The 57,671-nt window shown below is 60.9% G+C and carries 46 protein-coding genes and 2 pseudogenes (2 of these 48 cut by a window edge); 11 read left to right on the top strand and 37 right to left on the bottom strand.

Annotated elements, in window-relative coordinates; all coding sequences use genetic code 11:
- Window positions 1-112 carry the 3' portion of a MarR family winged helix-turn-helix transcriptional regulator gene (locus AC1RL4_RS01950; protein ID WP_018927890.1) on the top strand. Its footprint begins 377 nt before the window's first position, so the window shows 112 of its 489 coding nt (coding positions 378-489); its start codon lies beyond the left edge, outside the window; its stop codon occupies window positions 110-112.
- 6 nt (window positions 113-118) lie between these two features.
- On the opposite strand, the gene AC1RL4_RS01945 is transcribed toward AC1RL4_RS01950, so the two are convergent.
- Window positions 119-1,429, bottom strand: a complete 1,311-nt coding sequence (locus tag AC1RL4_RS01945; RefSeq protein WP_019578621.1) for an OprD family porin — start codon at window positions 1,427-1,429, stop codon at window positions 119-121.
- Window positions 1,430-1,760: 331 nt separating this feature from the next.
- Here AC1RL4_RS01945 and mhpT point away from each other — a divergent pair, with 331 nt between their 5' ends.
- Window positions 1,761-2,987 carry a 3-(3-hydroxy-phenyl)propionate transporter MhpT gene (gene mhpT / locus AC1RL4_RS01940; protein ID WP_018927888.1) on the top strand — a complete coding sequence of 409 codons (1,227 nt, stop codon included), beginning with the start codon at window positions 1,761-1,763 and terminating at the stop codon, window positions 2,985-2,987.
- Window positions 2,988-3,045: 58 nt separating this feature from the next.
- Here mhpT and AC1RL4_RS01935 read toward each other — a convergent pair whose 3' ends face one another.
- The 10 genes from AC1RL4_RS01935 to AC1RL4_RS01890 form a co-directional block, all read right to left on the bottom strand.
- Window positions 3,046-4,506 (bottom strand): amidase, encoded by a 1,461-nt coding sequence (locus tag AC1RL4_RS01935; RefSeq protein ID WP_230172199.1) that lies wholly within the window; start codon window positions 4,504-4,506, stop codon window positions 3,046-3,048.
- Between the two features lie 16 nt (window positions 4,507-4,522).
- Entirely contained in the window at window positions 4,523-5,770 is a 1,248-nt protein-coding gene (locus AC1RL4_RS01930) for an MFS transporter (protein ID WP_096480361.1), read from the bottom strand.
- A 10-nt stretch (window positions 5,771-5,780) separates the two neighbouring features.
- Window positions 5,781-6,716: a SphA family protein gene (locus tag AC1RL4_RS01925; protein ID WP_028940830.1), complete on the bottom strand. Its 936-nt coding sequence runs from the start codon at window positions 6,714-6,716 to the stop codon at window positions 5,781-5,783.
- 78 nt (window positions 6,717-6,794) lie between these two features.
- The gene (locus AC1RL4_RS01920; protein ID WP_019578617.1) at window positions 6,795-7,778 is read right to left on the bottom strand and encodes a helix-turn-helix domain-containing protein; all 984 of its coding nucleotides are present in this window, start codon (window positions 7,776-7,778) and stop codon (window positions 6,795-6,797) included.
- A gap of 144 nt (window positions 7,779-7,922) precedes the next feature.
- Complete coding sequence (locus tag AC1RL4_RS01915) at window positions 7,923-10,346, bottom strand: efflux RND transporter permease subunit (protein WP_230172197.1); 2,424 nt, start codon at window positions 10,344-10,346, stop codon at window positions 7,923-7,925.
- A gap of 52 nt (window positions 10,347-10,398) precedes the next feature.
- Window positions 10,399-11,499 carry a WD40/YVTN/BNR-like repeat-containing protein gene (locus tag AC1RL4_RS01910; protein WP_230172195.1) on the bottom strand — a complete coding sequence of 367 codons (1,101 nt, stop codon included), beginning with the start codon at window positions 11,497-11,499 and terminating at the stop codon, window positions 10,399-10,401.
- A 71-nt stretch (window positions 11,500-11,570) separates the two neighbouring features.
- Complete coding sequence (locus AC1RL4_RS01905) at window positions 11,571-12,932, bottom strand: DUF1329 domain-containing protein (protein ID WP_230172193.1); 1,362 nt, start codon at window positions 12,930-12,932, stop codon at window positions 11,571-11,573.
- Window positions 12,933-12,947: 15 nt separating this feature from the next.
- Window positions 12,948-14,597: a DUF1302 domain-containing protein gene (locus AC1RL4_RS01900; RefSeq protein ID WP_230172186.1), complete on the bottom strand. Its 1,650-nt coding sequence runs from the start codon at window positions 14,595-14,597 to the stop codon at window positions 12,948-12,950.
- A 149-nt stretch (window positions 14,598-14,746) separates the two neighbouring features.
- Window positions 14,747-15,514 (bottom strand): coniferyl-alcohol dehydrogenase, encoded by a 768-nt coding sequence (locus AC1RL4_RS01895; protein WP_019578612.1) that lies wholly within the window; start codon window positions 15,512-15,514, stop codon window positions 14,747-14,749.
- 71 nt (window positions 15,515-15,585) lie between these two features.
- Entirely contained in the window at window positions 15,586-17,061 is a 1,476-nt protein-coding gene (locus AC1RL4_RS01890) for a benzaldehyde dehydrogenase (RefSeq protein WP_019578611.1), read from the bottom strand.
- A 293-nt stretch (window positions 17,062-17,354) separates the two neighbouring features.
- On the opposite strand from AC1RL4_RS01890, the gene AC1RL4_RS01885 reads away from it, so the two are divergent.
- Complete coding sequence (locus AC1RL4_RS01885; RefSeq protein ID WP_230172185.1) at window positions 17,355-19,130, top strand: sigma-54-dependent Fis family transcriptional regulator; 1,776 nt, start codon at window positions 17,355-17,357, stop codon at window positions 19,128-19,130.
- Between the two features lie 217 nt (window positions 19,131-19,347).
- Window positions 19,348-19,959, top strand: a complete 612-nt coding sequence (locus AC1RL4_RS01880) for a TetR/AcrR family transcriptional regulator (protein WP_019578609.1) — start codon at window positions 19,348-19,350, stop codon at window positions 19,957-19,959.
- Between the two features lie 91 nt (window positions 19,960-20,050).
- Here AC1RL4_RS01880 and AC1RL4_RS01875 read toward each other — a convergent pair whose 3' ends face one another.
- The 3 genes from AC1RL4_RS01875 to AC1RL4_RS01865 form a co-directional block, all read right to left on the bottom strand.
- Window positions 20,051-21,154: a polyamine ABC transporter substrate-binding protein gene (locus AC1RL4_RS01875; RefSeq protein WP_019578608.1), complete on the bottom strand. Its 1,104-nt coding sequence runs from the start codon at window positions 21,152-21,154 to the stop codon at window positions 20,051-20,053.
- 39 nt (window positions 21,155-21,193) lie between these two features.
- Window positions 21,194-22,531, bottom strand: a complete 1,338-nt coding sequence (locus AC1RL4_RS01870) for an alginate export family protein (RefSeq protein WP_230172178.1) — start codon at window positions 22,529-22,531, stop codon at window positions 21,194-21,196.
- A 117-nt stretch (window positions 22,532-22,648) separates the two neighbouring features.
- Window positions 22,649-23,911 (bottom strand): serine hydrolase domain-containing protein, encoded by a 1,263-nt coding sequence (locus AC1RL4_RS01865; RefSeq protein ID WP_230172177.1) that lies wholly within the window; start codon window positions 23,909-23,911, stop codon window positions 22,649-22,651.
- 390 nt (window positions 23,912-24,301) lie between these two features.
- Here AC1RL4_RS01865 and fdhA point away from each other — a divergent pair, with 390 nt between their 5' ends.
- Window positions 24,302-25,501 (top strand): formaldehyde dehydrogenase, glutathione-independent, encoded by a 1,200-nt coding sequence (fdhA, locus tag AC1RL4_RS01860; RefSeq protein ID WP_019578605.1) that lies wholly within the window; start codon window positions 24,302-24,304, stop codon window positions 25,499-25,501.
- A 50-nt stretch (window positions 25,502-25,551) separates the two neighbouring features.
- On the opposite strand, the gene AC1RL4_RS01855 is transcribed toward fdhA, so the two are convergent.
- The 4 genes from AC1RL4_RS01855 to AC1RL4_RS01840 form a co-directional block, all read right to left on the bottom strand.
- Complete coding sequence (locus AC1RL4_RS01855; protein WP_230172175.1) at window positions 25,552-27,921, bottom strand: hypothetical protein; 2,370 nt, start codon at window positions 27,919-27,921, stop codon at window positions 25,552-25,554.
- A gap of 61 nt (window positions 27,922-27,982) precedes the next feature.
- Window positions 27,983-28,732, bottom strand: a complete 750-nt coding sequence (locus AC1RL4_RS01850; RefSeq protein WP_007941346.1) for an ABC transporter permease — start codon at window positions 28,730-28,732, stop codon at window positions 27,983-27,985.
- A gap of 7 nt (window positions 28,733-28,739) precedes the next feature.
- Window positions 28,740-29,741, bottom strand: coding sequence for an ABC transporter substrate-binding protein (locus AC1RL4_RS01845; RefSeq protein ID WP_019649018.1), 1,002 nt, complete (start codon window positions 29,739-29,741; stop codon window positions 28,740-28,742).
- Window positions 29,738-30,577, bottom strand: coding sequence for an ABC transporter ATP-binding protein (locus AC1RL4_RS01840; protein WP_230172174.1), 840 nt, complete (start codon window positions 30,575-30,577; stop codon window positions 29,738-29,740). The genes AC1RL4_RS01845 and AC1RL4_RS01840 overlap by 4 nt, the downstream gene beginning before the upstream one ends.
- 135 nt (window positions 30,578-30,712) lie before the next feature.
- Between AC1RL4_RS01840 and AC1RL4_RS01835 the strand changes: the two genes are divergently transcribed.
- Entirely contained in the window at window positions 30,713-31,456 is a 744-nt protein-coding gene (locus AC1RL4_RS01835; protein ID WP_019578600.1) for a GntR family transcriptional regulator, read from the top strand.
- Here the strand turns inward: AC1RL4_RS01835 and AC1RL4_RS01830 are convergent.
- The 5 genes and pseudogenes from AC1RL4_RS01830 to AC1RL4_RS01810 form a co-directional block, all read right to left on the bottom strand.
- Window positions 31,444-31,551 (bottom strand): annotated as a pseudogene (locus AC1RL4_RS01830) (aldehyde dehydrogenase family protein); the annotation flags it as partial. The gene AC1RL4_RS01835 and the pseudogene AC1RL4_RS01830 sit on opposite strands and share 13 nt — an antisense overlap.
- Before the next feature lie 10 nt (window positions 31,552-31,561).
- Window positions 31,562-32,410: an alpha/beta fold hydrolase gene (locus AC1RL4_RS01825; RefSeq protein ID WP_204125076.1), complete on the bottom strand. Its 849-nt coding sequence runs from the start codon at window positions 32,408-32,410 to the stop codon at window positions 31,562-31,564.
- 34 nt (window positions 32,411-32,444) lie between these two features.
- Window positions 32,445-33,737: an NAD(P)/FAD-dependent oxidoreductase gene (locus tag AC1RL4_RS01820; RefSeq protein ID WP_028940841.1), complete on the bottom strand. Its 1,293-nt coding sequence runs from the start codon at window positions 33,735-33,737 to the stop codon at window positions 32,445-32,447.
- Window positions 33,738-33,794: 57 nt separating this feature from the next.
- The gene (locus tag AC1RL4_RS01815; protein ID WP_019578597.1) at window positions 33,795-34,217 is read right to left on the bottom strand and encodes a RidA family protein; all 423 of its coding nucleotides are present in this window, start codon (window positions 34,215-34,217) and stop codon (window positions 33,795-33,797) included.
- A 34-nt stretch (window positions 34,218-34,251) separates the two neighbouring features.
- Entirely contained in the window at window positions 34,252-35,391 is a 1,140-nt protein-coding gene (locus AC1RL4_RS01810) for an ornithine cyclodeaminase family protein (RefSeq protein ID WP_028940842.1), read from the bottom strand.
- Between the two features lie 185 nt (window positions 35,392-35,576).
- Between AC1RL4_RS01810 and AC1RL4_RS01805 the strand changes: the two genes are divergently transcribed.
- A complete protein-coding gene (locus AC1RL4_RS01805) occupies window positions 35,577-36,404 on the top strand; it encodes an AraC family transcriptional regulator (RefSeq protein WP_019649022.1) in 828 nt (275 codons plus the stop codon).
- Between the two features lie 89 nt (window positions 36,405-36,493).
- Here the strand turns inward: AC1RL4_RS01805 and AC1RL4_RS01800 are convergent, their stop codons facing one another.
- From AC1RL4_RS01800 to AC1RL4_RS01760, 9 genes are all read right to left on the bottom strand, one after another.
- Window positions 36,494-37,435: a helix-turn-helix domain-containing protein gene (locus AC1RL4_RS01800; RefSeq protein ID WP_018927862.1), complete on the bottom strand. Its 942-nt coding sequence runs from the start codon at window positions 37,433-37,435 to the stop codon at window positions 36,494-36,496.
- Between the two features lie 75 nt (window positions 37,436-37,510).
- Entirely contained in the window at window positions 37,511-38,290 is a 780-nt protein-coding gene (locus AC1RL4_RS01795; RefSeq protein WP_204125078.1) for a 2-keto-4-pentenoate hydratase, read from the bottom strand.
- Window positions 38,287-39,894, bottom strand: coding sequence for a bifunctional 3-(3-hydroxy-phenyl)propionate/3-hydroxycinnamic acid hydroxylase (locus tag AC1RL4_RS01790; protein ID WP_019578594.1), 1,608 nt, complete (start codon window positions 39,892-39,894; stop codon window positions 38,287-38,289). The genes AC1RL4_RS01795 and AC1RL4_RS01790 overlap by 4 nt, the downstream gene beginning before the upstream one ends.
- Before the next feature lie 62 nt (window positions 39,895-39,956).
- Window positions 39,957-40,559 carry an amino acid synthesis family protein gene (locus AC1RL4_RS01785; protein WP_018927859.1) on the bottom strand — a complete coding sequence of 201 codons (603 nt, stop codon included), beginning with the start codon at window positions 40,557-40,559 and terminating at the stop codon, window positions 39,957-39,959.
- 10 nt (window positions 40,560-40,569) lie between these two features.
- A complete protein-coding gene (locus AC1RL4_RS01780) occupies window positions 40,570-41,028 on the bottom strand; it encodes a VOC family protein (protein WP_018927858.1) in 459 nt (152 codons plus the stop codon).
- 11 nt (window positions 41,029-41,039) lie between these two features.
- Window positions 41,040-42,080 (bottom strand): VPS10 domain-containing protein, encoded by a 1,041-nt coding sequence (locus tag AC1RL4_RS01775; protein ID WP_018927857.1) that lies wholly within the window; start codon window positions 42,078-42,080, stop codon window positions 41,040-41,042.
- Window positions 42,081-42,092: 12 nt separating this feature from the next.
- On the bottom strand, window positions 42,093-42,887 hold the full coding sequence (locus AC1RL4_RS01770) for an SDR family NAD(P)-dependent oxidoreductase (protein WP_019578593.1): 795 nt from the start codon (window positions 42,885-42,887) through the stop codon (window positions 42,093-42,095).
- A 26-nt stretch (window positions 42,888-42,913) separates the two neighbouring features.
- Window positions 42,914-44,404 (bottom strand): aldehyde dehydrogenase family protein, encoded by a 1,491-nt coding sequence (locus AC1RL4_RS01765; RefSeq protein ID WP_019578592.1) that lies wholly within the window; start codon window positions 44,402-44,404, stop codon window positions 42,914-42,916.
- Between the two features lie 11 nt (window positions 44,405-44,415).
- Window positions 44,416-45,957, bottom strand: a complete 1,542-nt coding sequence (locus AC1RL4_RS01760; protein ID WP_019578591.1) for an acetolactate synthase large subunit — start codon at window positions 45,955-45,957, stop codon at window positions 44,416-44,418.
- Window positions 45,958-46,205: 248 nt separating this feature from the next.
- Between AC1RL4_RS01760 and AC1RL4_RS01755 the strand changes: the two genes are divergently transcribed.
- Entirely contained in the window at window positions 46,206-46,964 is a 759-nt protein-coding gene (locus AC1RL4_RS01755; protein ID WP_018927853.1) for an IclR family transcriptional regulator, read from the top strand.
- Window positions 46,965-47,013: 49 nt separating this feature from the next.
- Here AC1RL4_RS01755 and AC1RL4_RS01750 read toward each other — a convergent pair whose 3' ends face one another.
- The 3 genes from AC1RL4_RS01750 to AC1RL4_RS01740 all read right to left on the bottom strand — a co-directional run bounded on the left by AC1RL4_RS01750 (window position 47,014) and on the right by AC1RL4_RS01740 (window position 51,314).
- The gene (locus AC1RL4_RS01750) at window positions 47,014-48,339 is read right to left on the bottom strand and encodes an alginate export family protein (protein WP_230172173.1); all 1,326 of its coding nucleotides are present in this window, start codon (window positions 48,337-48,339) and stop codon (window positions 47,014-47,016) included.
- Window positions 48,340-48,342: 3 nt separating this feature from the next.
- Entirely contained in the window at window positions 48,343-49,776 is a 1,434-nt protein-coding gene (locus AC1RL4_RS01745; RefSeq protein ID WP_028940846.1) for an aldehyde dehydrogenase family protein, read from the bottom strand.
- Window positions 49,777-49,865: 89 nt separating this feature from the next.
- Entirely contained in the window at window positions 49,866-51,314 is a 1,449-nt protein-coding gene (locus AC1RL4_RS01740; RefSeq protein ID WP_018927850.1) for an APC family permease, read from the bottom strand.
- 265 nt (window positions 51,315-51,579) lie between these two features.
- Between AC1RL4_RS01740 and AC1RL4_RS01735 the strand changes: the two are divergent.
- The 3 genes and pseudogenes from AC1RL4_RS01735 to AC1RL4_RS01725 all read left to right on the top strand — a co-directional run.
- Window positions 51,580-52,851, top strand: a pseudogene (locus tag AC1RL4_RS01735) (PDC sensor domain-containing protein); the annotation flags it as partial.
- 102 nt (window positions 52,852-52,953) lie between these two features.
- Window positions 52,954-53,709 carry a methyl-accepting chemotaxis protein gene (locus AC1RL4_RS01730; protein WP_429571104.1) on the top strand — a complete coding sequence of 252 codons (756 nt, stop codon included), beginning with the start codon at window positions 52,954-52,956 and terminating at the stop codon, window positions 53,707-53,709.
- Window positions 53,710-53,794: 85 nt separating this feature from the next.
- Complete coding sequence (locus AC1RL4_RS01725; protein WP_028940848.1) at window positions 53,795-55,303, top strand: MFS transporter; 1,509 nt, start codon at window positions 53,795-53,797, stop codon at window positions 55,301-55,303.
- A gap of 40 nt (window positions 55,304-55,343) precedes the next feature.
- On the opposite strand, the gene AC1RL4_RS01720 is transcribed toward AC1RL4_RS01725, so the two are convergent.
- Together AC1RL4_RS01720 and AC1RL4_RS01715 are read right to left on the bottom strand one after the other, a co-directional pair.
- Complete coding sequence (locus AC1RL4_RS01720) at window positions 55,344-56,792, bottom strand: APC family permease (protein WP_028940849.1); 1,449 nt, start codon at window positions 56,790-56,792, stop codon at window positions 55,344-55,346.
- A gap of 189 nt (window positions 56,793-56,981) precedes the next feature.
- On the bottom strand, window positions 56,982-57,671 hold the 3' portion of the coding sequence (locus AC1RL4_RS01715; protein ID WP_018927846.1) for an IclR family transcriptional regulator. 51 nt of this gene lie beyond the right edge of the window; only the last 690 of its 741 coding nucleotides appear in the window; its start codon lies beyond the right edge, outside the window; the stop codon is at window positions 56,982-56,984.

The following is a 57,671-nucleotide window of genomic DNA, read 5'->3' as shown; positions in this document are numbered from 1 at the left end:
CAAGGAGCTGAAACTGATCGCTGCCGAGAGCGACATGGATGCCACGTCCGCCCTCGACAGTCAGGAACGCGAAGAACTGCTCAGGTTGCTGAAGAAGGTCTATCAGGCCTGAAACGACTTACCAGATCGGCACGGTGTAGAGCACCAGAAAGCGGGTCTGGTTTTCATCGCGAAACGCCGCGCCGGTGGGGAAGTCATTGCGATAGATCGACTTGCGCGCCATCAGCCCGACGTTCTTCAGCGGGCCACTCTGGATCACATACCCCAGTTCCATCTGGAACTCCCGCTCCTTGCGGTCATCGGCATTCAGCGCCGCCAGTTCGATATGGTCACCGCGCACATAACGCAGCCGGCTCTTCAGGCCGGGCACCCCGGCGGCGGCAAAGTCATAGTCGTAGATCGCCTGCCAGGTTCGCTCCTTGGCATTGAGAAAGTCCGAGCTCATGGTCAGCTCACTCATGCCCATCAACTCGGTGCCCGACACATAAGGCGTCGCGGTGTCACCACTGGAGTGCATATAACCCAAGCTCAGGCGATGGCCGCCAAAGCGATAGCCGAACAACGCCGAGAGGTTGCGGTTGTCCACCTTGCCGGCCTTCGCGCTACCGTCCTCGTCGCTGAAAAAACTGCGCAAGTCAGTGGTCAGCGTGCCCTCGCCCACCTGCAGCGTGTGCAGCAAGGCCAGGGTGTTCTGCTGGTAAAGGTCCGCCACTTCGGCGTGATAGGCACGCAGGCTCAGATCCTTGTTCACCTGGTAATCGCCGCCGACATAGGCCATGTGCGATGAGGTGGCCGCACCGTTGAAACGTCGGTTCGGCGAGGCGATGCTCATCGGCTGGTAGTTGGTGGAATCGCGCTTGTTGATGCGATCGATGTAGCCAGTGTTGAAGGTCAGCCCGTCGATGTCCTTTGAACTGAGGGTGGTGCCACGAAACGTCTGCGGCAGCAGCCGTGACGGACTGGCGAAAGCGAACGGCAGGAAGATCGACACATCGCCGGTCTTCACCGTGGTCTGGGCAAAACGCATCTTGGCGGTCATGGCCAGGCGCGAATACTCGTCCGCCGCACGCTTGTCGCTGGCGGACACCGGCAACAACTCGGTGCCGCTGCGGTCCGGCGACGAATCCAGCTTGACCCCCATCAGGCCGCGAGCATCAAGGCCGAAGCCGACGGTCCCCGGGGTAAAGCCCGACTCCATATTCATGATGAAACCCTGAGCCCATTCCCGGGCCGCGGTCTTCGCCCCGTCGTCCTTGTAGTCCCGATCCAGGTAGTAATTGCGCAGGGTCAAGGTGCCGTGACTGTCATCGATAAAGCCTTCGGCCAGCGCCGGAGTGGCAATCACACTCAAACCCAACAGGGCCAGATGACGTGCGCGAACAGGTAAGGTTGAGATCGCCGCGAGGGCGTCCCGAGGGAGATTTGGCATGTTCGATGTCCACTTATTGTTGTTGTTTTTAGAACGGGATCGTCGGGTTGCCCCAAGGATCTCCGGTCAGAGAATGGAAACGCCTGAGGGTGGCGTCAATCCACAATGACCGATAATCGAACATTAATATTATTATCTATTTCTTAAATACATCTTCCACTTTATGTCATCACATTGATTTAAATGAATTTAATGGCATTTTTCAGTAAAAAACCTTGGTCATTCATTTTTTAGTTATCTTTGTTAATCTTAATTTCAGCCTGTTATCGCCTACAGCAATCAGGCTCGCGTTCCCCCGTAAGCCCCAACAAAAACAATAATGAGGTTCGCCATGGACACCCCATCACGTCGCACGACGCTGACCATCGCCCTGTGTTTTATCGTTGCACTGATCGAAGGCTTCGACCTGCAAGCCGCTGGCACTGCCGCCGCAGGCCTGCGCCAGACCTTTGCCCTGGACCCTAAAATGATGGGTTGGGTATTCAGCGCCGGCATCATCGGTTTGCTGCCGGGCGCCTTCTTCGGCGGCTGGATCGCCGATCGCATCGGTCGCAAGAAAATCCTCATCGGCGCGGTGCTGCTGTTCGGCGTGTTCTCCCTCAACACGGCCTATGTCAGCAGTTTTTCCGGCCTGCTGCTGGCGCGCTTCATGACGGGCCTGGGCCTGGGTGCCGCCCTGCCCAACCTGATCGCGCTGTGTGCCGAAGCCGTGGGTGAGCAACGTCGCGGCACCGCGATCAGCATCATGTATGCCGGCGTGCCGTTGGGCGGCGCACTGGCGGCGGTGGTCGCCATGCTGTTCGCCGAGCATTGGCAGATGACCTTCATCATCGGTGGTCTCGTGCCCTTGCTGGTGGTGCCGTTGATGGTCCTGCTGCTGCCTGAGTCCAGCGCCTTTCGCCAGCAACAAGGCAGCGTCAACGTGGCGCGTGCGTCAACCGGCCAGGCGCTGTTCGGCGAAGACCGGACCCGCGTCACCCTGGCGTTGTGGCTGAGCTACTTCTTCACCCTGACCGTGATGTACATGCTGCTCAACTGGCTGCCATCGCTGTTGCTGGAACAGGGTTTCAGCAAACCCCAGGCAGGCCTGGTGCAGATGCTGTTCAACATTGGCGGCGCCCTCGGTTCCCTGCTCGGCGGGCTGCTGCTGGATCGCTGCAACGGTATCAAAGTGGTGCTGTTTGTCTACGCCGGGTTGCTGGCGGCGCTGGCTGGAGTCGGCCTGTCGGTGGGCATCGTCCCCATGGCCATCGCCGGTTTTTCTGCCGGGTTGTTTGTGATGGCCGCGCAGCTGGTGCTTTACGCCCTGGCACCGCCGTCGTACCCGACCTCGGTGCGCGCCACCGGCGTCGGCGCTGCGGTGGCGATCGGTCGCCTCGGATCAGTAGCCGGGCCCTTGGCCGCCGGGCAGATTCTGGCGGCCGGGGCCGGCACCACCGGAGTTTTGCTGGCGACCTCGCCCGGGCTGCTGATTGCAGCACTGGCGATCATCAGCGTGATTGCCCGCTCGGCCGAGCCGCCGTTGCGTACGGCGAACCCGATTGCGGATAAAACCTGACCGGGGCGCCCTCCTTGTAGCAGCTGCCGAGCCTGCGTGGCTGCTGCTACAGATCGTGTTACGGCGAGGTGCGCAGGCACGCATTCACCGGCGGTACGCGCTGCCGCCAAGGCTGAGCCTGCTCCAGTTGCGCGGCCAGGCTCAGCAAGGTCGCCTCTTCGCCGAAGCGGCCAGCGAAATGCGCGCCCATGGGCAAGCCTTTCGGGCTCCAGTGAAGCGGCACCGACATTGCCGGTTGCCCACTGGCATTGAACAACGCGGTAAACGGCGAGTAACTGTGGAAGCGCTCGATCAATTCATCGAGACTCAAGCGGTCGTCCCGCAGGTCCAGTTCGCCGATCGGTACCGGTTCACGGGTCAGGGTCGGGCTGAGGATCAGGTCGTAATCCTGCATGAACAGCGCCAGTTGCCGGCCCAGGGCATGAATCCACTCCACCGCTGCCGCGTATTGCGCGCCACTGGCCCCGCCCTTGTCGCGCAGAATGATCCGCGTGCGGGCTTCCAGCTCCTCGGGCTGTACAGGCGCGCCACGCAATTGGCCCAACAGGTCGACGTAGTTTCGCGTGCTGGCACCGATGATAGTGAACACCTGGTCAAGAAACTCAGGCAGCACCACCGGTAACCGGGCGGGTTCTACCCGATGCCCCAGCGACTCACACAGGCTCGCAGCCTGACGCACCGCCTCCAGGCTTTGTGTGGAAGTCGGCCAAGACCCGATCTGCTCCACCAGGGCGATACGCATTGGCCGCGGAGTCTGTTGTACAGCAGTCACATACGGTTGCGCCGACAGCGGCGCAGCATAGGGCGCACCCAAATCGATTCCCGCCGTGGCGTCGAGCAAAGCCGCGCTGTCACGTACCGATAAGGTGATGCAGTGGTTGGTGCCCATGCCCGCCCAGCCCTCGCCTATCATTGGCCCGGAGGGCAGCAAGCCACGGCTTGGTTTGAGGCCAAAGACTCCGCAGCAGGACGCCGGCACCCGCAACGAACCACCGCCGTCATTGCCATGGGCAAACGGCACTACCCGCGCCGCCACCAGGGCCGCCGCCCCGCCGCTGGAGCCGCCAGCGCTGTGCTCGGTGTTCCACGGATTGCGGGTGGCGCCGAAACGTGTCGACTCGGTGGAATAGGATGTGCCGAACTCCGGTGCCGTGCTGGTGCCGACGATCAGGCAACCGGCGCGGCGCAGGCGGATCACCACCTCGGATTCGAAATCGGCGCGGGCCCCGCCCAGCGCCAGCGAACCATTGGTCATTGCGGCACCCTGCACCGGCGCGAACAGGTCCTTGATCAAGGTCGGCACACCGGCAAACAGTCCGTCCCGAACCTGAGGTTCGAGCGCTGCCTCGCGGGCCTTGTCGTAGAGCCGCTCGGCCACTGCGTTGAGTTGCGGTTCAACCCGCTCCAGTCGCTCGATCACTGCGTCGACCAGCTCCACGGGCTGCACTTCACCACGCCTGACCCAAGCGGCCAGGCCGGTGGCGTCTTCCTTGTCCAACAACTGATGGATGTCTTGCATGTTTGATACTCCGGATCTATTTCAATGACGAATGGGTGGATGGCACGGAAGAGTTCGAGCGGCGGCGCGATAACCCGACGATCGCCCAAAGCAGCGCGGCAGCAAGACTGGCGAAGGCCAGCCATTCGATGGCGTGACGCAGGTCGCCGGCAAACGCACCCAGCACCGCCACCACCAAGGGGCTGACGAACTGACCGAAATACAGGCACGCGGTGAAGCCTCCCAATCCCCGACCACGGGTTCGAGCACTCAAGGCCTCCATCATCGGCGCCATGACATTGGGCACCAGCAATCCCGCGCCCAGGCCATGGATCACCACCGCCAGCACCACTTGGTTGTAGCTTTGCCCGCGCATCAGCAACCACAACCCGAGCGCCAGCAACAGCAGCAACACCGCATTGGTACCGGCGATCCCCAAACGTCGACGCAGCAGCGGCCAGGCCAGGGAACCGCCCAGGGTGGCCAGCAGGCTCAAGCCGGCGGACAGGCCAATCAGGGTGCTGGATGTGACCCCGAGACCCACCAGCAAAATGGGCGTCTGTACCGGCACCACAAAGCTCAGCACCATGCCCGCGAGGATCAGCAGATAACCCAACACCAGCGGCAGAATCGCCACCCGCTCCGGTCCCTGAACCTCAACGGACGGCTGCGTACGAACCGGCTCCCAGAGCACCTTCACCATGGCCGGCACCAGCAGCAGCGGCAGCAAATAGAGGAGGAACGGCAAGCGCCAGGAGTGCTCGCCCAAAGCGCCACCAACGACGAAGAACAACGCACCGACCAAACCGATGGTGACCACCTGACGATTGATGTAGCGCAACCGTTCCTCGCCCTGCCAATAGTCGCCGATCAGGGTCGCGCAACAGGTCATCACCGCCGCCTCGGCCACCCCGAACAGCAGGCGCACGGCGACGATGGACTGCAGGTCTCCCAGCACCGCCGGCAACGCGCCGAGCAAGGCATAGAGCAAGGTGGCGATCACCAGCAACGCCTTGCGCCCGACTCGATCGGCGAGCCAACCGGCCAAGGGCGCGCACACGGCAATCGCCAGCGCCGGTCCGGTGACCGCCAGTGGCACCAGCAGGTCGGCCCGGGAAGTGAGCGGCCCGAACTCGGCACCGAGTTTGGGCAGGATCGGCGCGATCATCACCGAGCCCATGATGGTCAGGCTGCTGCCCAGCACCAGCACCAGCCCTTCGCGGCGTCCCGTGGCCTGACGCACGACAGGCGTCGCCAGGGTTGAAGCGCAATGCACAGAAGTCATGGTCCGGTCCTCAGAAACTTTGGGAAACGCGCAAGGCGACGGTGTAGCCCTCGGCGCGGTTGCTCGCGCCCTGCTCTTTGTAGAGGTGCAGCCAGACCGGCGGCAGGCCCGGTTTGACGTAGCTCACCGCCGGTCCCACGGCCAGCACCCTGGCGCGATTGCCACTCGTCAGGCCCGGGGCGTCGTCATCGGTGAACTGACGGTAGTAGTACCCGCCGATACCGGCGGTCCAGGGGCCGAAGTGCTGGCCCACGGCGAACTCATGCCGGTACTCCACGCCGTTCTTGTAGTCAGTGGCCGGGTTGCGCGTGTTGATGTCCACCTCGAAGCTCGATGACACCTCGAAGCCGGTGTCACTGATGTAAGTGGCATTGACGATGGGGGAAAAAGTCCAGTGATTGAGCCCGGGGGAAATCAGCCGGTTCTTGTCGTAGTCGCCGGTGGGGGTCTGGATCTGAAACTGGGTGTTGACGAACAGGTTGGGCGACAGGTTCCACTGCAGGATCAGCGGCAGAAACTGCACGTCTGCCAGGCGGAACGGATCGGCCTCAAGTTTCAACGGACCGCCCGGCGTCGGCACCTCCAGGGAAGCATCCATCTTGAAGAAAGGCACCACCGTGCCGAAACCGTATTGGGCGCCGAGGACGGTGTAGTCCGTCATGCGCATATAGGCCAGGCCGATGGACAGCACGTCCAGGGAGAGATTGTTGTCCAGAGAACGACCGTGGCGGTCCTTCTGCACGTTGGCCGAATAGAAGGCCGTGCGCAGGCCCAGGGTGCCGAATGGCGTGGCCGGCGGCATCATCCCGGCGCCGAAGTCATAGACGCCCACTGCGGTGGTCGGCGCCCCGTTTTCAGTGGCCTGTGCGCCAGCGCACAGGCCGAACAGCCCCAGGGTGAATACAGTGACGCGGCTGATGCTTGAGTTGTTGTTCTTGTGATTCATCGAATGCCCCTCCCAACCAAATGGTGTGGGCCATCCTAGTAACGACTCCGGTAGGCGGGTTATCCGTTTTCAGCACAGTTAATGGCGACGCAAGGTCTGTGAGGGCGTCTCTCCGAACAGTGTGCGGTAATCGCTGGCAAAGCGACTCAGGTGCCAGAAGCCCCAACGCGCCGCCACCTCTTGCACTCCATGTTCATGGGGGCTGTCACGCAGTTCACGACGCACTGCATTGAGGCGCAACGCCCTTAAATACGCCACCGGATTGATACCCAGGGTTTCCTGGAAACAGTACTGGAGTTTGCGTCGGCTGGCGCCGATGTGATTGCACAGATCGAGGATCGATAATGGTTCGTCCAGATGCCCCAACGCATATTCCCTGGCACGATCGACCATGCGTTTGCGCGCCGTCGGGTTAAGGGGCGCGGCCTGATCCGGCGCGACCAGTTCCAGCAGTTGCACCATCACGGCATCGCGAATGCCATGACGGATCGCCTCATAGCCCAGCAGGCTGTCGTGGCCTTGATCGGCAGCGGCCAGCTCGTCGAACAGCGCCGCCAACTCAGCCTGCACCGAGGAAGCCCCCAGACGGTAACACTTGGGAAGATCGGTAATTTGAAACCGGGCGCCCTGGCGCTCCAGCACATGTTCAAGGGCCTGGACATCAACCGCCACCCCCAACAGATCCAGATGTTCGGGCGTGCGCAGATCGGGCAAGTGATCACCATGGGCCACCAACAGGCTCGCCTCATGAATCGGATGCCCCGCACAAAACACCGCCCCCTGAGCGCTCAGCGGCACGCTGAAGGTGATGGCTCCCTTCCAGGCGCTGCCACTCTTGAGCATCGCCTGATTAGAGCGGTCGCGCGCCAGTTGCATCCATCCGGCGCGAAACTCGATCAACTCGCCTTCAAAGCGCCCGGGCGTCAGCTGGTCATAGCGTACCTGCCAGCCGTCCATGTTCTGTGCGTGCTGATCGATGTCGTTGGTGCGATAACGATGAATCGCCGCAGTCATGTCCGGCGTACCGGTGGCGCCATCCACGCTTGGGTTATTGTTATTCATGGACCTTTCCTGTTGGGCACACAAGGCTTGCAGGCCGTTGGGGAGGCAAGTTCCATTCCGCCGTAACAGGCATTGGCGTAATTGTGCCGAAAACGGCTAGTCGGTCCTCACTGTCCCCGTCCTCGTGTAGCGCTTGCCGAGTCCTCAGCCCTCCTTGAGCAACAGCCCATGCCGGCTCGCTTCAGGCTTTTTTGCGAAGACCTTCTGCGGCAGCAGCAGCCAGGCCAGGGCCGGCAGCAGGATCAGGGCACCGAGCATGTTCACCAGGAACATGAACGCCAGCAGAATCCCCATGTCGGCCTGGAACTTGATCGGTGAGAACGCCCAGGTCGACACCGCGACCGCCAGGGTCATGCCGGTCAGCAACACCACTTTGCCGGTGAACAGCAGCGCCTGGTAATACGCCTGTGCCAGGGTGTCGCCGGCACGCATGCGGGCCAGAATCACACTCAAGACGTAGAGCGCGTAGTCGATGCCAATGCCCACGCCCAGTGCGATGACCGGCAGGGTCGCGACTTTGACCCCCATGCCCAGCCCCACCATCAGCGCCTCGCAAAGAATCGAGGTGAGCATCAGCGGCAGCATCGCGCAAAGGGTTGCGCGCCAGCTGCGGAAGGTCAGCAGGCACAACAGGCTGACCGCGCCGTAGACCCAGAACAGCATCTCGCGCATGGATTTTTTCACCACGATATTGGTCGCGGCTTCGATCCCGGCGCTGCCGGCGGCGAGCATGAATTTGACCTCTGGCATCTGATGCTCGCTGATGAATTTCTCGCTGGCCTGCACCACCCGATTCAGGGTATCGGCCTTGTGATCGGCCAGGTAAACGTACAGCGACAACATCGAACAGCCCTGATTGAACAGCTCCCGCGGAGCACGGGTTTGCACGGCGCCCAGCGCACCGTCATTGGGGATCAGCTCATACCATTTGAAGTTGCCTTCGTTGTAACCGGCCGTGGCGATTTTGCTCAGCGCCGCCATCGAGGTGGTCGACTCCACGCCGGGCAATTGCTCCAGCCGCCAGGCCAACGCATCCACTGCCGACAGGCTCGCGTAACGGGTGCACTGATCTTCCGGAGTCTTGATCATGACCACGAAAATATCCGAGCTGGCCGCATAGTTTTGGGTCATGAACAGCGCGTCGCGGTTGTAGCGCGAGTCAGCCCGCAACTCCGGGGCGCCGGGATCGAGATCGCCGATCTTCAGGTGCAGGCTCACGGCAAAACCGAACGCTGCCAGCAGCAGACCGCCCAGCATGGCGCAAATAGCCCAGCGCCGCTGGGTGAACAAATCGAGCACGCGCCACAACGGATGCTTGATCTGTGCCTGCAGTTCGGCGTTTTCCGAACTCAGGCTGCGTTGCGCCGCTGCCGGGCTGACACCGATATAGCTGAGCAGGATCGGCAACAGAATCAGGTTGGTGAAAATCAGCACCGCCACGCCGAGGCTGGCGGTGATCGCCAGATCCTGAATCACCCGGATATTGATCAGCAGCAGCACCGCGAAGCCCACCGCATCACAGAGCAAGGCGGTCATGCCGGCCGCGAACAGTCGGCGGAAGGTATAACGCGCGGCCACCACCCGGTGGGTGCCGCGACCGACGTCCTGCATGATGCCGTTCATCTTCTGCGCGCCGTGGCTCATGCCAATGGCGAACACCAGAAACGGCACCAGCGCCGAGTAGGGGTCCAGCTCATAACCGAGGACGGCGAGCAGACCCAGCTGCCAGAGCACCGCCACCAGCGAACACGTCACCACCACCAGCGTGCTGCGCGCGCAACGGGTGTAGCCAAACAGCACCAACACTGTCACCAGTACCGCCACCACGAAGAACAGAAGCACCTGGGTCAGCCCCTCGATCAGGTCGCCGACAATCTTGGTGAAACCGGTGATGTGAATTCGCAGGTCGTCGCTCTGGTACTTGTCCCGCAGGGCTTCCAGTTGCCGGGAAAACTCGCCGTAGTCCAGAGCCTTGCCGGTCTGCGGACTGATGTCCAGCAACGGCACGAAGATCACGCTGGACTTGAAGTTGCCGGCCACCAATTGACCGACCTCACCGGAACGCGCGACGTTGGTCCGCACCTGTTCGATACTGGCCGCCGAGCCATCGTAGTCGTCGGGGATCACGGTACCGCCATCGAGCCCTTCCTCAGTCACGGCAGTCCAGCGCGTGGTCGGGGTCCATAACGATTTCATGTAGGGCCGGTCGACACCCGGCAGCAGATAGAGCTCATCGTTGAGGCTGGCCAGGGTGTCGAGATAGTCCTTGGTGAAAATGCTGCCTTGTTTGACCTCCACGGCGATCCGCAGCGAGTTGCCCAGGCCGCTCAACTCACTGCGATTCTCCAGGAAGTTGGCGACATAGGGATGCCCCGTGGGAATGGTTTTCTCATAACTGGCATTGATGCCGATGCGCGTGGCTTGCCAGCCGAGCACCAGCGTCACCAGCAGACACAGCAGGATCACCAACGGTCGATGGTTGAAGATCGCCCGCTCGGCGAAGTTGCCCGACGCCTGGTCGAAGTCTGCCAGGCGGCCGATCACGGTTTGGGTTTTGTCGTCTTTCAAGTCTGACTCCTGTTGCACGGGCCGTGGCCCGATAGCGCTACACCGCGAAGATTCAAGGTTTGCCAGAGGCTCGTGGATCCTGGTCAGCGGCCACACCGCTCAAACCGACGCTGGCCAGACTGCCGTCGGCCGCCTGTTGCACGGCCGCGACCGTCCCGCCGCTGCGGCTCTGACGTTTGTCGAAGCTACGACCCTGGTCATGGCTGAATAAAAGTTCGCCGCCCTGGCTGGCCAACAGCAGGCTGCCATCGCGCAGTTCGATGGCGCTTGCCAGTGTTGATTCGGTGCCGGTGTCGAGGCGTCGCCAACTGCCGCCACGGTCATCGGACCACCAGGCGTTACCGCGCAAACCATAGGCAATCAAGGCGCCACCGCGAGTGCTGAGCAAGCCGAAAAAGCTGCCTTCATAAGGTGACTTCAAGGCCTGGAATGAATGCCCGGCATCGGTCGAACGCAACAGCAAACCGCGCTCCCCCACCAGCAGCAGATCGTTGCCCGAGACGCGGATGCCATACAGGTTCAGGCCCTGCGGATTGTCCACATGCCGCATCCACGGCTGCCAGCTTCGCCCGCCGTCGTCGGTACGGTAGATCTGGTTGTAGGCGCCAACGACGTAGCCGTGCAGGCGGTCACTGAAGTACAGGTCGAGAAACGGTTTATCCGGTCCGTCGTCGAGCATCTGCCGGGCCTGCGCCAGGTTGCCGGCGCCGCCCGATTGATTGGCTTCGCGCTCAGCGGCCTGCACCGCCAGCGCGGCGGCACGCTCACCGTCGAGTTGCTTGTGCCAGGTTTCACCGCCGTCCTCGGTGTGCAACACCACGCCCAGATGACCGACTGCCCAACCCTGCTCGGCATCGACGAATTGCACCGCCGTCAGGCTGACGCTGACCGGCACACTGGCCTGGCGCCAATTGACTCCAGCGTCATCCGAGAGCAGCACAATCCCGCGCTCGCCGACCGCCACTAGCCGCTCACCGGCCCGGGTCAGCCCGAGCAATGCCGCGCGCTGGGCCTTGGCGGTCGACAGTGCCGGCTGCTGCAGTACTGCAAACGTGCTCGCCTGGGCGTTGAACACACACGCCATCAAGCCCAATGCCAGGACGCACGCGCCCCGGCGCAGGCCGAAGCCCGCATAGCGTTTTTGCCCCATCATGTCGGTATCCCACTCGCAAAGTCACAGGCGACCGCAGCGCGCACCCTCACCCACCGCGGCCTCCCTCAGGTTCAACGCATGTTTTCGTTGGCCATGGCATCCGGCGTGAAATAGGACGCCGAAGGTTTCGCGACTTTCTGGTACTGGACCGCCAGATCGTTGCTCGAGGAGTTGAGGAAGTAAGCCCCGGTGTCGAGGTTGTAGCTGCCCCACATGACCTGCGCGGTGAGGGCCGGCAGGTCCGGCGCCAGCAGCGTCAGCGAATACATCTGCCGTCCGAGCTTGCCCTGGGCGTCATAACCGTCGGCCATCAGGATCTGCCAGGAGTCTTCGTCGATGTAGTAAGTCCGACGCGGCACCACATGGCGCTTGCCGGATTTGAGCGTGGCCTCGACCACCCAGACCCGATGTTTCTCCCAACGCACCAAGTCAGGATTGAGGAAGTTCTGTTTGACCAGGTCGTCGCTCTTGGCCAGGGCGGCGCGGTTATTGTTGTAGGCGACGATCAGTTCTTTCTTGCCCATCAGCTTGAGGTCATAGCGATCGGTAGGCCCGAACAGCATGAACGCTTCGTCGAACAGACCGACCCCCGAGGTCACGAAGTCCGGGGTGTCGTAGGCAATGTTCGGCGCCCGACGCACCCGGCGCTGGCCGACCAGATACTGCCAGGCCGCACGGTTGGCCGGGTCCAGGTCCCAATGGGTCATCAGGCCTTCGCCGGCCTTGGACGACGGCAGTTCGGTCAGCAGCTTGCCCACCAGGTACTTGCCGGAAAAGTTTTCCAGGCTGCCGCCTTCAACGTAGTAGGGAAACTGGTAGGTGTACTGGGCGCGGGTCGCCTGGACTTTCTTGCCGCCGGCGGTCATCAGCCAGGTATCGAAAGGCGAACTGATGGTGTCGCCACCCTGCCAGGACAATCGATAATTCCACAGCACTTGCGTACCGTTTTCCGGGATCGGGAACGGAATGCCGCCATAGGCGCCGGTGACTTTCTCGCTCGCCACGTCCAGCGTGGCGCGGGTGGCATTCTTGCCGGTGTTGTCATACACCCATTGCGGGGCTGCCGCCGAGCGATGGGTCGGGTAGACGTCCAGGCGATAGTCCGGGTATTTCTTCAGCAGCAGTTTGGTGCCTTCGGCCAATACATTGGCGTACTGCTCCATGTTCGAGGCCTTGATCGAATACAGCGGTTTTTCACCGGCGAATGGATCGGGACGTTTGTCACCTGGCTTGTAGCCAGGCGCGACCTTGGTGTAACCGCCTTGCCAGGCCGGGATGCTGCCATCGGCGTTGCCGGCGCGCTCGCCACCAAGGGGTGTCAGTTCAGTCTTCAAACGTGCAGCCTGCTCAGGCGACACGGCCGCCTGCGCCAGGCTCATGCCGGCAAGGGCCAGGGTGAGGACGCAAGTGTTGAGAAATGCTTTGTTCTGCATGGCGAATCCACCTTATTAGAATGAGGTTTTCACGTAGAGCGAGACGAAGTCGCGGTCGGCCAACGACTGCCCGTAACTGAAATTGCCGTCCTCGCGCAGCCCGGCTTTTGGGGCACCGAAGAAGTTCACGTAGTTCAGGCCGACATCCCAGCGCTGCAGGTAGGTGGCCTTGAGCCCGACACTCCAGTCGCCGGAATGGGTATTGCCGAAGCCCGATTTGTTGACCGCCGAAGAGCGCCCATCGAGTACCACACCCATGCCGATCGGCACGGTCAGGTCGATCCCGTCGACAATCTGGAAGTACGCCGGCTCCACCAATACCCGCAGCGCCGTGGCATCGCGGGTGGTGTTGGCATCCAGCGCGGCGGCGTTCTCGGTCACGCTCAGGGTGCGGTTCCAGGCCAGCTCGGCCAGTGCCGAGCCGCCATCCCAAAATGCGGTGGGCGATAACAGGTAAATCGCCGACAGGTTGGCGTGAGCGGTTTTGCCCCTGGCAAACAGTGAGTTATCGCCGCCATCGGCCGCCACGCCAGGGGCTACCACTTGCAGACTGCTCACCAGCGGCGCGTTCCAGCGCACGGAAGTTTCACCGGCAAAGTTGAACGGCCCATAAGCGGTGGAGAAGCTGACGCCGGCAGTCTTGATGTCTTCGGCGTAGACCTGACGATAGGAACTCAGGATCGGCAACCCGGTGGCGGCCGCAGCCGTACCGTCGAGGTAGGCGTACAGGCCGGTCGGGGTTTTGTCATGATACTGCGCAGCGTAGAAACCCAGCTCCAGCTCGGTGCCGGTCGGCTTGAAGCGGATCTGCATACCGCCCTGCCCCGAATTTCGCGGTTTCAAATCGCCGCCATTCACCGTGTCGTTGCCGAACACTTCGCGCAGTGAACCGCTGCCGTAACCGATGGCATCGATATCGCTCAGGTAGCTGCCGGCGCCGGGCACATTGGAGCGTTCCCACTCAAACTGGTAGTAAGCGCCCACCGACAGCTGCGGGTTGATCTGCAACTGCCCGGAGATCTGATTGACCGGACGCAGGATCTCCTTGAACTGGGTCCCCGGCACGCTCAGCAACTTGACCACATCGGTCGGGCCCTGGGCATTGGCAATGCCGTTGCCACCGTAGAACAGGCTTTCGCCGTAGATCAGGCTGTGTCGGCCCAGACGCACCACGCCCTGGGAGTCTTCACCGAGGTCACCGCGCAGGAACACGAAGGCGTCGAGAATTTCCGCGTCGCGACCGTGGAGCTTGCGGGTTTCGCTGAGGAAATGCGTTTGCTCGCTGCTGTCGGTGCCCTGGTTGTAGATATCGTCGTACCAGGCTGCGCCGCTCACACGCAGGCCATAGTTTTGCCGGCTGAGGTCCATTTCAGAAAACAGGTCCAGACGATTGGAGACCAGGCCACTGCTGAAGTTTTTATCGCCCTGACTCTGGATCGACGGGTACAGGCCGTTGGCGGTCGGTGCGTTGACCAATCGGCTGTCCTGCCCCTGAAGACGCCAGGCCTGGCTGTACTTGATGGTGTTGTCCCAACGCAGTTTCCAGTCGGAATCACCAAGGTCCATTTGCATGGCCTCGACCCTTTCGACCATCACACCGGCGCTGCATAACGCCAGAAACAGGGCGCAATGCTTGAAACGAAAGCAACGTTTAACGTTGTCCATGGACGCTCCTCATTATTTTTATTTTTTGGCATGGCTTTGCACTTGTGGCGAGGGGGCTTGCCCCCGCTGGGGCGCGCAGCGGCCCTAAAATCAGCCGGTTTACGACTGCTTCGCAGCCGAACGGGGGCAAGCCCCCTCGCCACATGGTTTCAGATGTAGGTGGAGGCCAATCCGCCATCGACGGCCAGGTTGACGCCGTTGATCCAGCGCGACTCGTCGGCACACAGGAAAGCGATCACCGCCGCTACCTCATCGGCATAAGCGGGGCGTTTCATGCGATGGGCATCGGCCTGGGTTCGGGCCTCACCGAGCATGCTCACGAAGTCGCCGAGGATCGGTGTGAAAACCGGACCTGGCGCGACGCTGTTCATGCGCACCGAATGTTCGAGAAACCAGGGTTGGGCCTGCAGGTAATTCCAAACGATCAAGGCTTCCTTGAAATACTGGTAGCAGGTCTGGTCCGGTACCGGGTGCTCGGCCAGCCAGGCCTGCCCGGCGGCGAAACCTTCGATGCGCGCCAGTGCCTTGTGCTGTTCCAGACGTAACGGCCACTCGGCGCCGAGGATCGAGGCGATATTGACGATGCTGCCGCCTGCGTTGATGCGTGGCAGCAACGCGCTGCTCAAGTGGCGCAATCCCAGGTAGTTGACCCGCGCCAGCAGTTGCGGGTTTGCAGTGCCCGGCACCCCGGCGATATTGCACAGGCTGTCGATCCGTGCCGGTAGCTGCGCCAGCAACCGGTCGATGTTCTCGGCACTGCTCAGATCGCCCTGAACAAAACCATCCAGGGTCATGTGCGGCGCCTTCAGGTCCACGCCAATCACGTGGGCGCCGTGGCTGCGCAGCAGGCTTGCCGTGGCCGCGCCGATACCCGAAGAGACGCCGGTCACCAGCACAATCTTGTTGTCGAGTTTCATGTTGAGTCCTCTTATTATTTTTGTGTACTCGGTGAGCCGACCTACCTTGTCGGCCCGGAAAAACCGGCCCGTCAGAACGGGTAACGCGGCGCCTTATCCTTGACCGTCACCCATTGCCATTGGGTGTATTCATCCCAGTCGGCCGGGCCGCCAACGCTGCCGGCATTTCCTGAGCTGCCGCGTCCGCCGAAGGGGTTGATGCATTCGTCGGCCACTGTCTGGTCGTTGATGTGCAGCAGCCCGCAATTGAGTTGCTCGCCCATCGCCATCGCGTGCCCGACCGAAGGCGAAATGATCCCTGCGGACAAGCCATACTCGGTGCGGTTGGCCAGGTCGATGGCCTCATCGTCGCTGGCAAAACTCACCACCGTGGCCACCGGGCCGAAGATTTCCTCGTCGAATGCACGCATGCCCGGGCGCACACCGGAAAGCACCGTGGGTTGGTAGAAGAGCTGCTCATACTCACCGCCGGCTTGCAGAGTTGCCCCGGCCGTCACACTCTCCGTAACGATTTCATGCACTCGCAACAGCTGGCGTTTGTTGATCAACGGTCCCAGCACCGCCTCACCGCGAGCGGCATTGCCGACCGTGATTGCCCGTGCCTTTTCTGCCAGCCGGCGGACCAGTTCTTGTGCAATCGACTCATGGGCCAGGATGCGTCCGGTGGCCATGCAAATCTGCCCCTGATGCAGCCAGGCACCCCACGCGGCGTTGCTGGCCGCCAGTTCGAGATCGGCGTCTTCGAGCACAATCAACGAGTTCTTGCCGCCCAGCTCCAGGGCGACTTTTTTCAGATGACGCCCAGCCAGCTCCGCGACTTTGCGCCCCGCTGCGGTGGAGCCGGTGAACGCGATCATCCGCACATGCGGATCGCGGCACAGCGCTTCTCCGGCTGGCGCCGCACCCGGCAACACCTGCAGCAAGCCCTTGGGCAGACCGGCCGACTCGAACAACCGGGCAATGATGAAACCGCCACTGACCGGGGTCTGCGGATCGGGCTTGAGCACCACGGCGTTGCCCGCCGCCAGCGCCGGCGCCACCGAACGCAGGGACAACACCAGAGGAAAGTTGAACGGCGAGATCACCCCGACCACGCCATGGGGCAATCGGCGTGCATAGGACAAGCGCCCCGCTTCGCTCGGCAGAACCAGACCATGGGGTTGCGACAGCAGCCCGGCCGCCTGATGCAGCAACACGATCGCCTCACGGACCTCATGTTCACCCTTGAACAGGCTGCCGCCACTTTCCCGGGCGATGTACAACGCCAGTTCGGCAAAGTGCTGCTGAGCCAATGCGGCAGCTTTACGAAAGATCTCTGCGCGTTCCCGTGGTCCCAATGCCGCCCAGGCAGGTTGAGCACGAGCGGCGTTCAGACTGGCAAACGCGATGTCCGCTGCATCGGCCAAACCGGTGACGGTCAACACCTCGCCGGTGGCCGGTTCGATGACGCTATGGCTGCCGCCCAATGGACGTAGCCAGTCGCCATTGAAGATGCGTTCACGCCATGGCTCGTCCCGCAGAAAATCAGATGGTTCACTTACAGACATTTCGGTCTCCCGGCTCTTGTGTTTGTCATTGCCTGACGCGGCCTTGCTAAAACGATGCAAGGCGTCTGCGTGGTGAAAGCGCTAGAGCAAGGGCTGTGCCGACTTCCCGCATTGCGCCGCATTTCAACTGGCGAAGGCTCTGGCCTGCGGGCTTTAGAGGGGCATTTGCGAATAGGACAAGGTGCTTGGCGTACAGCCGGCAGCTCGCCACTTGTCCAAATGATAAAGTTATGTTTAATAACTGTTTTGCTAGTTGATCATTTCGATCAGTCGACTCGCTCAGGGGCATAACAATGAACAATCCCCATTCGCTGCTTCCTCATCTTGCCGTGCAGGAGGAGCATTTCTCGCCCCGAGGTGACAGTACCCAACTGGCCGAAGGCAACTCACCGACCCTGGCCGAGTTGACCGAATGCCTGTTCTTTTCCCCTGTTGACGGACGTATCTGGCTCAACGACCAGCGCATGCTGCTATTGCACAGCTCATCCTTCGGCGCGCTGCGACGAGAAATTATCGAGCGCCAGGGACTGGAACAGAGCCGCGGCCTGTTTACCCGCACCGGCTATCTCTCCGGCGCGCGCGATGCGCGGCTGATCCGCGAGCGCTGGCCAGACGCCGACGCCGCGGCGGTTTTCTCGGCCGGCACGCGTCTGCATACACTCGAAGGCATGACCAAGGTCGAACCCCTGCACTTCAAATTCGACGCCGACTCAGGCTTCTATGAAGGTGAATTCCTCTGGCACCACTCCTGTGAGGCCGACGAACATATCGCCGCCTACGGGATCGGCCAGGATCCGGTGTGCTGGACCGAACTGGGCTATGCCATCGGTTATGTCAGCGGGCTGTTCGGTCGTCTGGTGATCTTCCGCGAAACCGAATGCCGGGGCATGGGCCATGAGAGCTGCCGGGTGATCGGCAAGACCGCCGAGCAATGGGGCGATGTCGAGCAGGACCTGAGTTATCTCACCGCCTCGCCCTCAAGTGCCGCACCCAAACAGCCTCAAGCCCCGGCGCCCGCCCCCCAGGATGACGACAGCGAAAAACCCGGCGGACCAAAACCGATTGGCGCCAGCGCGGCCTTCAATGCCGCGACCCTCGCCTTGCAGCGCGTGGCGCCGACGCCCGCCACGGTGTTGTTCAGCGGTGAGTCAGGGGTCGGCAAAGAGTTGTTCGCCCGTCAGTTGCATCAGTTCAGCCCACGCCATCAAGCACCTTTCGTGGCGCTCAACTGCGCCGCCATCCCGGACAATCTGATCGAGGCTGAGCTGTTTGGTGTCGAGCGCGGCGCCTACACCGGCGCGACCCATTCGCGCCCCGGACGCTTCGAGCGCGCCCAGGGCGGCACGCTGTTTCTCGACGAAATCGCCAGCCTCAGCCTGCCGGGTCAGGGCAAGTTGCTGCGTGCATTGCAGGAGCGAGAGATCGAGCGCATCGGCGGTGGCCAGCCCATCAAGGTCGACGTCCGGGTGGTGGCGGCCACCAATGTCGACTTGCGCAAAGCCGTGGCGGCCGGAGAATTTCGCGAAGACTTGTTCTACCGGCTGAATGTCTACCCCATCGTGCTGCCACCGCTGCGCGAACGTCGCGACGACATTCCGTTGCTGGTCAACGCGTTCCTGCGGCGCTTCTGTCAGGCCTACGCCCGCAAACCCGCCGGCCTGACCATGCGCGCACTCAAGGTGTTATTGCGCTATGACTTCCCCGGCAACGTACGGGAACTGCAGAACCTGGTGGAGCGCGGCCTGATCGCCAGCGAAGACGGCCAAGCCATCGATCTGGTCCACCTGTTTCGCAACGAACCCATGCCGCAGGATGCGTACTCTCTGGACGACAATGGCAGCCTCGCCGCAACCGACCAGAGTCCCACCGGCACACAGCCTCGCCCGGCCTTGCTGGAGACCCTGGCTCGCCTGGAACACGGCTTCTCCATTGAAGGGCTGGAGTCGCGCCTGATCGATGAAGCGCTACAAAAAAGCCAAGGCAATCTGGCCGCTGCCGCGCGACTGCTGGGTTTGAGTCGTGCGCAGTTTGCCTATCGACTGAAAAAATACCGACAGGCATCGGCTTGATTCAGGCGGGTCAATGAATGGTGAACAGCGCTTAAAAGATTAATGAAATTAACTATTAAACCTGAGGACTCTCGCCATCAGCCAACGAGACTTTTCGCTTCCGGGATAAACGCGCACTACAGAAATTAGCGCTTTAAAAGTTTTACCCGATTAAGTATTTTGCATGGATGATTGGGCGACATGCGCCCCCTTTATTCATAGCGACAAGGGATCAACCGTGAGCGGACTGCGTGAACGTCAGAAAGTCGAACGACGCCAAGCCATCAGCAAGGCAGCGATCGAACTGTTCGAGCGTCAAGGTTTCCAGAACACCACCATCGAACAGATCGCCAACCAGGCTGGGGTGTCGGCGCCCACCGTGTTCAAGTACTTCGGCAACAAGCAGGAAATCATCCTGGAAATCCTGCACGACGCCGACCAGCGCGCCCTCAAGGACACCCGCAGCCAGATTCCTGAAATAGAAGATCCGGTCGAGGCCCTGTGCTACCTGGAACGCCTGCTGACCGGTTATGCCCTGGAAGTCATGCATCCCAGTCTCTGGCGTGAACTGCTGCCGTTGATTCTATTTGGTGGTGATAACGGACTGCCCGAAGGTTATCGCGCCATGAACGATGCGCTCAGGGCCGAAATCAGCGGTTTGCTCAGAGAACTGCAACAGGCCGGCAAGCTACGCGCCGACCTCAACGTCGACCTGGCCGCCTTCCTGTTGAACGACTACTCACACCTGCAGTTGTTCAGGCTGGTCAACCAGGAACAGCCGGACATCGAGTCACACTCCGCCCAGGTAAGGCGTATCACCGAGCTGCTCTTTTACGGAATGCGGGCCTGAGAACGCCAGCCTCCTCCCAGACTGGCTGCATGCTATAGCCCAGACGCGTCATTGCTGGCGAGCCCGGCGTCACGACGCCGGGCCACGATGATCAGCGGTTGGTCTTGATGGTGGTCCAGGTGCGGGTGCGGATCCGCTCCACGGCTGCCGGCATGGGCTGCAGAGCGAACAGTGTTTTGCGCGCTTCGTCCGGCACATACATGTTGGGGTTATTACGGATCTCGGCGTTCACCAGTGCGGTGGCGTCCTTGTTCGGATTGGGGTAACCGATCTTGTTGCTGATCCGGGCAATGACGTCAGGGCGCAGGATGTAGTTGATGAACTCATAGGCCTCTTTGGTATGGGGGGCGTTGGCCGGCACCATCATCACATCCGACCACATCGGCGCACCTTCCTTGGGTAACGCCATCTCCACCCTGACGCCCTTGCCGGCCGCATCGGCCAGTTGCTTGGCCAGCGCCACGCCACCCGACCAGCCGACAGCTACGCAAATGTCACCGTTGGCCAGGTCCATGCCGTAGCGTGAGGAGTTGAAGTAGGTGATGTGCGGGCGAATCTTCATCATCGCCGCCTGGGCCTGCGGGTAGTCCTCGCGCTTCTGGCTGTTGGGGTCGAGGCCCTTGTAGTGCAAGGCGATGGGCACGATTTCATTGGCCGCGTCGAGGAAACCGACACCGCAACTGGCCAGCTTGGCGAGGTTCTCTTCCTTGAAGATCATGTCCCAGGTGTTCATCTGCACATTGGCGCCCAAGACTTGCTGAACCTTGTCGACGTTGTAGCCGATCAGCGTGGTGCCCCATAGGTACGGTGCCGCGTAACGGTTGCCCGTATCACCGGCAGCTTCCAGGGTTTTCATGAACTCCGGGTCCAGGTGCTGCCAGTTCGGCAACTGGTTGCGGTCCAGCGGCTGGACGGCACCGGCGGCGATCAGGTGACTCAGGTTGGCGCTGCCGGGGTACACCACGTCATACCCGGAATTGCCGGTCAGCAGCTTGGACTCCAGGGTTTCGACACTGTCAAAAACATCGTAGACCGGACGGATGCCCGTTTCTTCCTGGAAGCTCTTGAGCACCTCAGGTGGCAGATACTCGATCCAGTTGTAGATCCGCACCGTGCGCTCTTCAGCCAGGCACACACCGCTGGCCAGCAACGACACTACAGCGCCCAACAAGGTGTTACGCAAAAACGTGTTCATGGTGAAGCACTCCTGCGCGGCCGCGAAGGCTCGCGGCACTTAATAGCGGTAGGTGAAGTACAGTTCCAGCGCACTGAATTTCTGGTCATCGCCGAACACCTGCCTGGCAGCGGCCAGCGGCTTGACCCAGTTATAGGAGAGCGACGTATAGAACGACGGCGTCGGGGTCCAGTCGAGGAAAACCACACTCTCGTCCGCAAAGCGCCGATCGCTGACCTGCGCACCCATGTAGTTTTTCTCGTCCAGCCAGAACTGATAGTGGATCGCGCCGAGGGTCAGCGTTTCATTGAGGTGGGTCTTGAGCGAGAACTGCTGGACGTTTTCGTTGCTGTTGAACAGCAGGTAGTTGCCGACGACATCCCCCACCAGCCAGGTGCTCCAGTCGACGAAGCCCTTGCTCAGCGACTCCCAGGCTTTCTGCCGGTTGTCGGCGAGGTTGTCGTCGCCGGAAAAACTGGCGTAGCGATAGCCGATCACCGGGGTCAGCGGCAACGTGTTGAAGGCGTAATCCGCCTGACCGTACCAGGCGTTGGCATCGTAATCCACGCCGTCACCACTGCCCCGTTCCACGGCGTATTCGGCATTCAGGGTCAGGTCCGGCACGCCCGGTACTTTGGCCTTCAACGCACGCACGTTGTACACCTGCATCCCGTCCCGGCGTCGTGGCAGTGTACTGCCCTTGGGCCCCAGCGCATTGACCTTCATCGCCATGGCCCCAAGTGTCACCTGGTCGTCGAGGTTGTAGTCCAGGTTAGCGCCGGTCATGCGGAAGTCACCCAGATCGTCATCGACCCGCAAGGTGAAGGCCTGGGTTTTCAATGCGCCATGATCCCAGGCCAGAATGGCCGAATCCTTGAAGGCGGTTCTGGGGCCAAGCCAGTAGGCGCCGTCCTTGAGTTGGTCGAGGTTACCGTCCATGACGATGAAGCCGGTGCCGATCATGTAGTTCTGGCGACCGGCTGTGAGCGTCCACTCCCCGGCCCGGAAACCACCGTAGAGTTCTTCGGTGGCCACGTCACCATCAGAGCTGCGGGTGAAGCCGCCGGCATCGCCGTCGCCAAAGGTGGTCGCCGCCACCAGCGAGCCACCGGCCAACAGGCTGAAGTCTGGCTGCAGGGCGTATTCCAGCTTGACGCCGGGCTTGACGTAGAACTCCTGCCAGTCGATTTTCGTACCGCCATTCTTGCCACTGCGCGCATCGACGCGGCCGCTGCCGAAGTTGACGTTACGGGTGGAAAGGGTCGCACCGCCGGCAGTGAAATTGACCTCACCCTTGAGGTTGCCATCCTCGAAGGTGTAGCCCGCCAGCGCGACTTGGGCGGTCAGGGGTAAGCCGACCGCTAAGAGCGTTCGAGAGAAACGCGTCATGAGAACCATATGAAGCTCCTGTGTGATTATTGTTGTTACAGGGCAGTGAATGGCGGCGCAAAGCGCCGCCAACACCTGGTCGAGCCAGGCGAATAGGTCGCAAACTTCTTGTCGTTATGAGGCGTTTCAGTGAGTAAGGTGCGCGGCGATGGCACGCAGCAGGCGCACGCTGTCAGCATCGAACGGGCTGACAGCCTCGGTCAGCGATGACTGCTTGACGATCACCACACCGGACGGCTTATCGACGAACAGGTATTGGCCGTGGATACCACCGGCCATGATCGCCTGGCTGTGGTCGTTGAAGACGTACCACTGGCTGCGGTAGGAAGCGTCAGGAGTCCATTGGGAGAACTCGGAGTTTTTGGCGTAGATCGCTGGATCGGAGCCGGCGCAAATGCGTGCAACCGTCTCGGTCGACAGCAATTGCAGCCCATCATGGCGACCGTCGTTGGCCAGCAGCCGACCGAACCGCGCCATGTCTCGCAAGGTGGCGTTGAAACCGGCACCGGCAACGCTACGCCCCCAAGGATCGGCCATGAAGTAGCCGTCGCGCTCACACCCCAACTGGCTCCAGATGTCTTGCAGCAATTGATTGCAAGCCTTGCCCGAAGCGCGCTCCATGACCCAGGCCAGGGCTTCGGTGGTGGCGGTCACGTAATGGAAAAAGCCGCCGTGACTGCCGCGTTTTTTCAGCGACGGCAGGTACTGATACAGCGACTCGAACTGAGCGTACTGCGCAGGTGCCGGCTGGAAACCGCAGGCATAGCCGTACTGCGAGCTCTCGGAGTTGGGATCGTCATAGACTTCGCTGTAGTCGATGCCCACGGCCATGTCGAACAGCTGGCGCACCGTGGCATCGCCAAACGCGCTACCCAACAGTTCGGGCACGTAAAACGCCGCCGGCAACTCCGGATTGAGGATGCCATCGCAGACCAGTTGCTCCCCCAGGGTGCCGATCAGCGACTTGGTCACCGAGAACATGACGTGCCGGTCCCGGGGACGCTGGCCGTTGAAGTAACGCTCGAACAGCACGGTGTCGCCCTGCATCACCAAAAAGGCGTCGGTCTGACTGACCACCAGATGATCGATGACACTGACGCTCAAGCCACATTCACTGTCGAAGTGCAGTTCGTCCAGCGCTTGTGGCGCTTCCTTCAAGACGCTGACCGGTCCGCCACCCGCCTCCACATCAATGGAGGGACGCAGGCGCGCCAGATTGCGGAACCCCCACTGATTGAACGGTGGACGCATCCAGTTGTTCCAGGTGACGCGGCGTTTCGGCTCGGCCGGAAAACCCTGCATAAACAAAGGCGCCAAGCGCCTGTGGAGTGACGATTCATTCGTCTCGATGTAAAGACTGGCCAGCAACGGCACGGTGTTCTGACTCATCGGGTTTCCCCTGCAAAATGACTCTGCGTGAAAGCAGATGCAGGGAAATAATTACCCGGTATTATTTTTTAGTCAATAAAACATTTATCAGATAAAAATATTTTTAGCGCTGTGCTTTGATGGGGGGGCAAACACGGCGTTCAGCGCCCGTTACTCCTGCGACAGCCCTGCCAACCGGGGGGGTAATTGGGTGCTAAATGCCCTCGCAGGGTGCTGATACCAGGCGTAGGATCAATACGATGACTGCTTATCACGCATCGTTGGAAGGTGACTTCCAACCCATCTGCATTCACGCGCAAACGCAAGACATTTACCGCCGCACTGTAAGGCCGCGCGACCCTTCGCAGTACAAGGGCCGTGTTCTCACAACAACAAAAGCGAGGTGAAATCATGTCTGGTAATCGTGGTGTCGTGTATCTCGGCGCAGGCAAGGTCGAGGTGCAGACCATCCCCTATCCGAAAATGGAAGACCCGCGCGGCAAGCGCATTGACCATGGCGTGATCCTGCGCGTGGTTTCGACCAATATCTGCGGCTCCGACCAGCATATGGTGCGTGGCCGGACCACGGCCCAGGTCGGGCTGGTGCTTGGCCATGAGATCACCGGCGAGGTCATCGAGAAGGGCCGTGACGTGGAAAACGTGCAGATCGGTGACCTGGTATCGGTGCCGTTCAACGTCGCCTGCGGCCGTTGTCGCAGTTGCAAGGAGCAGCACACCGGCGTCTGCCTGACGGTCAATCCGGCGCGCCCCGGCGGTGCCTATGGCTATGTGGACATGGGTGACTGGGTTGGCGGCCAGGCCGAATACGTGCTGGTGCCGTATGCCGACTTCAACCTGCTGAAGCTGCCCGACCGCGACAAGGCAATGGAGAAAATCCGCGACCTGACCTGCCTCTCCGATATCCTGCCGACCGGCTACCATGGCGCGGTGACCGCCGGTGTCGGCCCTGGCAGCACGGTGTATATCGCCGGTGCCGGTCCGGTCGGACTGGCTGCCGCCGCCTCCGCCCGTCTGCTGGGTGCGGCGGTGGTGATAGTCGGCGACGTCAATCCGCTGCGCCTGGCGCATGCCAAGGCCCAGGGCTTCGAGATTGCCGACCTGACCCTGGACACTCCGCTGCACGAGCAAATCGCCAACCTGCTCGGTGAGCCGGAAGTCGATTGTGCGGTCGATGCGGTCGGCTTCGAAGCCCGTGGCCACGGCCATGACGGCGCGCAGCACGAGGCCCCGGCCGATGTGCTCAACGCGCTGATGGGCGTGGTGCGGGTCGCCGGCAATATCGGTATCCCCGGTCTGTATGTCACCGAAGACCCGGGTGCGGTCAACAAAGCCGCCAAGCATGGCAGCCTGAACATCCGTTTCGGCCTCGGCTGGGCCAAGTCCCACAGTTTCCACACCGGCCAGACCCCGACGATGAAGTACAACCGTCAGCTGATGCAGGCGATCATGTGGGACCGGATCAAGATTGCCGAGGTCGTCGGCGTGCAGGTGATCAGCCTGGACGACGCGCCGCGTGGTTATCACGAGTTCGATGCCGGGGCGCCGAAGAAATTCGTCATGGATCCGCACAGGCTGTTTACCGCAGCCTAAGGAATGGGTTGGGACAAGGGCAGCTTTGAGCTGCCCTTTTTTATGGCCGTTTATAACGTTAGAAACAGCGCCGAGGTCCAGACTCGGGATTGATCGCGCTGCCGGGCGCAGATGAACAATGGATGTTCACGCCCCTGCTCCAGATTCAATCGGGCAAGCTCGATTTGCCCTTGCAGTTCACGAGGCAGCGGCGCAGCGGTTGTCCTTTCGAGGGACACCTTCAACTCCGCGCCCGGCAGCTCTTCGGTCACTTGCGATTGCACCAGCAACTCATCGCCGGACAACTCCATCACCACCGTCGGCGCATGCACGTAAGGTTGCGGTTCAGACGGGTCGCCGACCTTGATGTAGTTATCGATGCGGCTATGAACCTGCAGCGTGGCGCCGGCCAATTGCGACAAGTCGATTTCGATGCTGTCGGTGTCGCCGTTGGTGTCGGTGCGAAAGGCCAGAACCGTTGCATCCTTGCGCCATACAGTTTGTTCGGGGTGATCGAGACCCAAGGCGCGAAAGCCGTTGATGACCGCACCCGTCACGCGAATCTCGCCGGTCCAGTAGGCGCCGCGATAACGGTCCTTGATCCTTGCGCCGCCCAGGCGCAGACGAATACGTTGGCTGGAAAAACCCAATTCCTGGTGCAGGTTGCGCGACCAGATCAGTTTGTCGCCATCGAACAGATCGACCTGCTCCCAGCCCGCCTCTCCGAGCAGTCGATAGTCCAGCGTGGCATTTGCATCGGCGGTGAACACTTCACCCATGAAATGCTGGCCCTGGCGCAGGCTGGCAAATGAACGCTCGCCGGTGGTGGCAAAAGTGCGACGGGCGCGAAGTGCCTTGCCAACACTGGCTCGATCGAAGGCCTCGGCCACCACGCCAGTCAGCCCGCCGCGAGAGCCGAACACCGCCGTGGCCGGAACACCACCGCCACAACGCCCCTGATGCTCATCGCTGTTCGCCGCGGCACCCACTCGATAGCCACGCTGAAGCGCTTCGGCGTAGACCCAATGGAACTGCCCCCAGGCCGAGCCGACCTCGATCAGGCGCTCCAGCTCCGGATGGTGCCAGTCGAGGTTGCAACGGCGCCCACCGACGTGAGGCATCATCAAATGCCCTTCGGGGTCCTTGGCATAGGCGGCATACAACTCATCCACCGGCCAGGCACCCGGCTTGATGGTGCCGGCGGTGAATTCGTTCCATTCGAAGGAACGCACCAGCCGCCCTTGATTGTCGAAGGGAAACTCGGGTTTGCGGTCATGCAGGAACACCACATTACGGTCGCCGCCCGCGCAAGAGTTGCCGCACCATTCGGTGCCGGGATAGCAAACAAATCGTCCTGGTTCATTGAGTTCGTGAATCAGGTTGACCGCCTGATCCCAGCGCTGCTCAGTGATATTGAAATCATTGGCGGTGTAACCGAGGACATCGAGCCCGGCGACATCGCGACCGTAGCTGAGGTTGTACAAGGTGTCGTTGGTGCCCACCGTGTCATCGGAGTGCACATGCAGGTCGGCGTACAGCGGGCGCAATGCAGTGCCAGCCGGATCGACCGTGACAAACGCCCGAGCGGTACGCACAAAAGGTGCCGCCACCTCGGCCGACAAGCGCCACTCCCCCACCGCACCGAGATCAAAACCCTCAAGCCGGGCAGTCGCCCAACCTTCAGCCGCCAGGGTGAACGGTTGTTGTCGCTCCCCCCCTTCGGGATCAACCAAAGTCAGGACACCTTGGAGCGGCAAGTTGCGGCAGGTGTTGCCCCAGGCATCATCCACCCTGAGCAGTACGTCGAACGCCTCACCCGCGCTGACCAGGCGAGGCACGATCAACTGCACGCTTTGCGCCGGTCCCGGCACGATGTTCAGCAGCGGGTCACCCGGCACCTCGGCAAATTTCGAGCTGCCCAGCGGGTCGATGAACAAACGGAAACGGAAGTCCTTCTCGACAAAACTCTGCACCCGCGTACCCGCGCCGCCCTGACGACGATCGCCCAGGCGAATGATTATTTTGTCTCCCGGATTCAGGTAACCGTCGATGATGTCGATGATGATCGCTTTCTGAAACGGCCGTTCATGCCCCTTCTGGTCGAAGCGCACTTTCAGATGCTGCACAGAGGCCTGGCTCTGGCCAGGGACCAGCTCGCCTGCCTGATATTCGGCGCTGACATAGTTGGGGCCAGTCGGATTCGAGGTCTGGAACAAGGCCCAGTCGGAGTAGAACTTGAAGGCCAGTTTCAGCCAGGCGCCGTCCGCCAGGCCGCTGCCGCCGACCTCGTAGACCAAGGTGATTTCATCCCATTGGCCAGCAATCAGCGTGTCACGATCACAGTGGATGCTGCCCAGAAACGGGCGTTGTTTGTTGCGTTCGTAGAGGCCTTGAGGGGCAATGTAATACCCGGCTTCGCGGGGATCGAAAACGTTACTCACATGACACCTCGTGCAGTGGTCCACTGAAGGTTTGAAGGGGGTTGAAGTCAAATGACGATGCTTACTGCACTCGCCATTTCTGGTAATGACGCTCGATACGCCTGAACACAAAACTCTCCATCAGCCAGGCAATCAGGCCGATCACCACAATGCCCAGCAGCACCTGGCTGCTGTTGCCGATCTGCCCACCCGTCGACACCATCCAGCCGATGCCCTGGGACGCACCGATCATTTCCGCCGCGACCAATGCCCTCCAGCCCTGGCTGAAGCCGATGCGCAACGCCGCCGTCACGAAGGGCAGCGAGGCCGGCAGGTAAACGTGGGCCAGCAGTTGCCAGCGGTTGGCGCCCAAGGTGCGTGCCGCACGGACTTCACCGCCGCGGATACTCTGCACGCCCTCCTGAATGGTCACGGCCATGGGGAACATCGCGGCAATGAAAATCACCAACACGATGGAGACATAGCCCAAGCCAAAAATGATCATGATCAGCGGCGCCCAGGCGATCGGAGGGATCGCCATGAACAGGCTGTTGAGCGGCGAGATGAAATCGCGAAAACGCGAGGACAGGCCACCGGCAGTACCCAGCAGCACCGCAACGACCACCGCCGCGCAAAAGCCGCCAACCTCTTCAAGGACGCTGGCCCGCAGGTGCTGCCACAGCGAACTGTCGCCCAGCCAGCGCACAGCCTCGCGGGCAACATCCCATGGCTGCGGCAGGATGTAAGTGGGAAAGCGGCTGGCCAGGGCCATCCAGATCAACAGCAGGAATGGCAGTGACGCCCATCCCCAATTCGGTTTTGGCAAGGACATGACAGACTCAGTGCGAGGCTTTTTGCAGGTAGGAGGTATCCACGATCTGTTCGGTCTTGAGCGTGGTATCGATAAAGCCCAGGTCGTGGGAGTAATTCATCAGGCGCTGGATGAATTGAATATCCGCAGACTGCAAGTCCGCTGACCAGCCCAACCGGGTACGTGCCTGGGCGACGATGGCTTGCGGGGCGATGGTCTTGCCGTCTACGCCTTGCACCGCTTCAAGCTTGAACGCCTCGGCGATGATCCGATTCGACTCATCGGGGTGCTCGTTGAGAAAGGCGATGGCCTTGCGGTGCGCACGCAGCAGCCTCACCACATCGTCCGGTCGCTCCTGCAAGGTTTTCGGTAAGGCGATCACCACGTACCAAGGGTAATTCGGCAGCGCCTGATTGACGTCGAGCAGGATCCGGCTCGACCCGCGCAACAACGACTGGCTGACAAAGGGTTCCCAGGAAAACGCCGCATCGACAATGCCGCGCTCCAGCGCCGCGTTCATATTGCCGGGTGGCATGTCGATGATGTCCAGATCCTTGTCAGGATTGAGACCGGCCTTTTCTTTCAGCACATAGCCGCGCAGCAGCACATCCATGCCACTGCCCTTCTTGACCCCGGCCAGTTTTTTCCCCTTGAGTTCATCCAAGGCGGTAACCGGACTCTTGGCGTCGACAATCACCGCAGCCTGACCGTAATTGACCTTGGCCAGAATCCGGCTTTGCAGCCCCCGGGAAAACCATTGATACACCGGCGGCGTACCGACATAGGCCACATCCAGCTCGCCAGCGGCCAGCGCCTGCTGGATTACCGGACCATCGCCCAAGGCCTTGAGATCGACATTCAAGCCTTCCTCGCGGTAGTAGCCCTGTTTGTCGGCGATCAACGCCGGGGCGTTGGCCATGGCGAATACGTAACCCACACGCAAGGGTTTCTCTTCGCCAGCCATGGCGAATACGCTGCTTGCCAAGGCGGCAACAGACAAGGAAAGGGCAAGCAGCGAATGTTTGATCATGCTGTCAACTCAGGTTGGCGGGTTGGGTAAGCGGAGGCTGCAGGCACTTCCATGACCTGGGAAATACGCTCCATCAGCTCATTGCGGTAATCGAGAAAGGCCGGCAACCGGCGGGTTTCGAGGTTGGAGCGAGGGCGCGGCAAATGAATATTCAGTTCGCTGTGGATACCGCCGGGGGCGATGTTGAGCACGATGACCCGATCCGCCAGAAACACCGCTTCGTCGATATCGTGGGTAATGAACAGCACCGTCTGACCCAATTCAGCCCAGATGCGCAAGGTCTCTTCGTTCATGCTGTTGCGGCTGATGGCATCCAGTGCAGCGAATGGCTCATCCATCAGCAACGCGCTGGGCTCCAATGCCAGGGTCCTGGCCAAGGAAACCCGCTGCTGCATGCCGCCAGACAGCTGATGCGGCAACCGATGCGTAGCATTCTCCAGACCGACCAGGCGAAGGTACTGCAAGGCTTGAGAACGCTGCTGCGATTCGTTGATCCGAGCCGCCATTCGCAGGCCGAAACGGACGTTTTCCAAGGCGCTCAACCAGGGAAACAACTGCGGCGCCTGGAACACATAACCCAACTCCGAACGCTCTGGACGAACCGCCGTCTGGTTGATACAGATCTGACCACTTTGCGGTTGCACAAAACCTGACAACAAGTTCAGCAAGGTGGTTTTCCCGCAGCCGGATGGCCCCAGGATCGCGACGAACTCACCGGGCCTGGCGTTCAGACTGAAAGAGGAAAACACGCGATGCCCATTGGGGTAGCTGAAGCTGATGTCATCGACCGTCAGCGCATCGGCTTGCTGCTGTGCGTAAGGGAGGGTTTTGAACATGGCAAGTGTCGTCAGGTCGTTTACAATGGGATTACCTGACATAATACGTATTAATACAAGTAGTCCCAATAACCTATTTTTATAACCTTAGAAGTGAAGGCGCACCGCTCTCCTCCAAGGCCATGGAAACCGACAGTGTCTACGTCTATTCTTCGCGACAGCACCACCTCACTCTACGAGCAGATCGCCCAGCAATTGCTGGAAGAGATTCAACGCGGCGACTTTGAGCCAAGCGGCAAGCTGCCGTCAGAAGCAGAGCTGGGTAAACGTTTTGCGGTGAGCCGCGTCACCGTTCGCCTGGCGGTGGGCAAACTCAGCGACGACGGCGTAGTGGAGCGCAAACAAGGCAAAGGCACCTTCGTGGCGGCCAAACAGGTGCGGCACGGCCTGGACGCGTTGCGTAGTTTTCATGAAGCCTTGTTGCTGCAAGGGCTCGAACCGAGCATGCGCGTCATCAGCCATACCCTGCAGCCGGTTCCAGAGGCGTTGCGTGGTTTGTTTGAAGAAGCGGACGACTGCCTGCTTCTGGAACGACTGCATTTCGTCGATGACGAACCCATCGCGCTGGGCCGCAGCCATTTACCGGCCGAATTGGCCAGCGTGGTCTGGACTGAAGTCGAGCATCAACCGATTTACTCCATTCTCGAGTCGATCACTGGCATGGCGGTCACCCGAGCCGATCTGGCGATCCGCGCGCAAGAAGCCGATAAACACCTGGCCAGTGCCTTGCACATCAAACGTGGCGCGGCACTGCTGGTCATGGAGCGCACCTCCTGGTTTGCCGACGGCCGCTGCTGCGACCGTACGACCTTCTACATCCGCCCAGAACGTTATGCCTTTGTCTTGAGTGGTGTCTTCAAGTCCAGACCCGCCAGCTGAATCAGTGCACCCGCAGGAATGCCCGCCTCAATCGCCAATTCAACCCGACGCAAGGCGGTCAATGGGGTTTCCATCGCCGGTTTGATTCTCACCGTGCCGTGGGTTTCATTGGCCCGGGAGCTCAAGACTTTTGAGAAAGCCTGCGACCAGCGCGTTGAACACCTCGCCTTGATCATCGTGTACATAGTGACTGGCGCCTGCGACCTCCACCGTCCGCACGTGCGGATTGCTGGCGCTCATCGCCTGCAGCATCGCGGGTGGCAGAAAGTCCGAGCGGCCGCCGCGAATGAACAGGGTCGGGCAATCCAGCGCGCGTACCGCCGGCCATAGGTCCGTCGGCTCGATACTCAGGCGCGCCTCGGCAATACCCTGCTGATCATGGCGCCAGGTGATCACGCCATCGCTCTCTTTCATCGAATGAGTGAGCCTTGATGCCAGGCCCTGTTCCGACAACCCAGGGCGCGAAGCCTGCCAGAATGTGCGGGCCGCCTCCCAGCTATCGAACTGCAAAGGCGTCTGGCTCATTTCGCGGCGAATGCGCGCGGCGCCATCGCCCTGGATTGAGGAGCCGGGGCCGATGTCCTCGATCATCAAGCCAATCAATCGCCCCGGATTTTGCCGCGCATATTCAAGGGCGTTGGCGCCCCCTAATGAGTGCCCCAGCAATACAAAACGCGACAAGCCAACATGGGCGACCAAGTCCTCGAGGTCCTCGACATACGACTGCGTGTGGTAGCTGCCGGGCGCGGCCCAGTCACTCAGTCCTCGACCGCGCTGGTCCAGGGCATAGATGCAGTAGCCTGCACCCAGAGATTGCACCAGCGATTCCCAGGTTTGGGCATAAGCCCGCAAGCCATGCAATAGCACCAGAGGCACACCGGTGGATTCACCCCAGCGCAAAAAGTGCAGGCGCAAGCCAGATCGGTTGGTAAAGAAACAGCTGTCAGAAGGCATCGTTTGGTTCCTTATATGCGTGGCTTCGACCGACCTAGAAACGATCGAACCGATAAGGGCTTGGATCAATGATCGGCGCATGACCGCTGACGAGATCCGCGGCGAGGTGACCTGCCGCCGGCGACGTGCCGAAGCCGTGCCCCGAGAAGCCGGTGGCCACGGTCAGCCCCGGAATCTGCGCGACCGGCCCAATGACCGGGTTGGAATCCGGCGTGACGTCAATAGTGCCTGCCCAGGCCTGGGCAATCCGCGCCTGTTCAAATACCGGCCAGGCCGCAATGAGGTTGTTCATCGCATCGTTATTGAGCCGCGGGTTGGCGGCCGGGTCCTGCACCCTGACGCGCTCGAACGGGCTGACACTGTCGGATTTCCAACGCCGGGCAAGCGCCAGGTCATTGAAAAAAGGCTTGCCCAACGACACGTTCAGAACGCTGCGTTGCGCACGGAACTGCGGCATGTATTGCTTGGCGAGCAACAGGTGGTCGAGGGTCAGGAAGGCATCCAGTTTGCCGCGCTGGGTAATGATGAAGCCGCCGTCCTTGTGCTTGCGAAACGAAAAATCCGGTGCGCCGACAGCAATTTCCGTCGGCCCCTCCATTGGGTGAGTACGTAGCACCGAGCAGGTCAAGGGCAAGGTCGGCAACGACACTCCGAGGTTGCCCAGAAAACGCCGTGACCACATCCCCCCAGCCAGCAGCACATGATCACAGCGAATCTCACCTTGCTCGGTGACCACGCCACTGACCGTGCCGGCGGACATCTGCAGCGTCCGTACCGCGCACTGCTCGATAATCACCACACCCAGGGCCATGGCGGCCTTGGCGATAGCGCTGCTTGCCAGCGTCGGTTCTGCACGCGCATCGGACGGCGTGAAGATGCCACCGGCCCATTCACCCACGCCACCGGGCACCAACGCGTCAATCTCGCGCTTGCTGAGCAGCCGTGAATCCAGCGACAAATGCTCCACCGACTTGAGCCATCCCTCATGCATCGCCATCTGCGATAGGTTGCGACCCACGAACATGATGCCCTCCTGGCGATACCCGACATCCGCCCCTACCCGCTCAGGCATCTTTGCCCACAGACGGTCAGCGGCGAGGGCCAGGGGGATATCGGCCGCGTGGCGGCTGGTCTTGCGTACCCAGCCCAGGTTGCGTGACGACTGCTCGCCGGCGATACGACCTTTTTCCAGCACCACCACCGCAATATTGCGTTCGGCCAATGTCAACGCTGCAGTCAGGCCGATAATCCCGCCGCCAATGATGACGACGGAGGTTGCGGAGGGAAACACGGTAGACGTTTTCACGGGCGCTATAGTGGGTGCCATGATCAAGACTCGGTAAACGAATGAGGTAGGCCACGCCTGCGCATGGCCGCGTGACAGTTACTGCGACAGTCGAATGACTTCAACGTGCGCCTTCGACGCGTTGCGATACGCCGTCACTTCCAGCTCCACCTTGTAGACCGTCGACCCCAAGGGCGGACAGGTGACGGTGCTGGCTGGATCAACGCCGCGAAACTTTTCGCCGATCAGGGCCATCACGGCAGGTACGTCCTTGGGGTCCTGGATGAACACCCGCGAACACACCACGTCCGCCAGGCTCGCATCGACCGCCGCCAGGGCCGCCTCGATGTTGGCGAATACCTGATGGGTCTGTTCGAGGATATCTTCCGGGATCAGCTTGGTTTGTGGGTTGCGGCCTGCGGTGTTGGACACGTAGATCCAGTTGTCCACGACCACCAGGCGCGAATAACTGGCCTGATCTTCAAACGGGGAACCGGTCTTGAGCTTGATGATGTTTGTCATGTGGAATGCCTCGTCAATATTAGTGATGGCTGGCTTAGCGCAGAACCGGGGTTTCCCACAGGTTCAAGGTGACGCCGATGCCTTTTTCGATGGCGTTGCGGTACACCACCGTGCCCCAGGCCACGTCTTCCACGGGCATTCCGCCCACCGACATGATGATGATTTCTTCATCGTTCCTACGGCCTTGCGCGGCCCCGGCGATGATCTTGCCAATGTCCTCGACGTCTTCGAGCCGCATCTTGCCTTCGGCAATCATGTCCATGAAGCGCACGCCAATCACCGGCACGCAGTGATGCGCAGGCTTGGGCAGTTCTTCAAACCAGGCTTGGTAGAGACCGGTGTTGTCCAGCACCTTGCGTACGTCGCGCTGTTCCATCCCGTCGTCAAGGGAGCAGGATGCAGGCATCGCGAGGAAGGCACCTGGCTTGACCCACTCGCGCTTCACAATTGGGTAGGTTGTGGGATCACCCACCTCACCGGAGCTACAATAAGTAACAAGGTCGGAGTCACGAACCACCGCTTCAAGGGTGTCGACCACTTCGATCGTGGTGACCTGCGGATAGGTTTCCTTGACCCAGGCGATAAAGTTATCGAGGCTCTTCTGGCCACGACCCTTGATCTTCAGTGTGTCGATATGCGGGCATACCGCGATGAATGCCGCCAGTGTGGTCTTGCCCATCACACCCGGGCCGAGTAGGCCGACGACTTTCGAGTCCTTGCGTGCCAGGTGGCGCGCGCCCACGCCGGGAATCGCACCGGTGCGGTACGCGGACAGCAGGTTGGCCGACATATGGGCCAGCGGTGCGCCGGTGTCGGGGTCGTTCAAGGTAAACATCAGAATCGAGCGCGGCAGGCCTTTTTCGCGGTTGGCGATATTGGAGCCGTACCACTTCACGCCTGCGGTGCAAAAGCTGCCGCCCAGGTAGGCAGGCATGGCCATCATGCGTCGGTCAGCCGTGGGCTTGGGCATGTTCGGGAAGGGTGAATCCTGCGGGAAGATCACCATCGCGCCATGGGAGTCATTGTTCGGACCGGCCATGCGATAGTCACCGGCATAGAGCAGGCCGAACATCTCCTCCATGGTGTTCACGCACGCCAGCATGTCAGTCACGCCCGCGCGGATCATGTCCTGCTCGGAGAGGTAGATGAAGTCGATTTTTGTATTTGTAGACATAGTTATTCTCGGGCTGAAGGTGATATCGCTGCGGTAGGCGCAGCTCCACGCTGTCGACCTCGAGTATCAGGGCGCGTTTTTCGGCGGTATTGTAAATTTCGGACATGCCCGATTGACCGGCGCGCAACAGTTGGCGTGATTAATGCGTGAAAACTTCCGTATCGCTGCTCATCGAAGGTGCAACCATGATCAAACAGTGCGCGCCGCCTCCCAGGCACCACACTGCGAACGAACAGCCCTGGTTCGTGCTCAACTCTTCACGGTATTCGGTCATGCCCTCCGAACACCCGGCGATCTCGCATTTCTATGCCTTCGATGTGGCTCAGTCAGCCAACCTGCTGGCCGTGCCGGACGGTTGCGTGGATATTGTTTTCGACTGTGATGCAACACGCCCTACCGCCCGGATCTGTGGCACGCCGCTGGCTGCCCAAGCGGTCGAGTTACACCAGAACCATCACTACTTCGGCGTGCGCTTTTCACCGGGCGTCATTCCCGGATTTATCAATGTGCTGGCCGAGGAATTGACCGAACGGGAACTCGACCTGCTGGAGGTCTCGGGGTTCGCCCAGCGCATCTTCGAAAATATCGTTCAAGCACCACTGCTGGGCGATCAGATGCGGCTGTTCAACGACTACCTCGCCCCCCGCCTGATGGGGAGAACGTCAGCACTCACGGCCATGGTCATTCAGCAGGCGCTGCGCCACCGCGGTGATATTCGTATTCAGCAACTGGAAGAACTCAGCGGGTACACCAGTCGCACGCTGCACCGACAGTTCAGCCAGGACACTGGTATGTCACCCAAGACCTTTTGCCGAATCATCCGCTGCCAGGCAGCTCTGGACACCCTCAATACCCAACACGATGTATCGTTTTCGGAGCTGGCCCTCGACCTGGGCTTTTCCGATCAATCGCACTTCCTGCGCGACTTCAAGAAACTGGTCAGTACAACGCCTTGCGACTATCAACGCCAAATGACCCAGAACGCCTACACCGACCGGATCAACTACGCCTGACCCTCCCTTTCAAAATTTCATGAGCGCTTGAATATCAGCCTGGAAAAGGAAATCGGGTGGGAGGAAAGCGTCAGCCGCACATGAGGTCTTTAGCGCATTGCCCTGAGCGTTTCAGACGGTGACTCGCCGAACAATTGCCGGTAATGCGCGGCAAAGTGGCTCAGATGAAAAAAGCCCATCGCCATCGCGATCTCACTGATGTTGTGAGTGCAGGCAGAGGTTGTGATCAAGCGGCGTCGCACCGCGTTGAGGCGTAGATTGCGCAGGTATTCGACCGGACGCATTCCGGTCACTGCCTGAAAACTGTTCTGCAAGGTCCGGCGACTCACCCGCAGGTGCTCGCACAGGTCGAGAATGCTCAGTGGTGTATCACCACTGGCATCGATCAGCTCTTGGCAACGCTTCACCAGGTAAGCACTCACGGCGAAATTACCGCGACGACAACGTACCTCATCGGTGGCGTGGCTGAACAAATCGAGGAACGCGCCGAGCAGTTCTTCCTCCAGCATTTTCTCGGCGGTTGAGTTGATAGCGTCCGTCTGTTCCAAAAGGTGATGAAACAGCGGGTGGATACGCTGACGTATTCGCAACAGTAACGCGTCATCCACGCTGAGTTGGGACGTGGTCTTCAGGCGCTTGAGCTGATCGTCAGACAGTTCGAAGGCCGCCAGTTTGGCGAAGCGTACCGCGTCGATATTGAGCGCGAAGAAGTGCATGCCTTCAGGGGCGTGCAACACAAACTCCTCGCCGTCACGCAACAGTACCACGCTGTGAGTGCCCACCTGTTGCCCCTGCACCACCGGCGCGCAGCCTAACGACATGGCTGCGCACAGCCGACCTTTTGGCGCATAGCCGCGCTGTACCACGCGTTTGTCCAGCACTTCCTGGAAGATTTGGAAGCGGTCAGAGGACAACTGCCGCAGCTCACTGGTCAGGCAGCCACGGCCGAGTTGGTCATACACTTGCCGCCAGCCCTGGATGGAGCCAGCGTGTTGTTGAGGGTCATTGAAGGTTCGAACTTCAGCAAGCATGGTCGTCGTTCCTCGGTGGCCCCGTTTGTTTATCGGCCTGAAAGGGACTCAGTCATCCGTGACGGCAGCTATCGTTCACACCGGGGCGGCGTCCGCCGTGAAAACCAAAGCCAGTTCCATGCCAAGCATGTGCAGGCAGTACGTGGCGGGCTGGATATTCATTGGCGGCAACAACGCCCCGGACAGCACGACCTGCCCAGCCTCCACACGTTGACCGTCGGCCAACAGACGCCGAATCAGCCAGCACAGATTGGCCAGCGGGCTGTCCTCCCGATCGCGCGTATCACCGTTACCGCAGAGCGCGCCGTCGCACTCCAGGCGATACGCTACGTTGACGTGGTCTACAGGATCGAACGGGATGCGCGGTCCGAGACAATAAAGCCCCGCCGCCGCGTTATCGGCCAGAAAGGCGCCCACTCCGAAACTCCAGCCCTGCCAACGGCAGTCAGCGATCTCGAACGCAGGCGCCACGTCGCCGATGGCGGCCAGAATATCCTCGTCACGGTAGTCCCCCGGCGCCAGGGTACGCCCGAGTACAAACGCCAATTCGATCTCCAGCTTGGGCTGAATCAACCGCGAGAACGCCACCGCCGTACCCGGCTCGACAATCATGGTATCCATCAGGCCGCCATACACCGGCTCGTCAAGGCCAAAGCGTTTTTGCGCGGCGCTGCCGGCGAAGGCGACCTTCCACCCGCTCAGTCGCTCGCCTGCGGCTTGTTGGTGATCCAGCGCTTCGCGTTGCAGCGCATAACCCGCAAGCCGATCTATCGCCTCGGGGGCCAGTGGCGCAATGGCTTGCACCGTGCGCGTTGCCTGATGTAGCCGGTTAAGTAACGCGTTGCCGCTGTTCATGACAGTTGCTCCGCCAGTTTGCGCAGCACACCTTCAAGCCTCTCTGGTGTGGTAATGGCGGCGACAAACCGGTCAGGACGCACCACCACGATGCAGTCACGCACCTTGGAGAACCATTCACCCAGGCGATTATCCACGTCCTCCACGCTGATGGCGTCCGAGGCCGTCAACGGCTGGCCACGTCCGATGCCACTGCGCGAACGATTGACCTGAATAAAACGCGTGTCCCAGCGCGCCCAATAAGCGGTCATTTCCTCGCTGAGTTGCTCGCGCGGGTTCACCCGATAACCCAGCACCGCATAGGAATTACCAAGCACTTCGTCCAGGCGACGACGCTGCCCCTGGGCGTCTTCGATATGCGGCTGTACAAATAGCTGGCCGACCAGGTCGTCCTCGCGCAACTCGGCCCGCTCGTGATAGACCAAGCCCTTGGTGATGGTGGCCTTGGGTTTGAATTTGAACTCCAGCAGATGCGAGCGCAGGTTGTCGACACTGTTCACCGCCTGGAACAGCCAGTCGCGCACGCCGGCCATCAGCGGGTTGGTCATTCCCAGTACCGCGCCCATGTTGTCGGCCAGGGCTACCAGCTCGGTGGCATGCCCACGGCGCTCCTGGTCGTAGCTGGCGAGGATCGAGTGCGAGGCACGGCCCTGGACGATCGCCGCCAGTTTCCAGGCCACGTTGGCCACGTCCCTCAGCCCGGAATTGAGGCCCTGCCCGGCCCAGGGTGGAGAAATATGCGCGGCATCACCCACCAGCGCCACACGCCCTTCGACAAACCGCACCGCGACCCGGGAGTGGTGGGTATAGGCTCGGATGCGGACGATGTTCAACTGATCGACCGCGTTGCCGATATGCCCACGGATCAAGTCGCGAATGGTGCTTTCCTCACACATCCTCGCTTCATCTTCGCCCTCCAGGAGCATGAATTCCCAGCGGCGTTGCTGGTACGGCAGATAGATGCACACGAAGGGCCGCTCCGGGTCGGCATGCAGTGCGGTGTAGGGTGCATCGAGGGTGTCATTGGCCGTATCGACCACCACCCATTTGCGCGCATGTGTCAGCCCCGACAGCTCGATACCGAGCTTTTTACGCACCGTGGAGCGTCCGCCATCGGCGCCGATGACATAGTCAGCCCGCAGTTGATAAATCTCGCCTTGAGCATCGCGCACCTGCAATGTCACGCCCTGCCCGTCCTGCTCGAGTTCGAGCATTTCGTGGCCTTGGCGCAACACAACGCTGGCACGCTGTCCCAGGGTTTCGCGCAACGTGCCTTCCAGCAACTGCTGCATGAAAATATTACGCATTGGCCAGCCGTAATGTGCGGTACTCGGCTTGACCTCGGCGAAGCACACACCGCGTGCATTGTAATAGCGCAGCGGTACATCGCAGATCATGTCGCGTACAGCGAGATCGGCGATGCCGATCCCCTGCAGCACGCGCAGTGCTTCATCATCCATGCCCACCGCGCGTGGGTAAGGCAGTACGCCGTCGGCAAGCTCAAGGACGACGCAGTCGATACCGTACATCCCCATATAGTGTGCGGCCGTGATCCCGTTAGGGCCGCCGCCGACAATGACAACTTGGGTCTTCTCCTGCTTCATCGCTATTCACCGCTTTCTTGTTGTGTTTTTAATCCGACGCCGCTAAAGCCATGCGCCTGAAATCAGTGCAGCCCATCAATACCTTTGACGTCTGCCGCCTGCAGACCGCCCAGCCGCGCATGCAAGCGCCCGCGCGTGGCGAAGGCCCAGATCACGATCACCTCATCCGGCGCGGGGCCGTCGCCAAACATCAAGGACATGCTGTCGTAATGGGAGCGTACATACAGTGCATCCTTGTGGGCCAACGGCACATCGATGGTTGAACCTGGGGCGCCCCGTTTGCCGGTGGACGGCACCCAGGATTTGCCCCCGCCCAGCGCCAGGCGCACCGGATCGGCAGCCGGGTTGGTCAGGAACGCATTGCCGTGTTCGTATTCGCCCTGGCTGCCCACCATGCAAGCTTTACCGTAGCTGACAATATCCCGCGAGCCGGCCAGCGCCTGAATGCGACGACCGAACTCTTCGCCCAGCAGCGGCGACGGTTCTACCAGCTCTGTCAGCGACTCGCTGTAGCGACCGGCATAGGGGTTGGCGATCACGGCGGCGACGGCATATTTGAACAGCGGCTCGCCATCGGCTAACTGGCCACTTTCGTTGGCCAGGGTTTCTTCGACAAAGCTGTACCACTTGCGGATGTGATACGAAGCAAAATTCGCGGTTTTCATCTGGGTGGCCTCAAAGCGGGTCTAGTGGGTCTAGATTGAAATGTCGGCTTGGCGCGCCAGCGGCCTTGAACCGGGCCTTGCCGCGCGCATCGTCGTGTTCGGTCTCAAGGAAAAATTCCATGCGATTACCGTCAGGGTCGTTGAAATACACACCATGGCCGATTTCGTGATCGGTGATCTTCACCACCTCGACGCCCTTGCCCAGCAACATGCCGTAGAGCTGGCGCAAGGTGGTCATGTCCCCGGCGATTTCCAATCCATAGTGTTGCAACCCCAACCCGCCCTGATGGGCGCCGGGCTCTGCACGAAGCAAGGCGATGTCGTGATGTTTGGTGCCAAACGCCATCATGACCCAGCTTTCGCCCCGGGCACTTTCATGCATGCCCAGGATGTCGGCGTACCAGCGTGCCGACACATCAGGATCACTTACCGAGAGCGATAAGTGAGTACGAAGGATTTCGACTTTCATCGCGTGATACCTCAGCTTTTTTTGACCACGGATTGATGCCCTGCCTTGATCTGCGCCACTGCGGGGGTCCAGAGCACGTCAGCGATCTCACTGAATTCGCGCCACTGTTTCTGCCAGCCATCACCGCCATTCCCGGAGGTGAACAAGTGCCCGTACTTGGTTCCCGCAACGATCTGTCGCGGATTTTCCGGGTTGAAGGCAATGGCCCAGACGCAGGAGTTGGGTTGTTGCGGCAGGGGCAGCACTTCCCAGCTGAGCGCAGCATCACGGGACACCAGGATCTTGCTGGTGGTACCGGGCGTGCCATCGGAAATACTCAGGTACAGGTCGCTTTGCGTGCCCAACGGCGCGTTCATGGCGCGCATGTAGTACAGGCCAAACGCTTCTCGACCGATAATGCCAGTCCAGGTCAGCCCCTCATCCAGGCTGCGGTAGACGGCGTTGACGCAGACCACCACGATGACTTTCTGACCATGATTGGGCAGTACCAGAATGTTGTGGACATCCGAGTTGTAGTCCCACAGCAGCCGATCATCGACGCGCGTCCAGCTGTCGCCACCGTCACGGGAGTGGAATAACCCACCCTCTTCAAGGCCGAACCATAGCTGGTTGCGGTCGGTCGGGTCATAGGCGAAAGCCAGCAGCCGTGGGCGGCTGACTCCGTCGCAGAATTCCGGAATCTCAACCGGCGCACGATCCCAACTGAGACCACCGTCCAGAGTCCTCCACAGTACGGCGCGCGAAGGTGCACCGGTGCCGACGAAAATCCGTTGCGCGTCCTGCGGATCGACGGCGACTTTCCAGACCGTCTGCCCGTTGAAAGGCGAATCGACCCGCTGCCAATGGCCGCCGGTGTCGCGGCTGACACACAAACCTACGTCCGTGCCGGCGTAGATCACCTCAGGCTCGCCGGGGTGCACGCTCAAGGATCGAGTGATCGCGTCGAACTCCAGATCCTGGCCCAGGCCCAGGCGATGCCAGGTCCGACCCTCGTCGGCGCTGCGGATCACCGCCTGCCCTACCGTGGCCACTAACAGGGTTCCGTTACTCATCGCTGGTGCTCCTCAGATGTAGATACCGCGGGTCAAACCGCCGTCGATGCCGATGGATTCTCCGGTCACCGCGCCAGCCTTTGGCGACGCCAGGAAACCAATCAGCCAGCCCATTTCAATCGGTGCCAGGGTGCGGCGAATCGGCGTCGCGTCGATGTAGGCCTGCTCAACCTGTTCCGAGGTCTTGCCTTGCTTGACCGCTTCGCGCTCGTACAACTCCTGGATGTGCGGGGTGTCAACCACGCCAGGGTGAATCAGGTTGACCGTGATGCCCGAAGGGCCCAACTGGTCGGAGAGGGTTTTGGTCATGTGGGCGATCGCCAGGTTGCGCATCCCCGAGAGGACTTTGCTGCTGCGCCCGGTGAGGCCGCCGATGTTGATGATGCGACCGAAACCGCCGGCCTTCATGTGCGGGGTCACTGCCTTGGCGCAACGGAAGTAGCCGATCACCTTGGTGTTGAGATCCGACAGCAACTCGTCGTCGCCGGCATGTTCGATGTCATTGCGCACCACTCCGGACGGCGCTGCGGCACCGTTGACCAGGATGTCGATGCGGCCGAAGTGTTTGTGCGCAGCTTCGACCATGTCAGACACGGCCGACATCTGATTGGTGTCGCAATACAGCGGCAGTACTTCGTTGCCGGTCTGAGCCGTGATCTCTTCGGCAGCCTGTTGGAGAAACTCCATGCGGCGTGCGCAGATCACCACCTTGCAGCCCTCTTCGGACAGAAAACGTGCGACTTCCTTGCCGATACCCATACCTCCGCCGGTGACGATGGCCACGCGGCCTTTCAATTCCAGATCCATAGCATTTCCTCTTGTGATTATTCGGTTCAGGCGAGATCGACGAAGACGCTCTTGGTCTCGGTGTAGGCATCGATCACGTTTTTACCCATTTCCCGGCCCCAGCCAGATTGCTTGTACCCGCCGAACGGCGAAGCCGCGTCGACCACGTTCCAGCAGTTGATCCACACCGAGCCCGCCTTGAGCTGCGCTGCCACGCGGTGCGCCGAGCGCAGGTCGCGGGTCCACAGGCCTGCTGCGAGGCCATAAGGCGAATCGTTGGCGCGCAGCACCAGGTCGTCGATTTCGGTCCAGCTCATGACGGTCAGCACCGGACCGAAGATCTCTTCGCGGGCGACACAGGCACGTTCGGCGCGATCAAGGAACACGCTGGGCGCAATGAAGTGGCCGCGCTCCAGGTGGGCGGGACGGCCGCCACCGCAGATCAGTTCGGCACCCTCCTCCTGACCACGTTGCAGGTAGCCTTTGACCGTGCTCAATTGGCGGCCCGACACGAGTGGGCCCATGCTGGTAGCCGGGTCCAAACCATTACCGAGCACGTGGGCGGTGGCATGCCGCTCAAGTTCTTCGAGCACCTGATCGAGCACACTGGCGTGTACGTATAAACGTGAGGCAGCCGTGCACACCTGGCCCTGGTTGTAGAAGATGCCGTCGGCGGCACCTTTGGCGGCGCGCACGATATCGGCGTCCGGCAAGATGATGTTCGGCGACTTGCCGCCCAGTTCCAGCGAGACTTTTTTCATGTTGCTGGTGGCCGCCTGAGCGATCAGCCGGCCGACGTGGGTCGAGCCGGTGAAGGCGATCTTGTCCACGTCGGGATGCTGCGCCAGCGGTCCGCCCGTTTCCGCGCCAAGACCGGTGATCAGGTTGACCACCCCCGCTGGAAACCCGGCGGCCTCGATCAACTGCACCAGTCGAATCGCGACCAGTGGAGTTTGCTCGGCAGGCTTGAGCACCGCGACACAGCCTGTCGCCAGCGCTGGGCCAAGCTTCCACACGCACATGTTCAACGGGAAGTTCCACGGTACGATCAGCGCGCACACACCCACCGGTTCACGCAAGGTGTAGTTGAGCATCGGCGCACCGCTGGCCGGCGATACAGGCAGCGTGCTGCCTTCGATCTTGGTCGGCCAGCCAGCGAAGTAGCGAATGATGGTCGCCGCACTGGCCGCTTCCCCTCGAGCGGCTGAGATGGGTTTGCCGTTCTCCAGCGTGATCAACTGCGCCAGCTCCTCGCGGTGCTGATCCAACAGGTCCGCCAGTCGAAACAGCAGCAGACCGCGCTGGGCGGGAGACTGCAGTGCCCAGGCGCCGTTGAACGCTGCGCGGGCTGCCGCAACGGCCGCATCTACGTCACGCGCGTCACCTTGGGCCACTTCCGTCAGGGTTTCTTCAGTTGCCGGGTTTTCCACGGCAAACCGCCGGCCAGCGGCGGCGTCCTGCCAACTGCCACCGATAAACAGGCGGCCAGGCTGGGACAGAAAGTGTTGCACAGCAGGTAGCACTTCAAACTGTTTCATCATCGACTCCTTCACAGCGCCATTTCGATCAGGCAAGGACCACCTTCGGCATTGGCGTTGGCCAGCGCCCGTTGCAGTTCGGCATTGGTGTGCACCGTGCAGGCCGGCACGCCGTAGCCCTTGGCCAGAGCCTTCCAGTCAATCCGCGGGCTATCGAGCACCGTCAGGCGCAGGGCTTCAGGCCCCATTTCAGTCATGCCGAAGCGGCGCAGTTCGTTCTGCAAAATGGCGTAGCGATGGTTGGCGGCAATCAGGATCACCACCGGCACCTGCTCACGGGCGATGCTCCACAGGGTTTGGATGGTGTACTGGGCACTGCCGTCGGATTGCAGGCAGAACACGCGATTGCCCCGCTCCGCCAAGGCGGCGCCGAACCCCACCGGAATGCCCTGGCCGATCGCGCCACCGGTATTGGTCAACACCCGGTGCCGAGCGGCGCCAGCGGAGGCGGTGAAAAACGGATAGCCGCAGGTGCCGCCTTCCACGGAGACAATGCTGTCGTCCGGCAGCGATGCGGCTAAAACCTGGCCGATGGACTGAGGTGTGAGCTCGGCATGGCCTGGCGGCAGTTCGATGCCCATCGGTGTCGGCACGTAGGCCGGTGCATTGAGGGCATCGGCCAGCGCCGTCAGCGCGCCGGCTACATCGTCACCGACATCGGCCAGCGTCAGCAGACGCTCACGCTCGGCGAGGCGCGACGGGATGCCTTCGTAGCCGAAATAACTGATGGGCTCCGGCACCCCGGCACACACGACCTGGTCGTACTGCTCAAGGATTTCAATGGCCACTTCCGGGAAGTACGGCAGGCGATCCAGATCCGGCAAACCACCACCACGGTAGCTGAGCCGTGGAAAGGTCTCGGCAAACAGGCGCACGCCAGGCAGTTGCGCCAGGCGCCCCGCTGCTTCCAGACCGGCGACCGACAACCCCTCATCCCCGACAATAAACACCAGGCGCTGCCCGTCACGCAGTGCCTGTGCCACCGTCTCGACCCGGTCACCGGCAAACCGGCGAATCGGCGCCCGCATCGGAGCGAACACGCCGTTGTGCGTCACTGCGCTGGCTTGCAGGTCCATGGGCAGAATCAGGCTGGCGATCTGCCCTTTGGCCTGCCAGGCCGACCGCACCGCTTCCTGTAAATCTTCGCCGATACCCGACGCCGTGCGCGAGGTGCGTACCCAACCGGAGACAGTCCCGGCCAAGGCCTGGATGTCACTGGCCAGCGGCGGATCGTAGTTGACATGCCATGACGCGTGATCACCGATCACGTTGACGATAGGGGTATTGGCACGACGCGCGTTGTGCAGGTTGGCGATGCCATTGGCAAACCCGGGGCCCAGGTGCGTCAGGGTCATCGCCGGCTTGCCGGCAATCCGGCCATACCCATCCGCCGCCCCCGTGCACACCCCTTCGAACAACGACAACACCGGCTTCAGTGCTGGTGCGCTGGCCATGGCCGCCACCAATGGAATTTCGGTGGTTCCGGGGTTGGCGAAGCAGTATTCGATACCGCTTGCCGCTGCCGCATTCACTATCAGTTGCGCACCATTCATTTTCAGCCCTCTTGCTTGAGCATTTGCAGTGATGAGATTTATCACACACAAACACTCAATCAACAAGCATTAAATTAATGTTTGTCTCGCTTAGTGAGATTTATGCAATTTTATTTGCACCAGAAAGACTGCCGAGATTGCGTTTTTCTCTCACTGAGGTAGTGTTGCGCCAGCGCTTGGCGCTTCTGCGGGATGTCTGGTCTACGCCGGAACGAAGCACGCGCCCTCCCCCCGTCTTTAGGAACGAAATGAGTAGCCTGAGCAAATTACTGAGTGTCCTGGACCTGTTCGGTCCACAGACATTGAAGATCGACCCCGACACCATTGCCGAGCGCATGGGCCTGTCACGCGCGACCGTGTACCGCTACGTCAAGGATTTGTGCGACGCCGGCCTGCTGACCCGCGTGGACGCCGGCAGTTATGGCTTGGGGCCGCGAGTCATCGAACTGGACTGGATGATGCGTCAGTACGACCCTATCCTCGTTGCCGGGCGCGAGTTGATGCACGAGCTGTCCGCGCAAACCGGCCTGGCCGTGTTTGCGAGCGTCTTTTATGACGGTCGCATCATCAACACCTACATCGCCGAACCCACCGACACCTACCACTTTGCGTTCGGGCGCGGGCAACCGCTGCCGTTCTTTCGCGGCGCGCAATCCAAGGTGTTGATCGCCTTTCAGAAAGGTCGCCGTTTGCAACGCTTGTTCGACGAGCATATGGCCAACGACCCGGACTGCCCTTATGACTGGTCAAGCTTCTCCAAGGCCGCGAAAAAGATTCGCAAGGACGGTTACTGCCTCACCCATGATGAACTCAACCTGGGCTTGACCGGCATCGCCGCGCCGATCATCCAGACGGACATCGACGAAGTGGTTGGCAGCCTGTCCGCCGTCGGCAGCACGCAGAGCTTCAAGCTGCTGCGCCAGGAAACCGTGATCGAAATGGTCATGGATACCACTCGGCGCATCGCCGAAAACATGCGTAATCAGTCGAACACCACCACGCCCTAGCCTATGGACAAGCCGCCGGTCCCTTACCAGGGACGCGGCGGATATGCGGTCAGAACGGAACAGCCACCGTCAATTGGCTGTACAGGTTGGTGCCATTGCCGCCGACTTGATTGCCACCCGTGGTTGAGTCCTGATCGGGTTTGTAGAGGCCAATCAGCGGGGTAATGATCAAGTGCGGGTTGGCTGCCCATTCGGCGTAGATATCCAGCTCACGGGCATTGAGGTTCAGCGCGTTGTTTTTACGCACCGTGTCGAAATCGAAGTACAGCGCGCCCAAGGTCAGGTTTTCCAGCGGAGTGGCCTTCAGACCGACGTGCTGAATGCTGGTATTGCTGTTGAACGGCCCGGCGTAGTTGCCGGCGACTTCGCCCTGAAACCAGGTGCCGTAGCCCATGCTCAAGCCAGTGAACAGCGGATCCCATTTCTGTGAATAGCGGGTATAGCGATAGGTCACCTTGGGCGCCCAGGCGGTATCGGCGAAGGTGTAGCCCGCTTCGCCATACCAGGCTTTCTCAGGCCCGGCGTCCTTGTCCTGCCAGGCGTATTCGAACGCCAGGCTGACGTTCTTGATGCCCGCATCGCCTTCACCGCGAACGCTGTAGACGTTCATGCCTTTGCGCTGGCGTTGAACGTCGGTGGCCCATTGATCGCTCACGTCGATGCCGTGTAACCAGGTCAGCCCGATCGTACCCGGTTGGGTGGTGTAATCCAGCGTGCCGGCGGCCAGTTCGGTTTCGGCCTGGACGCGGTTGTCGGATTTGAGCCACACCAGACTGCCGTGCAGGCCATCTTGCCCACCCAGGCGCAACAGCGCGGTTTGATCGAACGCATGCCGTGCAGCCAGGTAATAAGCGCCCCCACGGTTCATAGTGCCATTGGCCGGACCCTCGCCCAGGTTCAGTCCGTCATCGTTGATCAGGAACCCTCGGCCCAGCTTGACCACCTGGCGCCCGCCGGAAATATCAACCCCGTCCTTGCCTAACGCAGGGAACAGGTCGCCGGAGCGCCAGCCCAGGTAGGCGTCTTCGATCTTTGTTGTGCGCTCGGTTCCCAGGGAATTGCCGCCTGGGTCGCCGTCGCCCCAGGTGGCGGAGCTGACCAGGGCGAATGCCCCATATGCAGTGCCATTGCCCGCCAGGGACTGGTCACCACTCAAGCCGTATTTGATAAAGCCTTCGCGCCAGGTAGATCCACCGGGCGTGCCGTCGTAGTTCTTGCGACTGTTGAACTGGCCGAACACGGCGGTCATGTCTGCGTTGAGGTGACGGCCCTCATCACTGTACAACTCATAGGCCTGGGCCTGATTGATGGCGCATAGCACCAATGTGCACACAAGCCTGCCACCAAACACGGGATGACGTGACGGATTGCGCATGGCTCAAGCTCCTTGTGGTGCGCTTTTAAAGGGGCGGACAAACAGCAGTTGCTGGCCAGTGAACTCCAGCAGCCCCTCAAGGCCGAACTCGACGCCAAACCCGGACATCTTGCTGCCGCCAAACGGCGTATTCGGCTGAATCTGCGCGTGGCAATTGACCCAGGCAACGCCGCTTTCCAGGCGGCTGGCCAGTGCCTGGGCCTGCTCGACATCCGGCCCCCAGACCGATCCACCCAGCCCCATGTCACCGGCATTGGCACGCCGCAGCACATCCTCGACATCCCGGTACGCGATCAAGGGCAATACAGGACCGAACTGTTCCTCGTCGACCAGACGCTGGCCATCTGTCACGTCCGCGACCAAGGTCGGCGGATAAAAGAAACCGGGGCGATCCAGACGCGCGCCGCCGCACAGCACGCGTGCGCCTTGTGCCCGCGCGTCAGCGACCAGCGCGTCGACAAGCTCCAATTGCTCAAGGTTTTGCACCGGTCCAAAGGTGACGCCAGCTTCCAGGCCATCGCCCACCACTTGGCGCGTCGCAATCAGGGTCAGCGCATCAGCGAAGGCCTGGTACTGCGATTCATGGATATACAGGCGCTTGAGGGCCGCGCAGGTCTGGCCCATGTTGAGAAACGCCGCCTGGAAAATCTCCTCGACCACCGCCTCAACCGGCGTACCGGGCAGAACGATTGCCGCGTCATTACCACCCAGCTCCAGCGTCAGGCGCTTGAGGTTGTTGGCGGCGCCGCGCATGACGCTTTGTCCGGTGGCGGTCGAGCCGGTGAACACAATCTTCTGAATGCCGGTATGCGAAGTGATTGCGCTGCCGAAACCTTGCTCACCCGTCAGGCAATTGATCACGCCGTGAGGCACATGGCGGGCGATGATCTCCACCAGGCGCAAGGTGCTCAGCGGGGTCAGGCTCGACGGTTTGCTGATCACACAGTTACCGGCTCGCAGCGCCGGCATGATGTGCCAGACGGCGATCATGAATGGCCAGTTCCACGGCGTGATCGACGCCACCACACCCAAAGGCTTGCGATGCAACTCGATCCGCTGGGTGGGGGTTTCCTCCACCAGCTCCACCGCAATCTCCTGCCCGGCCGCATAGCGGGTCCAGGCGACGGACCCCATGACTTCGGAAAACGCCAGTTCCAGTGGCTTGCCTTGTTCCAGCACAATCAGTCGGGCCAGTGACTCTGCCTCCCGCTCGATATCCGCCGCAACCGCCAACAGGCGCTCGCAACGGTCTGCGTGGGTGCTGTGCCGCCAGCTTTTGAACGCCGCCTGTGCAGCGTCGACCGCCTGGTCGAGTTGCGCCAGCGAGCCGGCGGGGCATTGGGCGAATGCAGCACCGGTGGCCGGGTTGATCACATCAAACTGGCCCTGTTCACCGGCGACCTGAACGCCATTGATGAGCATCTTGTAGTTGTGCATTTGAAACCTTCCTTTCACGCACTGACGAGCCATGCCGGGCAACGGCAGGCTGGAATTGTCTGGTTAGTCGAGCTGTAACGAGTGCGGCCTTAAAGCTTGTGGCTGCCCAAGGCGAGAAACCGTTGCGGGGAGATCTTTCGCAAGCGCGCGGCGAGCATGACGCCGATGATCAGGGCCGCGGGAATGATGGCGCAGAGTCCGTAGGACAATAGCTGGCTGGCCCCGGTCAACACGTCGAAATGCACCACCGCCAGCCCCAGCACGAGCACCAATGCCAGGGAGGAGAAAACAGGCAGGATGCGCCCGCGCCATATCCCGACGTTAAGCTCGGGATGACGCTGAAAGTAGACGCAGACCGCTACCGACGTCAGCGCCATCAGTAAAATGACGCAGAGGGTGGCGAGGTTGGAGAACCAGGCGAACAGTTGCAGGATCGGGTCCGCATCCAATGCAGCGAAAATCAGTACCACCACAGCAGCAATCAGGCTCTGCAACACCGAACCCATATGGGGGCTCTGATGCACGCGGTGAGTGGTGCCCAACAGACTGTGCAACAGGCCATCACGGCCGATCGCGTAAAAATAACGCGCCGCGGCGTTATGAAAGGCCAGGAGGCCGGCATAGATACTCACCATGAACAGCACCCGGATAATCTGAGTCAGCCAGGGGCCGACAAAGTGATCGGACATGCCGTAGATAAACGTCGTGGGATCCTGCAAGGCCTGCAGCATCGGCACGATCTTGTCCGCGCCCACGCCCACCACCATTGACCATACCGACAGCGCGTAGAACCCACCGATCAGCAACACCGAACTGTAGGTGGCAATCGGGATAGTACGCTGCGGGTTCTTGGCCTCTTCGCCGTAAATAGTCGTCGCCTCAAAGCCGATGAATGCCGCAAAACAAAACAGCAGGCCGATGGACGGGGTACCGCCGAGCACATGGGTGCGGTCGAACGCATCAAGGTTGATGCCGCTGTCGCCGCCGGATTTGAGGATGGCAAAATCCAGGATCAGGATCGCCAGGTACTCGGCGATTACCACCACCGACAGCACCCGCGCAGAAAGGTCGATCTTGCGATAGCCCAGAATCGCAATGCTCGCCATCGCCATCAGCGAGTAGGACCACCACGGCAACACCAGCCCAAATACACTTTCCATGGTGCCACTGACGACCCCACCGAACATGCCATACAACCCGACCTGAAGAATGTTATAGGCAAACATCGCCAACACCCCGGCCGCACCGCCTGCCAGGCCACCCAAACCACGGGAGGTGAACGCATAAAAACCGCCGGCATTGGTCAGGTGCCGGGACATGGTGGTGTAACCCACCGAGAACGCGAGCAGCACCAGCAACGCCAGGATCAGCAATGCCGGAGTACCGGCACCGTTACCCAGCATGATGCCAATCGGGAAGCCACCGGCGATCACACTTAAAGGGCTCGCCGCCGACACCACGAAGAAGATTATGAACCCGACGCCCAGGGCGCCACGCTTGAGCTCCGTGGAGCTGTTGATCGAGATAGGTACACTCATGTTGTTGACCTTATTGTATGAGGCAGTCGCTGTTGGGGTGGCCCGATTGAATTCCATCGGCACCAATTAGCGTTTTGTTTTAGTTGCGCGCTGAACTCGATCCTATGCCCGCCCCTGAACCGCTCGCTATCCCAAATCGGTAGCATCCGAGGCGCCGCCCCAAAACAGGTCGATGCGACACCCGCAATCAGGCAGTCCTTGCCGATTCGGGATAACCGGCTGGCCGTTCCCTCCCGCATGCTAGCGTCACCCGCTCTATACCCAGATGCCGGCACCGATAATAAAAGCGAGGGCCTGGTCCACAGCCCATCGCAGCCAAAGCCCTCTGCAGGAAGTCCCAGTCATGCGTTTAGCTCATCTCACTATCCAATGGCGGATCACACTCCTGAGCGGACTGTGCCTGCTGGCTGTCGTCGGCGCGCTGGTAGGCACCTCGGTGTACCAGAACCAACAAAGTGCAAAATTGCTGAAGGAGCAGAGCAGTCACCTGCTCGGGCAAGCCGCCGTGGAGCGCTTGCAAGCCCAGGCCGCTGCCCATGGCCAACAGGTCGAACGCTTTTTCAACGAAACGGCGCTGTATAGCGAAGGGTTCGCGCAACAGGTTCTGCAACTGCGCGATCAAACGCTAAATGGACGCCTCACGGCTGGGCAATTGCGCGAAGCGCTGATCAGCGTGACCCGTCAGACACTGCTCAACCGCGAAAAAGTGCTCGGCCTGTACGTCATCCTTCTGCCTGACGCGTTGGCGGGCGCAGACGCTAATTTCGTCGGGCAACGTGCACTGGCGAGCAACGAAAAAGGTCGTTTTGCGCTGTATTGGTCACAGAGCCAGCCGGGACACCTGGTCCAGGATGTGCTCACCGAGGCGCAAATCTTCACCAACACAGCCCTCCCCGGCAGCGAACCGACAAACGTCTGGTACACCTGCCCTCAAGCTCAAAGGCGCACTTGCGTGGTGGAGCCCTACACCAGTGAGGTGGAAGGCCAGAAAGTCCTGATGAGCAGCATTTCTGTCCCTCTGATCGCCAACGGCAAGATCCTCGGCGTGGTCGGCATGGACATTGGCCTCGACACTCTGCAAAAGCTGGCTGGCGACCTCGGCCAGGACCTGTATCAAGGCAACAGCGAAGTGGCCATTGTGTCGGCCTCCGGCCAGGTGGCAGGACGCAGCGGCGAAGTCTCCGGGACCACCCTCGATATACGCCAGGCTCTGCAACCCGTGGCAGGCAATCCACTCTGGCAACTGGAGATCAAGGTTCCCCAGGCCCTGGTGCAGGCACCCGCCCGGCAAATGCAAAGCGAACTGGACGACAAAAGCCGCCAGGCCAACTGGCTCAACCTTTGCCTGGGGGTATTGGCCAGTTGCCTCGGCATGTTGCTGATCTGGCTGGCCGCCTACGGGGTGACACGCCCGCTGCTGAAGGTGGCGGGTCTGCTTGATGCCATCGTCGATGGCGATGGTGACCTCACCCAACGCCTGCCCGCCGGACGACGCGACGAATTGGGCCAATTAGCCAATGGGTTCAACCGTTTTCTGGACAAGTTGCAGCCGATTATCCGTGACATTCAAACCGCCTCCCTGGATACCCGCAACAGCGCCAATACCTCGTCGGGGATTGCCCGGGAAGTCAGCGCAGGGATGCAACGCCAGTACCGCGAAGTAGAGCTGGCCGCGACCGCGCTGCACGAAATGAGTGCCAGTGCCCAGCAAGTGGCGCGCCATTCCCACGGTGCCGCCGACGCAGCGACAGCCGCCGAAAGCGCGAGCCGATCAGGTCAAGCGGTGTTCTCCATCGCCGAAAGCAGCATCGAAAGCCTCGATCAGCGTCTGGACACCACCCTTAAGCAAGTGCATGCCCTCGCCAATAGCAGCACCCAGATCGGCCAGGTGCTGGACGTCATCAGCACCATCGCGCAGCAGACCAACTTGCTGGCGTTGAATGCGGCCATCGAAGCGGCCAGAGCGGGCGAACAGGGGCGCGGCTTCGCGGTGGTAGCCGATGAAGTCAGGCACCTGGCCAGCAACACCCAGAGCTCGGTCGAACAGGTCCGCACGGTGATAGAAATGTTGCAGCAGTTGAGCCAGGAGGTGGTGCACAGTACCCAGCTGAGCCGCGAGCAAGCCGGCAACAGCGTGATCCAGGTGCAACAGACCCGTACGGCGCTGGAGAATATTTCCCAGGCCGTGGATGTGATCGAGCAGATGAATCAGCAGATCGCCAGCGCAGCCCTGGAGCAAAGCACAGTCGTGGAAGATATCAGCCATCGGGTCAGTGGCATTCGCAGCATCAGCGAAACACTGACCAAACGGATGAGCGATGCCTCAACGGCCAGTGACTCACTCCATGAAATGGCCAACCATCAACAGCAGCTTGTCGGCCATTTTCGAGTGTAAAGGGGCACGGCAAGCTACCTGCCGGTGCTGACGTCTTGACTGAGTGACAGTTGCCGGCTTTCGACCATCGTTCATCGAGTCCCCCATGATTCCCCCACGTCGTTGGCTGATCCTGGCCATTATTTCCAGCGCATTGCTGCTGATCGTCATTGATATGACGGTGTTGTACACCGCCCTGCCGACACTGACCCGTGAGCTCGATGCCTCGGCCTCGCAAAAGCTCTGGATCATCAACATCTATGCATTGATCGCTGCCGGGCTGCTGTTGGGCATGGGCACACTCGGTGACCGCCTCGGGCACAAACGCCTGTTTATCGGCGGGCTGAGTGTGTTTGGCCTGTTCTCGCTGATCGCGGCCTTCTCGCCATCGGCCAGCGTATTGATCGGTGCCCGTGGCTTCCTGGCCGTCGGCGCAGCGATGATGATGCCGGCTACTTTGGCCATCGTGCGGATGACGTTCACCGACCCGCGCGAGCAGGCGATGGCATTCGGCATCTGGGCATCGGTTGCCTCAGGGGGCGCTGCGTTCGGCCCGGTAGTGGGCGGCCTGCTGCTGGAGCATTTCTGGTGGGGCTCGGTGTTTCTGATCAACGTGCCTATTGTGCTGGTGGCACTGGTCCTCGGCGCGGTGTTGATCCCGAATCACCCGGGGGATGCCAAAAAGCGATGGGACTGGCTGGGCTCGCTGCAGGTCATGATCGGGTTGATCAGCCTGGCGTATGCCGTCAAGGAACTCGGTAAACGGGCGCCCTCCTTCGACGGCATGCTGGTGGCGGTCGTGCTGGGTGCGCTATTCCTGACGCTGTTCATTCGACGCCAACGCCGTGCCGCACAGCCGATGCTCGATCTGGCGCTGTTCACCACGCCTGGCTTCAGAAATGCCGTCATTTCAGCAGTCGTGTCGGCCGCTGCGTTGATCGGCATGGAACTGGTGTTCAGCCAGCGCCTGCAACTGGTGCTCGGCATGTCGCCGCTGGAGGCGGCATTGTTCATCCTTCCCCTCCCACTGGGCTCCTTCGTCGCAGGGCCGCTTGCCGGTTACTACCTGCCGCGCCTGGGAAACCGGCGGATGCTGTGCTGGACGTTGCTGCTGTCGTCAGCCGCGATGCTGAGCTATCTCTTGCTGTACAACGCTGCGGTTTACCTGCAAGTCGCCAGCCTTGCCCTGTTGGGCTTGACGATTGGCGCTGCACTGACCGTTTCGTCCAGCACCATCATGCTCAGCGTGCCCGCCGATAAAGCCGGCATGGCCGCCTCCATCGAGGAAGTGTCCTTTGAACTGGGCGGTGCTGTGGGTGTGACGCTGGCGGGCAGTCTGTCATCGGCGATTTATGCGTATTCGGCGGGCCTGATGATTCCGTCATGGCTGACCCTGAACCCCGCGACATTCGAGAGTCTCGACGACGCGTTGGTCGTCGCCGAGACGTTGTCACCCGAAGGCCGCGCGATGCTGAGCGCATTCGCCCGTGCGGCGTTCGATGCAGGCTTCGTTGCCGTGCTGGCAGCGTCGGCAGTCCTGCTGTTGATCGCATCGCTGCTGGTCAAGTTGAGCAGACAGGCGCAGCCGCGTGAGGTCGCAGACCATCCTTGGTAAGCAAAACGCAGATTTGGTTGAACGGTTCTGCGTGGGGGCCTTAAAGCTTGTGGCTGCCCAATGCCTGGTACCGTTGCGGCGACGCCTTGCGAAGTCGAGCCGCCAGGAACACGCCACCCAGCAGGGCCGCGGGAATGATCGCGCAGAGACTGTATGACAAGGCCAGGCTGGCGCCCGTCAGTACATCGAAATGCACCACCGCGAGTACCAGGACCGCCAAGAGGGCAATGCAAGAGAAACCGGGGAAAATCCGCCCACGCCAGATCCCCACCTTGAGTTCGGGGTGACGCCGGAAAAAGAAGATTACCGCTACGGACGTGAGCGCCATCAACAAAATCACGCACAGCGTGGCCAAGTTGGACAGCCAGGCAAACAGCTGCAGGATCGGATCGGCATCCATGGCGGCGAAAATCAGTACCACCACCGCCGAGATAAGGCTCTGCAACGCCGACCCCATATGAGGACTCTGGTGCACGCGATGGGTAGTACCCAAGCGGTGCGGCAACAGGCCGTCACGCCCAATCGCGTAGAAGTAACGGGCCGCGGCGTTATGAAACGCCAGCAGGCCGGCATAGATACTGACCATGAACAGCACCCGGATAATCTGAGTCAGCCAGGGGCCGACAAAGTGGTCGGACATGCCGTAGATAAACGTCGTCGGGTCCTGCAAGGACTGCAGCATCGGCACGATTTTGTCCGCACCCACGCCCACCACCATCGACCATACCGACAGTGCGTAGAAACCACCGATCAGCAACACCGAGCAGTAGGTGGCAATCGGGATAGTACGCTGCGGGTTCTTGGCCTCTTCGCCGTAAATAGTCGTCGCCTCGAAGCCGATAAATGCCGCGAAGCAGAACAGCAAGCCGATTGACGGTGTGCCGCTGAACACATGACTGCGATCAAACGCATCAAGGTTGATGCCGCTGTCGCCGGCGGATTTGAGGATGGAAAAATCCAGGATCAGGATCGCCAGGTACTCGGCGATCACCATCACCGACAGTAGCCGCGCCGACAGGTCGATCTTGCGATAGCCCAGAATCGCAATGCTCGCCATCGCCATCAGCGAGTAAGACCACCACGGCAGCACCAGTGCGAACATGCTTTCCATGGTGCCACTGACCACCCCGCCGAACATGCCATACAACCCGACCTGAAGAATGTTATAGGCAAACATCGCCAACACCCCGGCCGCTCCGCCCGCCAGGCCACCCAAACCACGGGAGGTGAACGCATAAAAACCGCCGGCATTGGTCAGGTGCCGGGACATGGTGGTGTAACCCACCGAGAACGCGAGCAACACCAGCAACGCCAGGATCAGCAACGCCGGCGTGCCGGCGCCATTGCCCAGCATGATGCCAATCGGGAAGCCACCGGCGATGACACTTAACGGGCTCGCCGCCGACACCACGAAGAAGATGATGAAACCAACACCCAGGGCACCACGCTTCAACTCCGTCGAACTGTTGATCGGGATAGATACGCTCATGTTCTTGACCTTATTGTATGAGGCAGTCGCTGTAGGATCGGTGCAGCAAGCCGTTCACCGTCACCGATAGAGCTTGTCGCTTTTATCGCACGCTGGATTCGATCCTATGCCTCACCGTGAACGCCCCGGTATCCCAAATCGGTAACCTGTTACGCCATCACCTGAACAGCGCCATCCGCCAGCCTGACCTCACTGCGAAGCGAGACGCGCCGTCAGTTCCGACGCCGCGCCGGTCACCAGGTCGCACAGATAGCCTTGCTGAAACGCACCGAACCGCTCACTGCGCCCCACCAGGGTCATGCTCCCGAGGACGCGCTGCTTTTCGTCGAAGATCGGCGCCGCGACGCCACTGCGTCCTGGGTGCAGCTCGCTTTCGCTGATGCAGTAGCCCTGTTTGCGGATGGCGAGCAGGCTCTTGATGAACGGTTTCCACTCCAGCCCCAGATGCTGCAATTCGGATGGGTTCACGTGCGCGTCGTAAACACGTCGGATTTGGCGCGGTAGCAGATAAGCCAGTACGACCCGGGAGGTCGCGCTGTGGAAAAGATCGATCGACCGCCCCCTGCCGCTACCGACCGGTCCAGCATCGGAGCCACGATGGATCAGCACGTTGACCACGGAGTCGCCATGCCACTCGCTGACCAGCGCGTCCAGGCCGGTGTCGACGACCAGGTTGTCGACCAGGTCCCGGCTGCATGCCAACAACGGATCGTAGTTCGTCATCAGATGCTCCAGCGTGACGATTCGCGGGCCGAGCGCATAACCGCGCGGTAATCGCTTCAAAAAGCCCGCGTCGCCCAGTTCGCGCAGATAACGATAGGCGGTGGCGGACGTGTAGCCGAGCTCCCGGCAAATGATGTCCACATCGATGACCGGTTG

The sequence above is a fragment of the Pseudomonas sp. GW822-FHT07A10 genome (assembly GCF_058798795.1).
Note: the sequence above shows the minus strand (reverse complement) of the source record. Positions and strands in the feature narration are given on the sequence as shown.

Coding starts and splice junctions, on each gene's coding strand:
- AC1RL4_RS01945 (WP_019578621.1), bottom strand. CDS start 1,429: ATGCCAAATCTCCCTCGGGACGCCCTCGCGGCGATCTCAACCTTACCT.
- mhpT (WP_018927888.1), top strand. CDS start 1,761: ATGGACACCCCATCACGTCGCACGACGCTGACCATCGCCCTGTGTTTT.
- AC1RL4_RS01935 (WP_230172199.1), bottom strand. CDS start 4,506: ATGCAAGACATCCATCAGTTGTTGGACAAGGAAGACGCCACCGGCCTG.
- AC1RL4_RS01930 (WP_096480361.1), bottom strand. CDS start 5,770: ATGACTTCTGTGCATTGCGCTTCAACCCTGGCGACGCCTGTCGTGCGT.
- AC1RL4_RS01925 (WP_028940830.1), bottom strand. CDS start 6,716: ATGAATCACAAGAACAACAACTCAAGCATCAGCCGCGTCACTGTATTC.
- AC1RL4_RS01920 (WP_019578617.1), bottom strand. CDS start 7,778: ATGAATAACAATAACCCAAGCGTGGATGGCGCCACCGGTACGCCGGAC.
- AC1RL4_RS01910 (WP_230172195.1), bottom strand. CDS start 11,499: ATGATGGGGCAAAAACGCTATGCGGGCTTCGGCCTGCGCCGGGGCGCG.
- AC1RL4_RS01905 (WP_230172193.1), bottom strand. CDS start 12,932: ATGCAGAACAAAGCATTTCTCAACACTTGCGTCCTCACCCTGGCCCTT.
- AC1RL4_RS01900 (WP_230172186.1), bottom strand. CDS start 14,597: ATGGACAACGTTAAACGTTGCTTTCGTTTCAAGCATTGCGCCCTGTTT.
- AC1RL4_RS01895 (WP_019578612.1), bottom strand. CDS start 15,514: ATGAAACTCGACAACAAGATTGTGCTGGTGACCGGCGTCTCTTCGGGT.
- AC1RL4_RS01890 (WP_019578611.1), bottom strand. CDS start 17,061: ATGTCTGTAAGTGAACCATCTGATTTTCTGCGGGACGAGCCATGGCGT.
- AC1RL4_RS01885 (WP_230172185.1), top strand. CDS start 17,355: ATGAACAATCCCCATTCGCTGCTTCCTCATCTTGCCGTGCAGGAGGAG.
- AC1RL4_RS01875 (WP_019578608.1), bottom strand. CDS start 21,154: ATGAACACGTTTTTGCGTAACACCTTGTTGGGCGCTGTAGTGTCGTTG.
- AC1RL4_RS01870 (WP_230172178.1), bottom strand. CDS start 22,531: ATGGTTCTCATGACGCGTTTCTCTCGAACGCTCTTAGCGGTCGGCTTA.
- AC1RL4_RS01865 (WP_230172177.1), bottom strand. CDS start 23,911: ATGAGTCAGAACACCGTGCCGTTGCTGGCCAGTCTTTACATCGAGACG.
- fdhA (WP_019578605.1), top strand. CDS start 24,302: ATGTCTGGTAATCGTGGTGTCGTGTATCTCGGCGCAGGCAAGGTCGAG.
- AC1RL4_RS01850 (WP_007941346.1), bottom strand. CDS start 28,732: ATGTCCTTGCCAAAACCGAATTGGGGATGGGCGTCACTGCCATTCCTG.
- AC1RL4_RS01845 (WP_019649018.1), bottom strand. CDS start 29,741: ATGATCAAACATTCGCTGCTTGCCCTTTCCTTGTCTGTTGCCGCCTTG.
- AC1RL4_RS01840 (WP_230172174.1), bottom strand. CDS start 30,577: ATGTTCAAAACCCTCCCTTACGCACAGCAGCAAGCCGATGCGCTGACG.
- AC1RL4_RS01825 (WP_204125076.1), bottom strand. CDS start 32,410: ATGCCTTCTGACAGCTGTTTCTTTACCAACCGATCTGGCTTGCGCCTG.
- AC1RL4_RS01820 (WP_028940841.1), bottom strand. CDS start 33,737: ATGGCACCCACTATAGCGCCCGTGAAAACGTCTACCGTGTTTCCCTCC.
- AC1RL4_RS01815 (WP_019578597.1), bottom strand. CDS start 34,217: ATGACAAACATCATCAAGCTCAAGACCGGTTCCCCGTTTGAAGATCAG.
- AC1RL4_RS01810 (WP_028940842.1), bottom strand. CDS start 35,391: ATGTCTACAAATACAAAAATCGACTTCATCTACCTCTCCGAGCAGGAC.
- AC1RL4_RS01805 (WP_019649022.1), top strand. CDS start 35,577: ATGATCAAACAGTGCGCGCCGCCTCCCAGGCACCACACTGCGAACGAA.
- AC1RL4_RS01800 (WP_018927862.1), bottom strand. CDS start 37,435: ATGCTTGCTGAAGTTCGAACCTTCAATGACCCTCAACAACACGCTGGC.
- AC1RL4_RS01795 (WP_204125078.1), bottom strand. CDS start 38,290: ATGAACAGCGGCAACGCGTTACTTAACCGGCTACATCAGGCAACGCGC.
- AC1RL4_RS01790 (WP_019578594.1), bottom strand. CDS start 39,894: ATGAAGCAGGAGAAGACCCAAGTTGTCATTGTCGGCGGCGGCCCTAAC.
- AC1RL4_RS01785 (WP_018927859.1), bottom strand. CDS start 40,559: ATGAAAACCGCGAATTTTGCTTCGTATCACATCCGCAAGTGGTACAGC.
- AC1RL4_RS01780 (WP_018927858.1), bottom strand. CDS start 41,028: ATGAAAGTCGAAATCCTTCGTACTCACTTATCGCTCTCGGTAAGTGAT.
- AC1RL4_RS01775 (WP_018927857.1), bottom strand. CDS start 42,080: ATGAGTAACGGAACCCTGTTAGTGGCCACGGTAGGGCAGGCGGTGATC.
- AC1RL4_RS01770 (WP_019578593.1), bottom strand. CDS start 42,887: ATGGATCTGGAATTGAAAGGCCGCGTGGCCATCGTCACCGGCGGAGGT.
- AC1RL4_RS01765 (WP_019578592.1), bottom strand. CDS start 44,404: ATGAAACAGTTTGAAGTGCTACCTGCTGTGCAACACTTTCTGTCCCAG.
- AC1RL4_RS01760 (WP_019578591.1), bottom strand. CDS start 45,957: ATGAATGGTGCGCAACTGATAGTGAATGCGGCAGCGGCAAGCGGTATC.
- AC1RL4_RS01755 (WP_018927853.1), top strand. CDS start 46,206: ATGAGTAGCCTGAGCAAATTACTGAGTGTCCTGGACCTGTTCGGTCCA.
- AC1RL4_RS01750 (WP_230172173.1), bottom strand. CDS start 48,339: ATGCGCAATCCGTCACGTCATCCCGTGTTTGGTGGCAGGCTTGTGTGC.
- AC1RL4_RS01745 (WP_028940846.1), bottom strand. CDS start 49,776: ATGCACAACTACAAGATGCTCATCAATGGCGTTCAGGTCGCCGGTGAA.
- AC1RL4_RS01740 (WP_018927850.1), bottom strand. CDS start 51,314: ATGAGTGTACCTATCTCGATCAACAGCTCCACGGAGCTCAAGCGTGGC.
- AC1RL4_RS01730 (WP_429571104.1), top strand. CDS start 52,954: ATGCAACGCCAGTACCGCGAAGTAGAGCTGGCCGCGACCGCGCTGCAC.
- AC1RL4_RS01725 (WP_028940848.1), top strand. CDS start 53,795: ATGATTCCCCCACGTCGTTGGCTGATCCTGGCCATTATTTCCAGCGCA.
- AC1RL4_RS01720 (WP_028940849.1), bottom strand. CDS start 56,792: ATGAGCGTATCTATCCCGATCAACAGTTCGACGGAGTTGAAGCGTGGT.